Genomic DNA, 57,671 nt, shown 5'->3' with positions numbered 1-57,671 from the left:
AGCGTTAGCCGAGTGGTCTTCTCGGCTTAGGCTAAGGCCGAGCTTTAAGACGGGCGGGCTTTGCGCGGCTTAAAGTCGTGCCCACTGGCGTCACGGCCCTGCCAATCGGCTACCGGGGCCGGATTCACCCGACAATGTTGTTTCTGGGCAGATTCCTAAGGATTCTTTGGAGGTGCTTTTGTTGAAATTTATTTCTTGGAATGTGAATGGTCTGCGGGCCATTGTGAAAAAGGGATTTGTTGATACTTTTCAGGACTTGGATGCCGACTTCTTCGGGGTGCAAGAAACCAAGCTGCAAGCGGGTCAGATTGACCTGGACCTGCCGGGCTACTACCAATATTGGAACTACGCTGAACGCAAAGGTTACTCCGGAACGGCGCTGTTTACCAAGCACAAGCCCCTAAGTGTCCACTACGGTATCGACGCCCCTGACTTCGACCACGAAGGCCGGGCCATCACCCTCGAATATCCGGACTTCTACCTGTTGACCTGCTACACCCCCAATTCGGGGACTAAACTCAAACGTCTAGATTTCCGCATGGGCTGGGAAACGGCCTTTCTCGCTTACATCAACCAACTGAACGCGCAAAAACCCGTGATCTTCTGCGGTGACCTTAACGTGGCCCACCAAGAGATCGACCTGAAGAATCCTAAATCCAATCACCATAACGCCGGGTTCTCCGATGACGAACGCAACAAGTTCACCCACCTGCTAAGCAATGGGTATACCGACACGTTCCGGTACTTCTACCCCGATGTGACCGGCCACTACTCCTGGTGGAGCTACCGGTTCCACGCCCGGGACAATAACGCTGGGTGGCGCATCGATTACTTCATCACCAGCGATCGCTTGCAATCCCAGTTAAAAGACGCTAAAATTCTAGACCAAGTCATGGGATCTGATCATTGTCCCGTGGAACTGGTAATCGACGGGCTCACCGTCTAATTCTTCACTGAAAGGAAGCACGCCACGTGAATTTTGTTGCCATGGATTTTGAAACAGCTAACGGTAAACGCTACAGTGCTTGTTCACTCGCCTTGACCATCGTCCGCGACAGCCAAGTCGTCGACGAATTCTACTCACTGATCAAGCCCGATACGGACTTCTTCTGGCGTAACGTACAGATTCACGGGATCCACCAAGCCGATGTCGCCAACGCCCCCACCTTTCCGGAGGTCTGGGAGCACGTGGCACCGTTCTTCCAACGGGACCGGCTGGTGATCGCCCACAACGCCCCCTTCGATAACGGGGTGCTACGGAGCAGTCTCGAGCACTACCACCTGCCCTCCGCCCGGTACCTGACCCTAGACACGGTCAAGACCAGTCGGAAGTTCTTCCCTGAATTTCCCAACCACAAGCTAGATACGGTTTGCAACGAACTGGACATCGACCTGCACCATCACCACAACGCCCTCGACGATAGTCTGGCCTGTGCCAACATTCTCCTCTACCAGGCGAACCACTTCGGCACCCAACCGCTTAAGTCGTTCGTCAAGGTGACCGCCTAGGCACCACATTCAATTGAATAGTCAAATACCCTCGTCAGGCGTACTGGCGAGGGTATTTTTATGATTATTTTGACGTGTTATCGGTATCCGTTAACGGGAAGACCATCTCTACAGCCGTTACCGGCTTTCCCGCATCATCCCGCACGGTTTCGGGCGGCGTACTGGTCCGGACAAAGCCCATCTTTTGATACAGTCGCATGGCCGCGACGTTGCGCGTCTGTACGATCAATCCAATGGCCTCCAGCGAACTCGCTGTCTGTGCCCAGTACAGGGCTTCATCCACCAGCGCCGTCCCAATGCCTTGGTGCCAGTAGGCTTTCTCCACGGCCAGGCCTAACTCCCCCACGTTGCCTTGAGGGGTCGAGGCAATCGACAGGACCCCAATCAGTTGGGAGCCTAAGCTGGCCACCAGTAGCAGGTGGGACGTCGACCGTTCGATCTGGGCCAACTGGTCCGCTTCTTGAACGGCGCTCATGGGATCATCCGCATCCGCTAACGTAAAGGTGTCGCTCTCTTGCTGCAGGCGTTCTAGTAACTTTAAGAGTGGCCCGGCATCGGCCGCTTCGGGCAACCGAATCGCTACTTCATCGTTTTCACTCATCTGAATCCGCCTCCACCTGCCGAACCAACGCTTCAAAGTGTGCGCCGTGCGGTTCAAACGTCAACGTCCGCTGATTTTCACCCGCCGCATCGTCACGCTTGAAGATGATTCTTAAATACTCGCTGGGCAGTTCATCCGCAATGAACTGCGACCACTCGATGACGTTGACCCCGTCACCGTTGAAGTACTCTTCTAAGCCCAGTTCATCCCCACTGCCGTCTTCCAAGCGGTAAACATCCATATGGTAGAGCGGTAACCGACCGCCTTGATATTCGCGAATAATGGTAAAGGTCGGGCTCTTGACGTTCCGTTGAATGCCTAGCCCCGCCGCAAGCCCCTTGGTAAACGTGGTCTTGCCGGCACCTAAATCGCCATCGAGGAGAATAACGTCGCGGGGTTGCAGTCCCGGTGCGAGTTGCCGCCCCAGCGCCATGGTCTTCTCAGGACTAGTAACCGTGATTTCTAACATATGATGACCCCTTTTATCTCACAGATTTGTCTCCTTACAAATAATACCCGGATTAACGCCGAAGCGCAATCCGGGTATCTTACCGGTTAGGGTTTATGTCATTAAGCTAATGATTGAGCCGCCGTAATGATAGCGACCTTGTATACGTCCTCTTCGTTGCATCCCCGCGATAAGTCAGAGACAGGCTTGTTCAGACCTTGCAGGATCGGGCCAATGGCTTCAAAACCACCGAAGCGTTGGGCGATCTTGTAGCCAATGTTCCCAGATTGTAATTCAGGGAAGACAAAGACGTTAGCGTGACCGGCAACCTTTGAACCAGGAGTCTTTTGGGCCGCAACGGTTGGTACGAAGGCTGCATCAAATTGCAGTTCGCCATCAATTGGCAGTTCTGGTGCTGCTTCTTGGGCTAACTTCGTGGCTTCCTGGACCTTGGTGACCATGTCACCCTTAGCGGAACCCTTAGTGGAGAAGCTCAACAAAGCGACCTTAGGGTCAATGTCGAAGACTTTGGCCGTATGTGCACTCTCTACGGCTACTTCTGCCATGCCAGGGGCATCCAGTTCAATGTTGATGGCGCAGTCCGCGAAGACGAACCGTTGGTCACCCTTTTGCATGATGAAGGCACCAGAAATCCGCCGAACACCAGGCTTGGTCTTGATAATCTGCAGGGCTGGCCGAACCGTGTCCCCAGTTGGGTGGACCGCTCCAGAAACCATCCCGTCAGCCTGGTCCATGTAGACCATCATGGTCCCGACGTAATTCGGGTCCTTCAGCATCTCTTTAGCTTGTTCCGGCGTGTTCTTGCCCTTCCGCCGTTCTACTAAGGCGTCCAGCATGGCCTGGTGTTGGTCAGCCGGTAAGTTCTCAGGGTCCAAGAGCGTCAGTGGCTTAAGGTCGATGTTATTGGCCTGAGCCGTCGCGTCGATTTCGCTTTGCTTCCCTAAGACGATGGCTTTGATCAGCCCGTCACTGGCCAGACGGCTAGCCGCCCCTAGTACCCGTGCGTCTTCGCCTTCTGGAAAGACGATGGTTTTATGTTGTCCCGTAATTTTCTGCTTAAGACTATCAAAAAGCTCCATAGATGATGACCTCCATAAAATATCCTACGAATCAATTCTCTTCTGCTTGTGTCGAATGGGTATCCGGCCCCGTCGTATCAACCGTCACCTGTGCTGGTAACTGCCAATCGATGGGGGTCTCGCCTAATGATGTCAGTGCGATGTTGGTTTTGGAAAACGGCTTTGATCCGAAGAATCCCCGGTAAGCGGATAACGGACTCGGATGTGGTGATTGCAAGACAATGTTGGTCTTGGTATCAATCAGACTGATCTTCGAGCGAGCCGCTGCCCCCCAGAGGATAAAGACCACTGGTTCGGGTCGTTCGGATAGTTTCGAGATGGCAGCGTCGGTCAAACGCTCCCAGCCATGTCCCTTATGGGAAAAGGCGGCACCATCCCGCACCGTCAGGATCGAGTTCAGGAGCAAGACGCCCTGGTCGGCCCACTTCTTCAGGTAACCGTGGTTGACGGGCGTACAGCCCACATCATCCTGCAGTTCCTTGTAGATATTCTGTAACGATGGTGGCACCGCGGTCCCCGGCAACACGGAAAAGCTGCAGCCGTGAGCTTGCCCCGGATTGTGGTAGGGATCCTGTCCCAAGATGACCACTTTGACCTGGCTAAACGGCGTCCATTCGAAGGCCGTAAAGATATGGTACATGTCCGGGTCGATTCGGTAATGCTGATATTCGCTGACCAAAAACTTGCGCAGTTCTTGATAATAATCCTGTTCAAATTCCGGTTCTAGCACCGGCCACCAATCATTATGAATAAACGGTTTCATTCCCAACACCTCAAGGTTTATTCTATCATAATGTTTTCCGAAATGATATTATCGAATGTTCCGGGCGAAACATGGTAAAATGAAGAAAACTAGTGTCTGTTATTCCGCAGGCCGGCGACCACCGCGTCACCCCCTGCCAGTACACCATTGAAGGAGGTGTCCCGCGTCATGCGTCAACTCTATCTGAACCAGGCCGCACTGTCCGCCCGAGCCACAACAGTGATTCGGGACGCGGACAACCAATCACGCTATCTCTTAGTCGGTAAGTGGGGCCTGCGTTCCGACGTCCTGACCGTCTACCTGATTGACGGGTCACTGGAAGCGGAAGTCCGCCAAGAATCACTAGGGCTGCTCCCCCGCTTCCGGCTGGTCTATCACCGACAGACTGTGGGCCGGGTCAGCAAAACTCTGGGGGTCATCCGGGAAGTGCTCTTCGTCCGGGGGCTCAACTGGGTCATTATGGGGAACCTTAACAGCGGGAAGTTTCGCATCTACCACGGTCGCGACCTAATTGCGACCATTAGCCGGGTCACCGATAGCGGGGCCACGGTGGTCCTGACCGTCGACCAGCCCAGTCATGAAGGACTGGTCATCTGCCTAGCAGCCATCCTCGACCGCTGGGCCAAGCGTCAACAACACAGCCTCCAGCTGATCAAACGGCGGGGTTGGAACCCGGGGATGGCGTCCGAACCGCTCCCCTTCACCCCGCACCAAACTCACCTCAAAAAGGAGTCCTAATCACCAGTGTTGGTGACTAGGACTCCTTTAATCGTTAACGCTTAATAGTGTTTCATGACCCGGGCGATTTGCCGGTCTTGTTCACGCCGCTTCAGAGACTCACGCTTATCGTACTCGCGTTTCCCATGAGCGACCCCTAACAGGACCTTCGCAAACCCGTGCTTGAGGTAGACCTTCAGGGGGATCAAAGTGACCCCTTTATCCTGTGTGGCCAACCCCAACCGGTGAATCTGCTTCTTATGCAGCAGCAGTTTCCGGTTACGCAATGGGTCGTGGTTGAACCGGTTCCCTTGAACATACTCACTAATGTGGACGTTCATCAACCAAGCCTCATCGTTGCGAATCTGTGCGAACCCATCCTGAAGATTGATTCGCCGTTCACGTACAGACTTGATCTCGGTTCCGGTCAACACCAATCCCGCCTCGACCGTTTCGGTCACAGCATAATCATGCCGGGCCTTCCGGTTCTGTGCAAGCAGGTTGTCCGGCGTCTTTTTCGGTTTCTTTTTAGCCAAGTGTGCTCACCTCGCTTAGTGCCGGCCACCGTTTTGGCCGCCCCGGTTCTGACCACCATTGCGGTGGTTGTTCCCGGCGTGCCCACGATGATCCGTTGACCGGTTATTGTTGCTGGTCCGTTGGCCGTGATTACCATTGCGGTGGTTCCGGTTATTACCGTTACCGTTATGGCCGTTACCGTGCTGGTTGTTGCGGTTATTGCCGAAGCGTCCACGAGACCGGTGTTCCCGGTGAGGCAACAGGTCACTGACCGGTGCCTTTTCCGGATCCAACAGATCAAAGTCAATTTCACTTTGTTCCTTGTCCACGTGGATCACCTTGACCCGAATCGGTTGGCCAATCCGGTAAGTCCGCCGCGTGTTCCGACCGACTAAGGCCAGGTACTTTTCAACGTATTCGTAGTAATCATCCTGCATCCGGCTGATATGGATCAGGCCTTCGATCGTGTTCGGCAATTCCACAAACATCCCGAACTTCATTACGGAACTGACCACCGCGTCGAACTCTTCACCCACATGGTCAGCCATGTATTCGGCCATCTTCATGTCGTTGGTACTCCGTTCAGCGTCGATCGCCCGCCGTTCCATTTCAGACGTGTGCGTCCCAATCTCTTCCAAGATGGGGCCAAACTTCTCTTTAGAGGCCTGGTTGATTCCGTGATCCGCGTAGTAGTGAATCATCCGGTGAACCATGGTATCTGGGTACCGCCGAATTGGTGAGGTGAAGTGGGTGTAGAATTCCGCCCCTAACCCGAAGTGTCCCAAGGATTGGTCACTGTACCGGGCCTGCTTCAAGCTCCGTAACATCATCACGGAAACCATAGCTTCTTCCGGCTTACCCGCAACTTGCTTCAGAACGCCTTGCAACATCTTAGGCCGCAAGTGGTTCGGGTCACCCTTAACGTTGATTCCGAAGGCCGTCAAGAATTCGAAAAAGCTCCGAACCCGGTCGCCATCTGGCGTTTCGTGAACCCGGTATAAGAACGGTACCTTTGCTCGGAAGTAGTGTTCCGCGACCGTTTCGTTGGCAGCCAGCATGAAGGATTCAATCATCCGTTCCGCCAAGCCCCGTGTCCGTAACTTCACGTCAATCGCGTGGCCCTTGTCGTCCACGATGATTTCGGCTTCCCGGTCATCGAAGTCAATGGCGCCCCGGTTCTTCCGGTGCTTCAAAAGAATCCGGTGCAGGTCACCCATGGTTTCGAACATCGGCACTAATTCCTTGTACCGGTCCATAGTAACGGGATCATGGGCTTCCAGGATCTGGTTCACACCAGTATAGGTCATCCGCGCCTTAGAGCGCATCACGGATGGGTGGATGCGATGCTTGACCACGTTTCCTTCATGGTCGATTTCCATCTCACAGCTCATGCATAACCGCAATTCGCCCTCGTTCAACGAGCAGATTCCGTTCGATAACCGCCGTGGCAACATTGGAATGACCCGGTCAGTCAGGTAGACACTGGTCCCCCGCTTGTAAGCTTCTTTATCGATCAAGGAGCCTTCCTTGACGTAGTGGGACACGTCCGCAATGTGAACCCCTAAATGGTAATTACCGTTAGGCAACTTCCACGCAGTGACCGCGTCATCCAAGTCTTTCGAGGACTCGCCATCAATCGTGACCAGGTCCTGGTCCGTGATGTCTTCTCGACCCTTAGCTTCTTCGGGTAAGACGTGATCTGGAATCTCATCGGCCGCTTGCAACACTTCTTCCGGAAATTCGGCTGGAATGTTGTGTTGGTAGACGATTTCCAAGATATCGATTCCGGGGTCATCCACACTCCCGATGACCTGCTTCGCAATCCCCACCATGGCTTCTGGGTGAGCATCGTTGGGGTATTCCGTAATCTCGGCCGTGACCACTTCGCCCGGAGTCGGTTTGAGCCCTACGGCCGTCACGTAAAACTTGTACTTCAATAACTTCTTATCCGTTAGCCGAACTTGGCCCACGTAACCCGCATCGTCGTCCGTCTGGATGAACTCACCCACGACTTGTTCGTAATGCCGTTCCGTAATCGCCACGACTTTACCTTCGGGGCCCTTGCCCGTCCGGGGGTCGCCGGCACGCACAATCTCAATGTTGACCGTGTCGCCGTTCAACGCCCGCATGGTGTTGTCGGGAGCGATGTAAGCGTCTGGTTCGATCTTATCGGGATCGTACTGGACGAAGCCAAAGCCCTTGTCGTTGCCGTGGAAGGTCCCACTCAGAATCTTCTGACTAGGGTCTAACTGGAAGTGGCCGTGTTCGGTCACCTGAACTAACCCGTCTCGTTCGAGTTGGGCCAGTTCCTGAACAATCAGCTTGAACGCCGCTGAACCATGGTAATGTAAGGCATCTGAGATGTCTTCAACTGTATAAGTTTCGTCCGCATGTGCGCGGAAGAACGCTGTTAAATCATTTTTTAAATTATCTTGCACTATGAATTCCTCATTATTTTTCAAAGATTAGGTGTAAAAACGTCAGTAAATCTTGTTCTAGGGCGTGATGGGCCGAATTAACGGTCAACACGTGACCAGCCCCAGCATACTCGTGGAACGTCACTTGGTCCTGCGGATACGCCTCGGCGAGCCACTTACCCGAACGGGGATCGATCATCTGATCGGCATCTCCCTGGGCAACGAACACGGGTTGGGTCACCCGGTCCAGATGGGTCGCTGTGGTATCCGCAAAGGCCTGAATCGCCGTGAGTTGAGCTGTCAAGTGGTCCTGTAACCAGGCCACCTTCTGGTCCTGTTCTTCCCCGACAATCTTTGCCTGACGATAAGTCGCCCGGGCCATCTGAATAAAGGCCGTAGGGACGTTCGTCTGCCCCCGGAAGATGACGGGCGACGCAATCGTCCCACCACCCACTAATTGGGGGTCTTCCATTAACGCCCGGGTCGCAAACAATCCCCCCAGCGACAGCCCAAAAATGGCAATCTGCTGGTAGCCGCGATCCCGTAACTGTTGAATCGCGGCCTGGGTATCGTGCCACCACTGTTGCGGTGATCCGGCCGTTAAGATGTCGGCCGGATCACCCGTGGCGTGACCCGTAAAGATGGGCGCCAAAACCGTATAGTTTTCGCTTTCTAACCGGCGCGCTAATAGCCGCATGTCGTTAGAACTACCCGAATAGGCGTGCAGTAAGATTACCGCGTGAGGACCCTGCTCGAAAAAGAGCGGGGTTGGTTTTCGAATCATGTAAAACCACCACTTTCCGCTATCGAAATAGTCTGTTTAAATTGGTTCGTCAGCTCGCTAAAACTGCGAATTTTACTAAAAAGCCTCCTGCGCTAAATCATGACAGGAGGCTTAAATCTCTAGTGTGAAGAAAGATATACTAAAGCCAGTGCCAGTGCAAAGAAGATTGCACCTAAGACAACTGTAACTTTTTGCATAAAGGCTTCAAACCCACGGGGCTTTTGCTTTGCAAAAAGATCATCCGCACCACCGGACAGTGCCGACAAAGCATCGTTTGTCTTAGCGGGCTGCATCATAACTGCAATAATGATCAAAACACTGACAATTAAAATACAGGTCATCAAAAAATTATACACAAATTTGCCTCCTACCTATCGAATAGGTCTAACTATACTCTCCCTAATCTATCATAATCAGCGCCGTTTTACCAGTCTTACCCTCGCTCAATCCTGAAAATGCGGGGGTAAAGTCGCGATTCGTTGCATTTCCTGCCGGACATAAGCGCGGTTCTGCTGATACGTCAGAATCACCAAACTGTCCCCGGCACGAATCAGGGTGTCCCCGTGGGGAATCACCTGCCGTTCGCCCCGACGGACACTGGCTAATAACGCATCCTTCGGCCACATAATATCACGAACCTGGACGCCCGCCAAGGCGGAATCTTCTCCGACCGCGAACTCGACCCGGTCGCTTAGCCCACTAGCATTGGGATCCGCTGGGGTAACCAGCTTCTCGAGCAGCGCTTCGTAGATGGGCGCGCCACCTAGTGAATCCACCGTAATATAAGCAATAATGGACACCACTGCCAAGGGCAAGAGGTGCCCCAGACTCCCGACCATTTCCGTAATCAACAGAATCGCGGTAAAAGGGGCCTTGGAGATGCCAGCAAAATAACCGGCCATCGCGTAGATCATAAAGTTAGCAATGTAGGCCGTTGGCAACCAGCCCACGGCGTTAAAGCTCCGCGCGCCAATGGCCCCCAGCAGCGCCCCCAAAGCCAAGATGGGCAAGAAGATGCCTCCGGGCAGTCCGGAATTATAACTAATCATGGAGAAGGCTAGTCGCAGGACAAAGAAGCCAATCAGCGGAAATAATAGCGGTGTGTGTTGCGCAAAGGTCACGATCATCTGGTTCCCCCCACCCAGCGTAATGGGCCATAAAAGCCCAACCGGGATCACGAGTAGGAACGGAATTACGCCATCAAACCGCCGAGGTAACCAAGTCAACTTAGCGTATAAAAAGCCGCCATGCAGCGTCCCCTGCTGGTAAACGTAGCCCAACAGGCCCAAGCCGACCCCTAGAATCAATAAGAGCCAGTAATACTTAAGGGGTAAAGCCCGCTGGTACGCGATGTGCAACACGGGGGTCAACCCGAAGACCTCACTGGAGACGAAGTCCGCAACCACGGCACTGGTCAGTGAAGTGACCCAGACCAACGTCGAGAAGCTGTGGTAGACCTCTTCGAGGATGAAGAGCGTCGAAGCGATGGGGGCGTTAAATGCCGCGGATAATCCCGCGGCGGCCCCACCCGCGATAAAGAGTCGCCGGCGACGGCCGGTTAGTTTCAATTGTGCCGCCATCCCTTGGGCAACGGTACCACCCAACTGAATCGAAGGCCCTTCCCGCCCTAGGAAAAGGCCTGACCCAATTCCGAGCACGCCACCCACGAACTTACGCCAGAGTACCGGCCACCAATGGTAATCAAGGTCGCCAGCCAACTGGCCTTCAATCTGGGGAATCCCGGACCCTTTGATCATGGGTTCCTGGCGAACTAAGCGCCCAATAAATAGGGCCACTAACACCAAAAGAATCGCCCACGGAACCAACCAGAGCGGATGTTGCCCCAACCAGCCGTACGCGATCTGCATGATCGTCAATAGGTGTTCAATTAAAAGACGAAACAAGCTTACGACACAGCCAGCCCCTAATCCCACCAGGCTTCCGAACCCGATGGCACGCAGACGGGTAAAGTCACGCTGCGTCCTTTCCTGCTTTTCCATTCAAACATGCCCCCAGAAAATAGTCTGTTCCTAGTTTATCACAGATTGGGGCGTCATTAGTGACGTAATCGTCGGTAACGGTAGCCAACCAGCGAACCTAGGGCTAGTAGGCCACCCCATGCCCAGGTCGTGGGGGCTTGTTCGCTGGTCTGTGGCAAGCGATTTGCCGTCTGCGCTTGTGATTGAGAGTGCTTAGCCCGGGAGCTGTGCTGCGACCAGTTCCCAGCGGTTGCGGGGACTTCCGGCCAGTCTAGGGCGTGGGCCACACTATCTGTGCTTGTACCATCCGTTGATGGCCGCACTGGGCGGTGAGTACGCTTCGACTGAGATGCATGTCCCGTAGCTGCCGCCGTGACCGCAGTTGGTGAAAAGACCGTGTGTGGGAGCCGAGGACGGCTGGGGCGCACGGCAAGTTGCGGAACTGGGTGAGAACCCGCTGGTGCCGAGTCCCCCGGCTGCACCGTCATCACCGGTGGTTCAGGCTGTAAGTCCGGATTCAATGGTCGCTGGTTCCCGGACTCAATCGGTTGCTCGGGGACCACCGGTGCTGGCTGTGGATGCAACGGCACGGCCGGGACTTGTGGTTCTGCTGGCGTTACTAATCCTGGGCCCGGTTGTGGGTCTGGCGTAACCACGCCTGGTTTGGACTCTGGTCCCGGATTGACTCCGAGTTCCGGCCCCACTTCTGAGTCTGGTCCGGCGTCCACTCCTGGTTTTGGCTCCAGTGGCTCCGGCAACGGGCTCGGTTCAAGTTGCTGGTTCGGTGTAGCCGGAGCACTCCCGATGACTTCAAAGCTAAACTTCACGGTCTGATTCTCCTGGACCACCCGCTGACTGCCCTCAACTCTTTTGACTTGATAACCCTTTTCAGGATGGGGCAGTACGTAGCCTCCTAAGCTGGGATGGACGGCGTCTGTATGCCACTTCAAGTCTCGGGGATAGAACGTCATTACGTTTACCTTAACCTTTTTCCAGCGACTATCATAGATCCAATCAACCATGGTTCGTCCGTCCTGTTGATAGACCCCACTCAGATACGGCGCAACGCCCATGAACTTAAGCTTTTCGAGCCCATTCGCCTCTCCAATTTGCTTGACCTTCACCGTCTTATAAATATAGTCAGCCTCACTACCGTCTGAATTCCAAGCTAAAATCCGGTAATTCACCTGACACTCGTCCGCGTGGGCCTCGTCCGCATGGGCCGTAACAGCCCCGAAATTCCCCCAAACGCCGGCAATCGCCACGCTCAGTCCCCATATCCACTTTTTCCACATCATCCTTGACGCCTCCTTCGATACTGCTAATTCCGTAGAAGACACTTCGAATATCGAAAATGGGGATAAAAAAATAACGCCCATTCTCAGAATGGACGTCATTTTAAAAGTCATAAATTACTTGTTGATGATGGCTTCACGCGCATCTTCGCTCAAGTTGTAGAAGGAGTGGATTCCCTTGTATTCGGAAGTCTTTCCTAATTGGTCTTCGATCCGCATTAATTGGTTGTACTTCGCGATCCGTTCGCCACGGCTCATAGAACCAGTCTTGATTTGACCAGCGTTCAAAGCAACAACTAAGTCAGCGATCGTAGTATCTTCAGTTTCACCAGAACGGTGAGAGATAACGGCCGTGTAACCAGCTTGCTTAGCCATTTCAACGGCTTCAACAGTTTCCGTCAAAGTCCCGATTTGGTTCAGCTTGATTAAGATGGAGTTAGAAACGCCCATCTTGATCCCCTTGGCTAAGTAGTCCGTGTTCGTAACGAACAAGTCGTCACCAACCAGTTGAACCTTCTTGCCAAGACGCTTAGTAGCCATTTGCCAGTCTTCCCATTCGTTTTCATCCAGTGGGTCTTCGATGGAAACAACTGGGTACTTGTCAACGATACCTTCAAGTAAAGTAACGAATTCTTCAGCGGTGTAGCTCTTGCCGTCACCCTTCAGTTCGTACTTCTTGGTGTCAGCGTTGTAGAATTCGGAAGAAGCACAGTCAAAGGCAATGGCAACATCCTTACCAGGAACGTAGCCGGCTTGCTTGATCGCCTTGACCAAGATTTCGAATGGTTCTTCGTTGTTCTTCAAGTCAGGAGCGAAACCACCTTCGTCACCAACGGCAGTGGAGTAACCTTCGTCGTTTAAGATGGACTTCAGGTTGTGGAACGTTTCAGAACCCATCCGGATGGCTTCCTTAACGCTCTTAGCACCAACAGGCATGATCATGAATTCTTGGAAATCAACCTTGTTGTTGGCGTGCTTACCACCGTTGATAACGTTCATCATTGGCGTTGGCAGTACGTGACCGTTGAAGCCGCCTAAGTAGTTGTACAGAGGTTGGCCTAATTCGTCAGCAGCAGCCCGTGCAGCAGCTAAGGAGACACCTAAGATTGCGTTGGCACCTAACTTACCCTTGTTAGGCGTACCGTCCAAGTCGATCATGGCTTGGTCGATTGCCCGTTGGTCAGTTACATCGTAGCCCACGATTTCCTTGGCGATGATGTTGTTAACGTTGTCCACAGCCTTGGTAACACCCTTGCCCATGAAACGACTCTTGTCGCCATCACGAAGTTCAACGGCTTCGTGTTCACCAGTAGAGGCACCAGAAGGAACGATCCCCCGGCCCATTGCACCGGCTTCGGTGTAGAGTTCAACTTCAACAGTTGGGTTACCACGAGAATCTAAGACTTCGCGTGCGTAAATATCAGAAATAATTGACATTTTTGAATTCTCTCCTTATGAGTTTGACTTCACGGGAACTAGAAACTCATCCCATGCTTTATTCTATAAGTTTAGCATTGAACTTTCAATCACATTTTGGACGTTTTACAAATTTTGATAGTTTGCAAGCTGAATAAATGAGTCCTCGGACAGACTGGAACCCCCGGCTAAGACCCCATCTACGTTGTTCCGCGCCATCAGACCGGCAATGTTATCCGGCTTCACGCTCCCACCGTACAGGACCCGTACGCCGTTGGCTAAATCATCCGAATAAATATCAGCGATGGTCTGCCGAATCAGGTAGCACCCTTCTTCCGCTTGGTCACTGGAAGCCGAGGTGCCACTGCCGATAGCCCAACTGGGTTCGTACGCAATGACGACCTTCGCCGCATTCTCTTCGCTGATGCCCTTCAGCGCTGCGCTGACCTGGTTGACAACCCAGTGGATCTTGTCGCCCGATTCACGGCGTCCCATGGTTTCGTCACAACAGATGATCGGCGTCATACCGTTCCGGAAAACGGCCTGCACCTTCCGGTTGATCACGTCGTCGGTCTCGTTGAAGTAGCGCCGCCGTTCGGAGTGCCCCACAATCACGTAAGGAATGCCCATCTGATGCAACGCTAACGGGCTGATTTCGCCCGTGTAGGCTCCTTCATCTTCGTAGTAACAAGTCTCGGCACCAATCCGTAAGACCCGGTCCTGGTTGGCCTCCAGCATAGTCTGTAAGAACAACGCTGGTGCGGCAATCGCCGTCTCTACTTGGTCGGCCGCCGGCAACTTGCCTTGCACGCCCGTTACGAAGTCGCGGGCTTCGGTGACCGTTTTGTTCATCTTCCAGTTACCCGCAATCAATGGTATCCGCAACCTAATCCGCCCCTTTTTCGATAAATTCAGTACACAAGCTACATCTTACCTAATTTACCGGCAATCTACCAGTAATAACCCTTTCAAGGTTTAGTCAACAAAAAAGCTGTGACGTTGCCATCACAGCTTTTCATTAGTTTAGATTACTTGTCAGAAATCGCAGCAATTCCTGGTAAGGTCTTCCCTTCAAGGTATTCAAGAGAAGCACCACCACCAGTAGAGATGTGGGACAGCTTGTCCGCAACCCCTAATTGTTGAACGGCAGCCGTGGAGTCCCCACCACCAACGATGGTCTTGGCATCACTTAAGGTACCCAAGAACTTACCAACTTCCAACGTTCCTTCAGCGTAGTTTGGCATTTCGAACACACCCATTGGGCCGTTCCAAACCACCGTCTTGGCGCTCTTCAGAACATCTTCGAATTCTTTGATGGACTTAGGACCGATATCCAAAGCCATGTAGCCGTCAGGAATGTCACCGTCGACCGTCTTGTGGTCTGCGTCATTCTTGAATTCAGTTGCGACTACGGAGTCACTTGGCAGAACCAGCTTGTCGCCGGCCTTGTCCAAGATTTCCTTGGCTAAGTCGATCTTGTCCTTTTCAACTAAGGAGTTCCCAATCTTCATGCCCTTAGCAGCGTAGAAGGTGTAAGTCATCCCACCACCGATCAAGACCTTGTCAGCCTTGGACAGTAAGTTGTCGATAACGCCGATCTTGTCGGAAACCTTGGCACCACCTAAGATGGCAACGAATGGGTGTTCTGGGTTGTCCACAGCACCACCGATGAACTTGATTTCCTTTTCCATCAAGAAACCAGCAGCGGTTTGGGCCATGTTCGACGCAATTCCCACGTTAGAAGCGTGAGAACGGTGCGCCGTCCCGAAGGCATCGTTGACGAAGACGTCACCCAATGAAGCCCAGTACTTGCCCAATTCAGGGTCGTTACCGGATTCACGCTTAACGTATTCGCCGTCCTTAACGTCTTCGTAACGGGTGTTTTCCATAACCAGAACATCGCCGTCGCTCAGACCGTTGATGGCGTCTTCCAGCTGCTTACCTTCCGTGGTTGGCACGAAGGTCACTGGCTTGTTCAACAAGTTGGACAGACGTTCTGCCACTGGCCGCATGGACAGACCTGGCTTGTCGTCTTCCTTCTTGACCCGACCTAAGTGAGAAAGCAAGATGGCCTTACCACCATGTTCAATCACGTACTTGATCGTTGGCAATGCCGCTACGATCCGGTTGTCGTTACCGATGACGCCGTCTTTGATCGGGACGTTAAAGTCGACCCGCATCAGGACTTTTTTGCCCTTCAAATCTAAATCAGAAACTGTTAATTTCGCCAATTTAGAAATCCTCCTTCAATGACATGCTTAAAAATGATTACTTTCACAATATACAGCACTTACCCGTGAATTTCAAAGGACTTCTCTTAAATTCACGGCGCAAGCAAAAACGCGCCGAGGAAATTCCTCCCCCGCCGCGTCTTGCGCATCCTAAACGTTATAAGCGTTAGGCAATGTCTAACGAATTAGAGCGTTGCGAAACGAAGTAAAGTCCGGACCATGTTGCAAGTGAAGCCCCATTCGTTATCGTACCAAGCAACGGTCTTAACCAATTGGGTGTCACCGGCAGTCGTAACTTCCGTTTGAGTTGGGTCAAAGACAGAACCATGAGGGTCGTCAATGATGTCGGTAGATACGATTTCGTCAGCATTGTAACCGAAGGCTTCGTTACCATCGGTGTGCTTCTTCATTGCGTCGTTGATTTCGTCGGCCGTAACCTTCTTGTCAAGAACAGCAACTAATTCAGTCAAAGAACCATCTGGAACGGAAACCCGTTGTGCATGGCCTTGTAACTTACCTTGTAATTCAGGGATAACCAAGCCGATCGCCTTAGCAGCACCAGTTGAGTGAGGAATAGTGTTGACAGAAGCAGTCCGGTTGTTCCGCATCTTCTTACCACGAGGGCCATCCAAGATCATTTGGGTGGACGTGAAGGCGTGGATCGTGGTCATCGTACCGGCCTTGATACCGAAGTCTTCGTTCAAGAAGTATGCCATTGGAGCAAGGCAGTTAGTCGTGCAAGAACCAGCAGAAACGATCACATCGTCCTTGGTCAACTTGTCCAAGTTAACGCCAGGAACAACCGTCGTAACGGCACCGGCTGGGGCAGAAACTAAGACCCGCTTAACACCAGCATCGATGTGGGCGTGAGCCTTTTCTTCAGAAGTGTAGAAACCGGTACATTCAAGAACGAAGTCAACGCCATCGTTCTTAACCCAAGGAATGTCTTGAGCCTTTGGTTCAGCGTAAACTGGGTATTCCTTACCGTCAACTACGATACCCTTATCCGTTGATGAAACTTCACCAGGGAAACGGCCATGAGTTGAGTCATACTTCAATAAGTATGCCAACATTGAAGGCGTCGTTAAATCGTTGATTGCGACAACTTCGATGTCATCAGAGTGCAGTTCGTGAATCCGCTTGAAAGCCAAACGACCGATACGGCCGAAACCATTAATACCAATCTTTACAGTCATACTGTGATTTCCTCCTTCAGGAAGCAAACAAAGATAATTTTTTTAAAAAGCAGTACATGTTAAGTGTATCACTTTTTTAAAACAATGTCAGCAGCACCATCATCGGTTATCAACCAAGTCTGGGCTGGCGCTAAATGCATGTAGGCCGCAATGGCCGTTCCCTTCTCCGCCCCACCGGCGACCGCAATCACCAGTGGCTTATTGGCCAGGTCAGCAATGCCAATCCCGATTCGGGGGAACTTGCTGACCACGTGACCCGTGGCATCGAAGAAGAATCCAAACGCTTCACCTACCGCGTGGGCGGCGGTCAAATCCCCAATCACCTGGGGCGACATGTTTCGCCGCTCCGCCATGGTTCGGGCCTGACCAATGCCGTGGAGGACCACGTTGCTTTCATTGATCAGCTGTAAGACTTCGTGAATCGCTGGTTCTGCAAATAACGACTTGTAAGTGGCGGTGTTTAGTTGTTCCGGCACGAATAACGACCGGAACTTACTATTCGTCCGCTGAGCCATTTGGGCACTCACGGCGTTGGCCTGAATGTCCGGTGACTCACCAATGCCCCCGCGTGCCGGGACAAACAACAGCTCCCGGTTGGTCGCAAGTGACGGGGTCAGGACCGAAGCCACGGTCGCTAACGTATGCCCGCCCATCACGGCCACCGTACTGGCACCACTGGGCAGCTGATCCATCAATACCTGCTTGGCCGCTTCGGCCATTCCGCCCAGTGACCCGTTCGCCGCGGTACTGTCCCCCGGCACGATGGTGCAATTGGCAATTCCTAACTTTTGAGCTAACTTGCGCTCACGTTCCTGCCGACCGGCCAGCGTATCCATCACCGGCGTTAACCCGTGCAAGACCCGGTTACCCGCCGCGGTGATCTGCATCCCCTTGACACTCATCTGGATGAATCCCAGATTAGCCAAGGCATCCGTCGTGGTCCGAACCGTGCGTTCAGTACAGGCTAAGTGGTTGGCCAAAGTTCGCCGGCCAACCGGCTGAAGAGCAGCGATACCCTTTAATACCCGAAAGCGACTGGTTAATTTCGTCACCATCTGGGGCATAATCGCTTCTACCCATTGCCAATCATCCTGCATCCTACTTACCTCCCGGTGGGACGTTGAGCGACCAGGGTGGCCAAATAACGCCCACCCTGCTCAAAAAATATAGGCCAACTCATCGCTAACCTAACTTACTGTGTCAGTATAAGCCCATTTAAGTCCTTTGGCAAGTGAATCCACCTAACGATTTCTTAATTTCGAACCGACCTAGACCGCTGACCGTCTCCTCCGAGAAGCAGATCTATTCTAGCGGGGCGTTCGCGCAATTCTGAGAGCATTAAAAAACTCACCGCCAACAACGGTGAGCTTACTAAGTGCGCCCGGAGGGAATCGAACCCCCATTTCAAGAACCGGAATCTTACGTGCGATCCATTACACTACGGGCGCATATCAATGACTTGATAACACTTAATTACTATAACTGATTTTGCATAAAAATACAAGGCGTATCTGAAAATTTATCCTGATTATTTTTACCATTCCCCATCTGAGCGGCCCTGACTTAGTTCGGTCACCAGCCATTCACTTGAATGGTCGCGCTTCCGTTAGACGCACACCGGTGGGTCGCGGCACCTAATACAGGTTAATCCCCTACCGAATGATTATCCACCCCCGAGAGCGATTTGTCGGAAATACTCATTCCCGTCGCAGTCCATTACCCCCTAAAACATGCTATAATGACGGAACCATTTGATTATTGGAGGTTTCATTATGACGCGTCATAAGACCTTTCGTCTGGTGGTCGATGCCCTGATGATGGCCATCGTCCTCCTGCAAAACATCGTGCCCTTTCTGGGGTACATCCCCCTGGGGCCCTTCAGCATGACCCTGATTGGACTCACCGTAATCGTCGCTGGTATCGCGCTCGAACCCCGTGACGGTGCCCTCATCGGCGGCTTCTGGGGACTGATCACTTTTGTCCGGGCCTTCACCTCGCCTACCAGCCCCGTGGCGCCTTACGTCTTTACGAATCCATTGGTCGCCATCTTGCCCCGCCTCTTAATGGGGCTGATTGCCGGGTACCTCTACCGGTGGGCCCGCCAACGTTGGTCCAGTACCAACGCAATGCGGCTGGCCGCCGGAGTCGGTGCCCTGATCAACAGCTGCCTAGTTCTGGGCATGATCTACATCTTCTACCAGACGCCCCAAGTGGCCCACGCTATGGGGGCCACCGGTGGGAAGACCCTAGGGTACGTCCTGATGCTCTCGGTCCTGACCAACGCCATCCCCGAGTTGCTTCTAGACAGCCTGGTCGCTCCGCTGATTGCCCGGCCCCTCCGGCATAAATGGGATTGCTTAAAAGCTTAACCACCCGTCAATGGGGCTCGGCTATTCGCCGGGTCCCATTTTTAGATCAAAAAAAGCTCACCGCCAACAACGGTGAGCTTACTGAGTGCGCCCGGAGGGAATCGAACCCCCATTTCAAGAACCGGAATCTTACGTGCGATCCATTACACTACGGGCGCATATAGCCGTGTTCCTTTAACAGAACACTAACTACTATACCTGACCCCCATCTGAATTTCAAGGGGCAAACGCATTTTTCTTTAATCAAATCTCATCATAGGTAGACCACGGTCAGTCCCGCCAAGGAGACCCGCCCCTGGACGATGACCCGCGGCCCATCCGTGGCTGGTTGCTTACCCTTAACGTCCACCCCGCCCAGACTGGAGTCTACCGCTAACTTAACGTTCCAGTCGCTCGGAAAGTACAAGGTCACGCCCCCCAACGAGACGTCTAGGTTAACCACCGCCCCATCGGCTGCCACCTGAACGTCGTCAAAGTACACTTTCGCGTTCCCCATCCGGACCCGGACATCGGCTTGTTGAAAGTCCTGCGATTGGAGGTACCGAATACTATCTCCCATGTTGACGTCGACCTGCACATGGTCCTCATCCGTGGTCATCCGATCAGGACTACCCAAGCGTTCGTCCGAATCCTCCCAGTCATCTGCCGTGCCGGACTCAAAGTGGTAGTGGTAGCTAATCGCGTGCGTGGGCTTCAACAAGAGCGTCAAACCAATGGTCACCAGCAAGGCGACGCCCACGATGGTCCAAGGCCCCAGGGCCGTAATCCCTAGCGGTCGACGAAACAGAATCGCCAATGCTGCCAATCCAAAGACGGTACCCGTGATGCCCTTATGCGCCAAACTATAGATGACGATAGCGACCATGAAGATTGCAAATAGGATGCGCCAAAACCCAAACTCGGCGGGTAATCCGCCCAACTGGCCCATGACCACTAGGACCGCGCCAATGAGAAAGAAGCTCCCCCAAAACCAACGATGACTTTTTTTCATCATGCCTCATTCCTTTCGTTCCAAGGCGTGCTTGACGGCACTATAGTAGCGCCGCGACACGTAGAGTTGCTTATGCGACTGTTGAAACTGAATCAAGTTACCGGTCAGCGACTTACTCAGCGTAGCAATCTGCTGGACGTTGACCACGGCGGACTTGGAAGCCCGGACGAACGTTGCCGGCAATTCGGCGGCCAATTGATACAGCGGCACGTGGGTGGTGACCACCTGAGTTGCCGTATGAATTGCCACCTGGTGACCGGTCGCCTCACAGAACAGGATAGTCGCAACGGCGATTCGTTCGCGACGCCCCCGCTGGGTGACTACCAGCTGCTGCGGTGGCGCTATGGCCGCTTGGATGGCCGCCACCAGTTGGGCCGTTGTTGCCGTTTGGGCTGGGACCCGGACCACCACGCTAGGTGCGGTCAGGTCCGGATCAATCTCGACTTTAACTTCCATCTCATCCCTCCCGCAATAACCGCTCTGTGCCGCCGCTCCATCGCGCCGACGCTTATTAATAGTAGACCACATCCCCGACTGGCTGTAAACACCGTCAGCCTAAGGGGCTGGTCAAGCCCCCTAACCGGTCATTTTCGTGATAGAATACGTGTCATTTGGCCGAACTCTGTTATGATAGGGTCAGTTAATCGGCAAATCAATCCAGGGGAAGACATATCGTTTGACCTGTTTTGACCAAAGCGGTACACTAACAACATGTTAGCAATCGCTAGCCACACAACGTAATCTAAGGAGGCTATCACGTCATGAATTTAGTACCAACTGTTATTGAACAATCATCCCGTGGTGAACGGGCATACGACATCTATTCACGACTCTTAAAGGACCGCATCATCATGCTTTCTGGTCCCATCGAAGATGACATGGCCAACGCAATTATTGCGCAACTACTCTTCTTGGATGCTCAAGACAACACTAAGGATATTTCCTTATACATCAACTCACCTGGTGGCGTCGTTTCTTCCGGGTTAGCCATCTACGATACCATGAACTTCATCCAATCCGACGTTCAAACGATCACGTTAGGGATGGCGGCTTCCATGGCCAGCGTGCTGGCTTCTTCCGGGACTAAGGGTAAGCGGTTCGCCTTACCACACGCCCAAGTCATGATTCACCAACCATCCGGTGGTGCACAAGGGCAACAAACTGAAATCGAAATTGCTGCTCGTGAAATCTTGAAGACGCGGAAGTTAATCAACCAAATCTTAGCTGACAACTCCGGTCAACCGATCGAACGAATCAACAAGGACACGGAACGGGATAACTACCTGAGTGCCCAAGACGCCGTTGATTACGGTTTAATCGACCACATTATGACCAACAGCAGCGAACAAAAGAAGTAATCATCACCTTAAAACGCTCGTCACAACCGTGACGGGCGCTTTTTGATGAACCGAATCGACTGGAAGCATTAGCGCAACATGCCAAGTGCGGGACAAAAGACCGTAAGTCAAGGGACAGACGGGGTGACAATCCCCCGCCTTACCGGTTGGGCCTGAAGAGGCTGGAGCGTGGTGGGCACGACTTGGAGCCCTGAAAACCCCAGGTCTTCAAGCTCGGCCTTTGGGTAAGCCAGCTAAAAAACGCTGACTAACCCAAACGACACCACTGAGCCTCTTCAGGCCCAACCTCACGGCTAAATTGAGCGTACCAAAAGCAGTGTTTCCTGACGTTTGAACAACCTGTGGGACTGTTAAACCTAAATGATCAGACAAACTTATTGGACCTGGAATCAATGATATACATCACCAGATATTTGATGTCGTCAACCATATGATGAGATGCCGCGGCCTGATGACGCATCATGTTCGGATATGGTTACACGATTGTAAGCCGTGACATTTTCCTAAGTGAGCGCTTCTTAGCTCGCCTAGGAAAAGGCCATGGATCTGTGTTCAATCTTCAGTGTCAGATATTACATTTCATTCAAAAAGCTCTGTAAAGCCAAAATGGTTTTACAGAGCCAATTTTTATCTATTCTACAAACAACTTGGCTAACGTCGCCACTTAAGCCGTGGCCTCGCCCTCCCGCAGTTGTTTGGCATAATCGTTGATTTTACGTAGCCGGTGGTTGATCCCCGACTTGGAGATGGGACCACCCGGAACCAGGTCGCCCAGTTCCTTAAGACTGACCTCGCGGTGCGCCAACCGGGTCTCGGCAACTTCTCGCAACTTGGTCGGTAACTGACCCAACCCCACCGTGGCTTCGATATATTGAATATTATCGATCTGGCGGGTCGAGGCGTTGGCCACCTTGTCCAGGTTCGCACTCTCACAGTTGACTAGCCGGTTAACCGAATTACGCATGTCCCGCATGATCCGAACATCTTCGAACTTCAGCATCGACGCGGTCGCCCCGATCAAGGACAGGAAGGTGGCAATCTTTTCAGCCCCCTTCAGGTAGGTAATGTACCCACTTCGCCGCACGATGGTCCGGGCGTTTAAATCATAACGATTCATCATCTCGGCGATCATCTGGTTGTGCTCCTCGTACAGGGAGTAGATTTCCAGGTGATACCGGCTGGTTTCGGGATTGTTGACTGACCCCCCGGCGAGAAACGCGCCCCGCAAGTACGAGCGGACCTGCAAATCCGAGTGCAAGATTTCATCGGGGACCGACTCTAAGAGTTGCATCCCGTCAAAAATCCCCAGGTCAGAGAGAACCTCCGTGGCCCCGTTCTTGACCCGCACGATGTACAGGTTATTCTTCTTCAACTTCATCTTTCGCCGAACCAGCAATTCACTTTCCAAATCGTAGAACTGCTTCAATAACTGGTACATCCGCCGCGCAATCGCCGGGTTTTCCGTCTGCACGTTCAGGACAAAGTGGTGGTTCGCCAACCCCAGGGCCCCGTTCATTCGAATCAGGGCGACCAGTTCGGCCTTCGCGTTGGCCCGATGCACCTCTAGGGTGGTCAATTCTTTTTTCACTTCACTTGCAAAAGACACGTTAAGCCCCCCCGTTCGCCCGGTAACGCGGCTGACCAATCAGGTTCAAGAGTTCTGAGACCACTTCTTGTCCGTTATGGAACGCCCCGTTATCGCGCAATTGTAAGAAGTCCGTCGAGATGACCCGGCAGCCTTGGCTGCGCAGACCTTGAAAATCATGACGGACTGGTTGTGACATTTCATTCCACCGTTGATAATCGATGTACTGGTCAGGCACCTTACGGGTGTTGACCAGAACTGTATCAATAAAGTTGCGGTGTAAGTGCTGGTTCAAGACGCGCACATGGTCGGCGTCCGTAAAGTTCTCGGTCTCGCCCTTCTGCGTCATGATGTTGCAGATGTAGACCACTTCGGCTTGTGATTCACAGACCGCCCGGCCGACACTGTCGATCATCAGGTTCGGTAGGATACTAGTAAATAGGCTACCGGGGCCCAAGACAATCTGGTCAGCGTTCATGATGGCATCGATCACCGGTTGAACCGCGTGCGGCTGTTGATGGTGGTCGCTGGTTTCGACCCAGACCCGCTTGATCAGCTTATGGGCCGCCGTAATCTCCGACTCCCCGCTGAGGGTGCTGCCATCGTCAAATTGCGCGTGCAGTTCCAAGGGCTCGTTCGCCGCCGGATAGATGTGCCCGTTGACCCGCATCAACTGCGAGAGCTCCTGAACGGCGTCAAAGATACCGCCCTTCATCTCGGACAGTGCCGCGATGATCAGGTTACCGATCGCGTGACCGGCAAAGAAATCGTCGGTAGTCTCAAAGCGGTACTGGAACAGGTCCTTGTAGATTCCGGGGACCTCCGCCAAGGCGACCATCACGTTACGAATATCACCAGGCGGCACTACGTTGACGTAGTGCCGAATGATGCCGGACGAGCCGCCATCATCAGCCACCGTCACCACCGCCGTGATGTCGACGTCTTGGTCCCGTAGGTTACTCAAAATCACGGGTAACCCGGTTCCCCCGCCAATCACGACGATTCTGGGCCGATGAGTTTTCATTAAATCTTTCATGATCGGTTCGCGGACTCCTTTCGTTTATTAATATCGCGATGGGTCACGTGAACCGGATACTGGTTCCCCAAAGCCTGAGCCAACCGCTGCGTTAGTGCAACCGAACGGTGTTGACCCCCGGTACAGCCAATGGCAATCGTCAAGTTGGCCTTACCCTCTTTTTTATACCCCGGCATGATGGCCTCTAGCAAGCTCAAGAACTGCTGGTAAAAGGCTTCCGTCTGGGGTTGTTGCATCACGTAATCGTAGACTGGTTGATCCAAGCCCGTCTGGTCCCGCAACTCCGGTAAGTAGTACGGGTTCGGCAAGAACCGCACGTCCATCACAATGTCGGCATCGATTGGCAGACCGTACTTAAAGCCAAAGGACATTAGTTCAATATGGAACGTCTGCGTACTTTCCGTCTCGTAGTTGTGAAAGATCTCTTCGCGCAACTTACGGGGCGAAATGCTCGTGGTGTCGATTACCAGCTGGGCCGCCTGACGGATGGGCGCCAACAGCTTTCGTTCGCGTTGAATCCCTTCCATGACGCGGCCGTTTCGCGCTAGTGGATGGGAGCGCCGGGTCTCCTTATACCGTGAGACCAGCTCCTCGTCGGAGGCATCCAAAAAGAGCACCTGAGCCTGCATGGTCCCGTGCACAGCCACATCGTTCAGCATTTTGACGATTTCGTCGTAAAACGCTCGTGACCGCAAATCAATCACCAGCGCAATTTTGTTCAACTTACCGGATTCACGGACCAGGTCCCAGAACTTCGGTAAGAGGGTCGGGGGCAAGTTATCAATACAGAAATAGCCGAGATCCTCAAAACTCTGCATCGCAACCGTCTTGCCGGCCCCACTCATCCCCGTAATAATTACTAAATGGACTTGTTCAGTCATCGTTTACGCCACCCTTTCCGTCTAAAAATGTCTTTTACGAGTATAGCACACCGGGCGTGTCTTTCCTAATCATTCTCTTGTTCGCACCTCAAAATAACGGGGTACCGACCTAATTCGCCCCAGAACATCCATAAAAAAAGTTCGCGGTCATCTACCGCGAACTTGGTTGTTGCTCTAATATTCAGTCATGCCTGCTGGTTCCCGGCTAACCGCGACTGCGAGCGAACGCAATCCAGATGGCGTTGAGACCAAAGATCATAAAGAAAATGGCGATCAACCCGTTTAACGACAACGCCGCCAAAACGGGGTGGACGAACAAGAGAATCCCGACGATCAACGTCAGAATATCCAGAACCATCGAAATCCAGAAGTAGCCCCCGCCAAACCGACGCAGGTGGTTGGCTACAATCAATCGCTCAAGCGAGTCAATGATAAACCACAGGGCAAACAGGTACCCCAACGTAACAATGGCGCTGTTCATATCAAAGAAGAACACCACGGCAATCAGGATATCTAAGATGCCTAACGCGAGCGCAAAATTGGCGCGCACACCCGTAACTTCACGTAATTTTGAATACCCCGCAATCGTGGTCAGACCACTTAGAAGGGCCATAACGGCAAAAATAATAGCTAAGCCCGTGAGTCCAATCTTGGGTGACCGAAATAGGCCATACGCGGCAACCAAGAATAGGATGCCCAGAATAAATTCGCCCCAATCGAAGCCCCAACGGGTCCGGTTCATTTGAAACATTTGCGTGCATCTCCTCACAACTTCAGTCATCTGCTGACTGGTTTCTAACCATTGTACTGGTTTTCGGGGGTTCTCACAAGGACCTCCACTCACAAAAAGGCGTTAACCCGCAATGATTCACGGGTTAACGCCCCTTTTCTAACAATTAGGTAACAGTGGCCCGCTACTTGCTGGTCTGGTCGGCTTCCGTCCGCTGACGGTCGCGTTCCAACACGGGTTTTAAGTACTTTCCCGTGTAACTGTTCTGAACAGTCGCTAATTCTTCTGGCGTCCCGGTGGCCACCACGTGTCCGCCGGCTTCTCCGCCTTCGGGTCCCAAGTCAATCAAGTGGTCGGCCGTCTTGATCACATCCAAGTTGTGCTCGATCACCAAGACCGTGTTGCCCTTGTCGACCAGTCGGTGCAGAACCTCCAACAACCGCTTGATGTCATCAGTGTGCAGCCCCGTCGTGGGTTCGTCTAAGATATAGAAGTTCTTGCCGTTCTGTTGCTTATGCAACTCCGACGCCAACTTCATCCGTTGCGCTTCCCCACCAGACAGCGTGGTCGCGGGTTGCCCCAACTTGACGTAGCCCAAGCCCACGTCCTGAATCGTCTGGAGCTTACGCGTGATCTTAGGAATGGCATCGAAGAACTTCAGTGCCTCGCTGACCGTCATGTTCAAGACGTCCGCGATGTTCTTCCCCTTGTATTCAACTTCTAGGGTCTCGGAATTATACCGCGTCCCGTGGCAGACTTCACACGGCACGTAGACGTCAGGCAAGAAGTTCATTTCGATCTTCAAGATACCGTCCCCGTGACAGGCCTCACAACGACCGCCCTTGGTGTTGAAGCTAAAGCGGCCCTTCTGGTATCCCCGGAGCTTCGCGTCGTTGGTCTGCGCGAACAGGCCGCGAATATCGTCGAAAACACCAGTATAGGTCGCCGGGTTACTCCGCGGGGTCCGTCCGATTGGACTCTGGTCGATATCGACCAATCGCTCAATGTTTTCGACCCCGGCAATTGAGGTGTACTTCCCAGGCTTTTCAGAATTGTGATTGAGCTTCTGGGCCAATGCCCGCTTGAGAATCGTGTTGACCAGCGTTGACTTCCCGGAACCGGAAACCCCCGTGACCACCACGAACTCCCCTAACGGAAAATCAACCGTGATGTTCTTCAGGTTGTTCTCAGCTGCCCCGGTGACCCGGATCAACTTGCCGTTACCCGGCCGCCGAGTCAACGGCACCGGAATGTACTTCTTACCAGCTAGGTACTGGCCAGTCAACGACTTCCGGGAGCGCATGACCTGCTTCGGTGTCCCGGCAGCCATGACCTGACCCCCGTTCTCGCCGGCACCCGGACCAATATCGACAATGTAGTCGGCGGCCCGCATGGTGTCCTCGTCATGTTCCACCACGATCAGGGTGTTCCCCAAGTCACGCATCTGCTTCAACGAAGCAATCAGTCGGTCGTTATCCCGTTGGTGCAACCCAATCGAGGGTTCGTCCAAGATATACAGGACCCCCGACAAGTTAGAGCCAATCTGGGTAGCCAACCGGATTCGTTGGGCTTCCCCACCGGACAGAGTCCGGGCCGACCGACTCAGCGTCAGGTAGTCTAGCCCCACGTTCCGCAAGAAGGTCAAGCGATCCCGAATCTCCTTCAAGATCGGTTGAGCGATTACTTGGTCCTGTTCTCCGAAAGACAGCGCCTTGAAGAAGCCCAATTCTTGGTCAACCGGTAAATCGGAGACTTCTCCGATGTGCTGACCATCGATCTTGACACTTAAGGCCTGCCGGTTCAGCCGGTAACCGTGACAGGTGCTGCAGGTCAGTTCGGTCATGTACTTGCGCATCACGTCGCGGGTGAAATCACTATTGGTCTCGTGGTAGCGCCGGTTGATGTTCGGCACCACCCCTTCGAAGGCAGCGTCCACGTCGCGAACCCCACCGAAGTCGTTTTCATAGTGGAAGTGGAAAGTCTTTCCCTCTGACCCGTACAAGACTAACTTTTGAGCTGCTTTATCTAAGTTCTTAAACGGCGTATCCATATCCACACCGAAGGCCTGACAAGCTTGTTCCAACAAGGCCGGGTAATACTGCGAACTGATTGGGTTCCAGGGTGCTAAGGCCCCTTCACGTAAGGTCTTGTCCTTATCCGGCACGACCAGATCCAAGTCAACTTCAAGCTTGACCCCGAGACCGTCACAGTCGGGGCAAGCGCCAAATGGGGCGTTAAACGAGAACAGACGTGGTTCCAATTCGCCCACGGTAAACCCACAGATGGGGCACGCGTAGTGTTCGGAAAAGATCAATGGTTCGCCGTCGATCACGTCGCCGATGGCGTAGCCGCCGCTCAACCGCAACGCTGCTTCGAAGGAATCGAATAACCGGGAGCGAATCCCCTTCTTGACCACGATTCGGTCGATCACGATGGCAATACTGTGCCGTTGGTTCTTATTCAGTTCGGGAACGTCGTCGATATCCTGAATCTCCCCGTCGACCCGGACCCGAACAAAGCCTTCCCGCCGAATCTTCTCGAAGACTTGCTTGTGCTGGCCCTTCTTATCCCGGACGATGGGCGACAAAATCTGTAGCTTAGTCCGTTCGGGCAACGCTAAGACTTGGTCAACCATCTGTTCCACGCTTTGGCTGGTAATCTTGGTGCCGTCGTTGGGACAGATAGGTGTCCCGACCCGAGCCCAGAGCAGACGCAGGTAGTCGTTGATTTCGGTCACAGTCCCGACCGTCGACCGCGGATTCTTCGACGTGGTCTTTTGGTCGATCGAGATAGCGGGACTCAAGCCATCGATGGAATCGACGTCCGGTTTGTCCATTTGCCCCAAAAATTGCCGGGCATACGATGAGAGGCTTTCGACGTACCGCCGCTGGCCCTCGGCGTACAGGGTATCGAACGCTAACGAACTCTTCCCCGAACCAGAGAGGCCACTAATGACCACCAGCTTATTCTTGGGAATCGTGACGTCGATATTCTTCAAGTTATGGGCCCGCGCCCCGTGAATCACAATTTTATCATTCTGCAAACTAGTTCCTCCTCCGGACCTAATCACCGATCTCCGTCTTCATATCCATAATGGTATCCCGCAACGAAGCCGCCTGTTCGAAGTCCAACTTCTTAGCGGCCGCTCGCATCTGGTCTTCCAATCGTGCAATCAATTTCTCTTGGTCTTCCTTATCCATGGACTCGAAGTCGTTTTCGACAAAGTCATCGCTTTCACCGGTATCGTCACTCTTCTTAGTGACCGCAATCAAGTCGCGAATTGGCTTGATAATGGTGGTTGGCGTGATATGGTGCTTCTGATTATAGGCGATTTGAATCTTCCGCCGCCGAGCCGTTTCATCCATCGCCGCCTGCATCGATTCCGTGACACTGTCGGCATACATGATGACGTGCCCGTGCGAATTCCGCGCCGCCCGGCCGATGGTCTGAATCAAGGACCGTTCGTTACGCAAGAAGCCTTCCTTATCCGCGTCTAGGATGGCGATCAAGGAAACTTCCGGAATATCGATTCCTTCCCGCAAGAGATTGATGCCGACCAACACGTCGTACTTACCTAGTCGCAGGTCCCGCATGATGGCGGTCCGTTCCAAGGTCTTGATGTCCGAGTGCAGGTACGCGACCTTGATGCCCAGGTCTTTGAGATAGTCGGTCAGGTCTTCCGCCATCTTCTTGGTCAGCGTGGTGACAAACGTCCGCTCGTTGGCCTCAACACGCTGGTTGATCTCTCCTACCAGGTCATCCATTTGGCCCATGATTGGCCGGACCTCAATGGTTGGGTCCAGCAACCCCGTTGGCCGAATGATCTGTTGAACCACGTGCTTGGTCTGGTCCTCTTCGTAAGGTCCCGGCGTCGCCGACATGTAGACCACCTGGTTCACGTGTTGTTCGAATTCACTGAGCTTCAGTGGCCGGTTGTCCAACGCACTAGGTAACCGGAAACCGTAGTCGATCAACTGTTGTTTCCGGGCCCGGTCCCCGTTATACATCCCCCGAACCTGGGGCATGGTCACGTGTGACTCGTCGACCACTAACAAGAAGTCCTTGGGGAAGAAGTCCAATAGCGTGTACGGCGGTTCGCCGGCTTTCCGGCCGTCCATCCACCGCGAGTAGTTCTCGATCCCGCTAGTGTAGCCCATCTCCCGCATCATTTCGACGTCGTAGGTGGTCCGCTGCTTCAACCGTTGCGCTTCCAATAATTTACCTTGTCCCTCAAGTTCCGCTAGCCGGTCCTTGAGTTCGCCTTCGATTCCCTTAGTGGCCGTAGCCATGATATCGTCATTGGTCATGAAGTGGGTCGCCGGGAAGATGGCAACGTGTTCCCGGTCACCAACGATCTCCCCGGTCAGGGCATCGACTTCGCGAATCCGGTCGATCTCATCACCGAAGAATTCGACCCGCAACGCCCGTTCATCCCGGGAAGCGGGGAAGATCTCGACCACGTCGCCGTGGACCCGGAAGCGGCCCCGCTGGAAGTCGTAATCGTTCCGTTCAAACTGGATATTGACCAGCTTGCGTAGCAGAGCGTCCCGTTCAATCTCCTGACCGACCCGCAACGAAACCACGTGGTTCTTGTATTCTGTTGGGTCCCCTAATCCGAAGATAGAGGAGACGGACGCCACCACGATTACATCGTTACGTTCCAACAGTGAGCTGGTTGCCGAGTGTCGTAACTTATCGATCTCATCGTTGATCGACGAGTCCTTTTCGATATAGGTATCACTCGACGGCACATAGGCTTCTGGTTGGTAATAATCATAGTAACTGACAAAGTATTCGACCGCGTTGTGCGGGAAGAACTGCTTGAACTCACCGTAGAGTTGGCCCGCCAGTGTCTTGTTATGCGACAACACCAGCGTGGGCTTGTTAACGTTTTTGATGACGTTCGAGATAGTGAACGTCTTCCCCGTCCCGGTAGCCCCCAGTAAAATCTGCGCCTTCTCGTGATTCTCAATACCCTTGGTCAGTTCCTCAATCGCCTGCGGTTGGTCCCCCGTAGGCTGATACTTCGAAACTAAGTCAAATTTTCGATCCGTCTGTCGATCGATCATGGCAGCGACCCCCTTACTGATTAAAATTTTGATGACAGCGAAAAAATGGGAAACTTAGCGCTCCCCATCACGTTCAAATAGTTTACCATACCGAACATACTTTCGCTAGTCTAGTGATTCACCGGGCGAACTTATCTTGATAAATCGTTACGTTCGCGGTGCGGTCCCCCCGAACGACCGTCGTGGTCTGAACCTTGGTCAACCCTTGGCCAGTCCAAAACGCCGGCGCACTGCGGTCCCCCATGAAGACGCTCAGCTGTAGCTGGACGGCATCCGCCGCCCGTAGCGTGGTCACCAGGCTCTGATAGAGTTCCGCACACCGGTCCGCCGATAGCGTCTTCTCCGGCATCCAAAGCCCTAACCAGACCAGACTGGGTAACGGGTAATCGATGATCAGATCAACGATCAGGACCAACTGGTCATCTTCGAAAACGCCGAGGTACGCCTTCTGGTCCGCCGTGGCGTTGACTGGGACGTCGTCTAAGTCTTGGATGGCTTCCCGCCGAGTCACCGGATGGTCCTGAAAGTGTTCGTAGTAGTCCGGATGGGCGCTTTGAAACCGATAGATCAGGTCGTCATCGTCGTGGGTCAACGGCCGGACCGTGGCGTGTTGAATATGCTGGTTCCATACTGTGGCTAATTGCATGCTTACTTCTCCTCCGCGTTTTGTAAGAGGTCGTGGGTCATCGACTGGAGCTTCTGGCGGTCGCTGAAGTCCGCCGACAACAGTTCCGGCAAGACTTCCTTCAAGAAGTATTGGACACAGGCCATGTTCTGGAACTTCAAAATGGTGGTCAGACTCTCCCGGTAGATCTCCGTATAGACCGGCTCTGGATTGCCCTTTTGAATCTCACCGAAGGATTCATATAACAGATCCACCTTATCAGCGACGGAAAGAATCTGGCCTTCCAACGTGGCGTCCTTTCCCTCACCCAGCCGCCGGGTATAGGCCGCCTGGAACTGTTTCGGAATTTCATTGTGAATAAAGTTAGCGGTCAGCGAATCCTCTACGTCGGCCAACATATGCCGTAATTCCGGCGTTGCGTACTTTACTGGCGTCTTGATATCCCCGATAAACCGTTCCGTGTAGTCGTGGTTCAAGGCCTTCTCGTACAGTAGGCGCCAATTGACCGCATTGCCGGCCTGTTCTTCGACGTCACCTAAGAATTGCGCCTCTTCGGCCACCTTGAATGAATGGGCCGCTACGGAGTGCTGCTCGAACTTGAAATAGCCCGGTGCCCGATTAATCGTCTCCAGATCACTTAAACTCTGCAAAAACTGATTCATGCCCAATACTGCCAACTCCCTTTCCTAACTCTTGATGTCGGTCGACCGACGACCGTTGTTCTCTTTAGAATACCACAATCTGGATAGGGCACGTTAATCATGGTTTGGCCCCATCAACAACTCATCACCATTGGGGATTCCCACGCCCACAAGCGCCTATGCTTCGCTATTGGGAATCCAAAAAAGGAGCCCCGGCAAAACGCCTAGGGCTCCTCTCAGTATCTTGATTTAGCTAGTGTTGCAGCGTACTCCCCAGGTAACCACTAATCACCAGGGGAACCCGCGCTGATAACTGACGCACTTATTGAGCAGATGCTGCTTGGGACTTCAAGGTCTCCAAGTAATTGAAGACGGCTTGTCCCGCCGTGCCCCCTTCACCAACGGCCGTGGTAATCTGCCGCAGATCCTTCTGGCGCACGTCACCGATAGCAAAGATGCCGGGAACTGCCGTGGCCATGTGGTCATCGGTCTTGATCCACCCCGCATCATCGGTAATGCCTAAGCCCTTGAAGGCTTCCGTCATTGGTAAGGTCCCGACGTAAATGAAGACCCCACTGGCATCCAGATGGCCATCTTCGCCCGTCTGGTTGTTGTGGGTGGCCACACCGGTCACCTTCATGTCGTCGCCTTGAATCTCCGTGACGTTCGTATTCCATACGAATTCAATCTTGTCGTTGGCAAACGCCCGGTCTTGCAAGACTTTTTGGGCCCGTAACTGGTCCCGCCGAACCACGATGGTCACCTTAGCGGCTAAGCCGGCCAGGTAGATACCTTCTTCAACGGCCGAATCACCACCACCGACGACGATTACGTCGCGGTTCTTAAAGAATGCACCGTCGCAGACCGCGCAGTAGGAGACCCCTCGGCCACCGTAGCTGTCTTCACCAGGAACACCTAACTTCTTGTACTCAGAACCCGTGGCGACAATCACGGCTTTAGCCGTGTAATCCCCATCGTCGGTCTTGACCACCTTATGGTCACCGTGGTCTTCAATGGCTTCTACGCTCCCGTAGGCAAATTCAGCGCCAAACTGGGTCGCGCCTTCGTACATATCCTTCGCCAAGTCTGGTCCTAAGACTGACTTGAACCCCGGATAGTTTTCGATGGCGGCCGTATTGTTCATCTGGCCCCCGTAAATGCCCCGATCAAGCATCAAAACGGACAGGTTCGCCCGCGATGCGTAGAGCGCACCGGTCATCCCACCGGGTCCAGCACCAATTACAATCACATCATAGTTTTTCAAGATGACGACTCCCTTCCGAAATATCTTAGCCTGACTGACACTTTACTATTAAAAAGTAAGTTTGTCACCTATTTTGTTCCGGATTTTTTCTCATCCTCTGCGGCCAGCTTCTGGCCTAAGGTCTTAATGTATTCGCGCAATTGCGTTTTAGTCTCAGGATGGTTCAACCCAAATTCGATATTGGTCTGTAACCAGCCGAACTTGTTGCCGACATCAAATCGCTTGCCGGTGTATTCGTGGGCAAAGACGCGTTGGGTCCGGTTCAAAATATCAATCGCATCCGTCAATTGCAGTTCGTTGCCTAACCCAATCGGCGTGTTCTCCAATGCTTCGAAGATTTCAGGCGTGAACAGGTACCGACCAATAATGGCCAGGTCACTCGGTGCCTTATCTGGCTCCGGCTTTTCCACGAAGTTCGTTACGTTGTACAGACCCGGCGCCGTCTCTTCAGAGGGGTTGATCACCCCATACTTGGCCGTGTCTTCATGCGGTACCCGCATCACAGCTAAAGTCGACGCACCCGTCTGGTTGTACCGGTCGATCAATTGCTTGGTCAACGGTACCTTGCTTTCCGTCATGTCATCGCCCAACATCACCACGAAGGGTTCGTCGCCGATGAAGGCTTTCGCGGTCAGAACAGCGTCGCCCAGGCCCCGCGGGTAAGGTTGCCGAATGAAGTACAAGTTCATGCCGGTGGTCTCTTGGACCTGCTTCAACATCTTTTCCTTGTGCTTGGCTTCCAAGTTAGCTTCCAATTCAGGGTTGGAGTCGAAGTGGTCTTCGATGGACCGCTTGGACTTCCCGTCGACGACCACGATATCCTCAATTCCGGACTTCCGGGCTTCTTCGACGATGAACTGGATCGTTGGCTTGTCAACGATTGGTAACATTTCCTTAGCAAGTGCTTTGGTAGCCGGTAAGAACCGGGTCCCCAAACCCGCGGCTGGAATGACTGCTTTTCTGACTTTTCTCATAACGATGGTTCCCTCCTCAGTGACATTAACTAAAATTCAGCGCGACCCTCACGTTGCATCAGGTCGGAAATGGCGGTACGAATATCCTTGCCTTCATACAGAACCTGGTAGATGGCTTCCGTAATCGGCATGGAGACGCCCCGTTGCTTCGATAATTCATACGCGGCCTTGGTCGTGGCCACCCCTTCGATAACCATGCCCATGTGGCTGACCACATCGTTCAACGCTTCACCACGGCCTAGTTCATCCCCAGCACGCCAGTTCCGGGAATTGGCACTGGTTGCGGTAACAATGACGTCGCCGACACCGGATAATCCAATAAAGGTCATCGGATCGGCACCAAATGATGTTCCCAACCGGGAAATCTCGGCTAGCCCACGGGTCATCAGCGCCGCCTTCGCGTTATCACCGTAGCCCAGACCATGTAAGGCTCCGGCACCTAAGGCGATGATGTTCTTCAAAGCGGCCCCGATTTCCACCCCGATGACGTCGGAGTTGGTGTAGACCCGGAAGTAGTTGGTCATGAATAACTTTTGGGTGTACTTAGCTGCCTCAGGGCTCGCACTAGCCGCCGTAATCAGCGTCAGGTCATGCCGCGCAACATCTTCAGCGTGACTCGGACCCGACAAGACCGTGACCGCCTTGCGGTTGGCCGCCGGAATCTCTTCTTCCAAGATTTGGGAGATCCGCTTGTAGGTCTTCTGTTCGATTCCCTTGCTGGCATGGATGATTTCCGGTTGTAATTGCTTTTCTGCCAATAGCGCACCCACTTGATGGGCCACGGACCGCACAGCCTTGGTTGGCACCACGAACAAGATGGCATCGACCCCGTCGATCGCCGTTGCGAGATCCGCGTAAGCGACTAACGATGACGAGAACGTAAAGTCCTTGATGTACCGGCTATTGGTATGTTGCGTATTCAGTTCTTCGACTTGCTTCGGGTTGTACGACCATAGCCGCACGTCATGGCCATTTTCATCCAAGACGCTCGCAAGGATTGAACCCCAAGAACCGGCACCGAGTACTGCAATTTTCTCTGACATAGTTGTCTTCTCCTTAATTTGAAAGTTTAGCACGTTCACGGAACGGATTGCCATCTAGGTAGTCCGTCGGGGCTTGCGTCTGCCGCCGCCGATAGATCCAGATGATTAAGGCACCGATGAACAGAACCACCGACAATAATTGGGAGACGCGAATGACCCCCAGTAACATCAGACTATCCGTCCGCATGCCTTCAATGAAGAATCGTCCCAATGAATACCACATCACGTAACTTAAGAAGACTTCGCCCTGCTTAAAGAGTTGCGGGTAATGCCGCAGACTCATCAGCACCACGAAGCCCATCAGATCCCACATAGACTCGTACAAGTACGTGGGTTGACGGTATGCCCCGTTGATGAACATCTGATTGATGATCCACCCGGGAAGGTGCAACCCCTGCAAGAACGACAGGCTGGTGATTCGGCCGAACGCCTCTTGATTCATGAAGTTGCCCCAGCGGCCAATCGCTTGGCCTAAAATGACGGTAGGCGCCGCCACGTCTAGCATTAACCATACTGGAATGAAGCGGGAGCGGCAGAAGAAAAAGACCACCAGACCGGCCCCAATCAACGAGCCATAGATGGCAATTCCGCCGTCCCAAATCGCAATGATCTCACCCGGGTGTTGGCTGTAATACCCCCACTGGAAGACCACGTAGTACAGGCGCGCCGCAATCAGCGCCGCCGGTAACGCCCACAAGATCATGTCGTAAATATCATCGGGCTTGATTCCGCGCCGCTGTCCCTCACGAACGGCTAACGTCACCGCGATGATCACGCCGGTCGCGATAATCACCCCGTACCAATGAACGGCCAGTGGGCCTAAGTGAATCGCAATCGGATTGAGGGCTGCTAAAATCGGTGTTAACGTGATTGTCTACCCCCTTTAGTTAGTGCGTATCTTTTTTAGAATTTTGCTTAATTAAACGGTTCAAGTTCTCATCAAAGACCTTGGTGGCGTCGTACCCCATGGAACGGGCCCGGAAGTTCATCGCCGCTGCTTCGATGATGATCGCCAGATTCCGCCCTGTCTTGACCGGAATCGTAATTTTGGGAACCACCACATCGAAGAAACGTTGTTCTTCCGTGTTGTTCCCCAACCGATCGAAGTGGTTATCGTCATGCCAAAGCTCCAAGTGCACGATCAGGTCGATGTCGGTCTCACTCCGCACGGCCCCTGCCCCGAAGAGGTTCATGACATCAATAATCCCAATGCCCCGAATCTCCAGCAGGTGACTCAAGATGGCGGGGGCGGCACCGACCAGGGTCTGTTCGTCTTGTTGATAGACTTCGACCCGGTCGTCAGCAATCAGCCGGTGGCCCCGCTTGACCAGTTCTAGAGCGGTTTCACTTTTCCCCACCCCAGAATCACCGGTAATCATCACGCCGACCCCGTAGATGTCGACTAAGACACCGTGTACGGATTGGCGCTCGGCCAGCTTGCCTTCCAAGAAGTTGGTCATGTTACTCAGTACCCGCGACGTGGTCAGCTTGGTCCCCAGAATCGGGATATGGGCTGCCTCGGCCGCCTGTTGGAGCTCCTCGGGCGGATCAAGTTGTGTCGAGATGACGAAGGCGGGCGTCTCGGGTTGACACATCTTCTGCATCACATCGAGAAGCTTCTTGTGACTCATCCCCTTGGCAAATGAGGTTTCCGTAATCCCTAAGAGTTGGACCCGTTTAGCTGGATAGTAATTAAAATATCCCGTGAGTTCGAGTCCAGGACGCGAGATATCACTGGTGGTAATCTGTCGATCCAAATCATCTTGACCGGAATAGACATCCAACCGGTTGACTTTGACCAGGTCGGCGACTGTGACGCTTTCTGGCATGAAGGCTTCCTCCTTACTGCATAGTAAACTAGTTTAATTTTAGCACTTTACCGGGGTAACTCCTATCATATTCCTCCCGTTGCGCTGATTAATTTCGCGCGAAATGGTCGTTAATGATGGCGTTAAAAATCGCCATGACCACCGCTACCAATAAGGTGACCCCGAAGGACTTAAACGCGAAGTTGGCCCCCACAAAGTAGGACGTCAACTCCAGCATTGCGGCGTTCAAAACGATACTGAACAGCCCCAACGTCAGAATCGTGATTGGTAGCGACAAAATGAATAGAATCGGCTTCACCACGGCATTTAACAGTGCTAAAACGAAGCTGGCCAGCAGGGCGATTCCCACGCCGGAAACGTAGAAGGCGTACTGGTAGCTCCCCGCGAGCTGACTCTGGAAAAAGCCCGCCAACGCCAGAAAGATGGCGGCGTTGACTAAGATTCGGGACCAAAAGTGCATCTACTCACCATCCTTATGGGTGTGAACGTCCTGTTCCGTCGCGTGAATGTCCTTCCGTTCGGACTGGTGCGGTTGCGTCGATCCACCGCCAAACTGCCCAAACAAGTCCCGGAAACTCGCTGAGGTGGTCCGCGTATCATCCAGCGGAATGAACGTCATCAAGATCACGTAGATTAAGAGGCCCAAGACCCCATGGGGTGGAATCGCTAATGAGATGATCACGTAGATCAACCGCAGTAAATTAGCGTTCCAGTCGAAGTATTCGGCGATCCCGCCCAAGACCCCGCCGACTAAGCGGTTGGTCCGGGAACGCACTAAACGTTTTTTACCTGCCATAATTAGAATCTCCTTTTTGTTAAACTCATCTTTGATAAGCACTGTTTGTTCATTCAAAGAAACGCGTGCCGCCCCTAGTTAGGGCTCTTCAAGTTTCCTTCAGAAAAATCGGGAAACTCCGGGAAACCACCGCGCCACTGGTTGCGTAGCGGGGGCCCACTACCGAAAGAATAACGAAAGCGGCCACTGAAAGCAAGTTTCCAGTGGCCGCTTAGGTAAATCTTCAATTTGACGTAAGGTTTCGGAACTTATGACCCAGTCCCCTCACTGGCTGAATTCAACTCAATGATGTGCCCAGACTTCAGGTAAATGATCCACTCGCAGACGTTGGTGACGTAATCTCCGATGCGGCAGAGGTCTTGGGCCACGTTCAAGTAGATGGATGCCCCCGTCTCAAAGGCGGCATCCTCGCGCATCTGCTGGTAACTGCTTTCCCGTACCGCGTGGTTCAGGCGATCCAACTTCCGATCGTACCCCGCCAAGGCTCGGGCTTCCTGCTCGTCTTTGTTGACGTAGGCTGACAAGACGTCCTTGACCATCTGGGTGGTCATCTGACTCATCTCACTGATCAGTTGTTCGATTTCGGGAACCTTTTGCTTAGCCCCCATCTTGATAGCTGAATGGGCGATATTCCGCGCGTGGTCTCCCGCCCTTTCTAGATCCGAAACGGCCTTTAAAATCGTCACGATTTCCCGTAAGTCCGTGGTCACGGGCTGGTACAGGGCGATCATCTCAAAGGTCTTCTTCTCCAGCGCGATTTCACGCTGGTTGATGTCGTGGTCGTGGTCAATAATGTGTTGCGCCGTCTGCGCGTCACGCTTCATAAACGCCTCGACCGCTTGTTGAATGACCTCGCTGACCAGCATCCCCATTTCCGTAAAGTCAGCATCTAAATCAGCTAACTCATCATCAAATAATCTCCGCATGTCCTGCCTCCTTAACCAAATCGACCGCTAATGTAATCTTCCGTTTGCTTCTTCGCGGGATTCATAAAAATATTCTTCGTCGCATCCACTTCAATCAACTCACCGTTCATGAAGAAGGCGGTTCGATCAGCGATCCGCGACGCTTGTTGCAAGTTGTGGGTCACAATAATAATCGTATAATCTTGCCGTAAATTCAAGAGCGTCGTTTCAATTTGACTACTCGATACCGGGTCCAAGGCACTGGTCGGTTCGTCCATCAGGATAATCTCCGGGGAAACCGCCAGGACCCGCGCGATGCAGACCCGTTGTTGTTGCCCCCCGGATAAGGCTAAGGCGCTCTCGTGCAGGTGGTCCTTGACTTCATCCCACACCGCGGCTTGCCGGAGTGATTTCTCCACCACCGCGTCGAGCTTTTCCTTATCCTTCTCACCGGCGATCCGTAACCCGTAAATCACATTATCGTAGATGGAGAACGGAAACGGGTTAGGTTGTTGGAACACCATGCCGATTTCCTTGCGAATCTCAACCGTATCGGCACTAGGGGCGTACAGGTCCTGCCCTTTGAACTGCACCGTCCCGGTAATCGTGACTCCCGGGATCAGGTCGTTCATCCGGTTCAAGGTCCGCAGATACGTCGACTTCCCACAGCCGGATGGGCCGATCAAAGCCGTGATCCCCTTGTCTTTAAAGTTCAGGTTGATGCCCTTCAAGGCCTCCTTGTTCCCGTAGTACAGGTGCAGGTCCTGGGTCGTTAAAATCTCTTCTCTCATGCTCTGTTCTTCCTCCTAACCAAAGTTCCCCGAAACGTAATCACTGGTGATTTGCACCCGTGGATTAGTAAAAATATGGCTGGTCGTGTCATACTCCAGGACCCGACCCTGGTTAAAGAACGCCGTATATTCGCTGATCCGCGCCGCTTGTTGCATGTTGTGCGTCACGATAATAATCGTGTATTGCTCCTTGAGCTTCAACAACGTGTCTTCCAACTGACTGGTCGACACGGGATCCAGGGCGCTGGCCGGTTCGTCCAGAAGTAAGATATCCGGCTTCAACGCGATGGCCCGGGCAATACATAACCGTTGGGCTTGTCCCCCGGACAGCCCCAGGGCACTCCGCCCCAAGTCATCCTTGACCTGGTCCCACAACGCCGCTTGTCGCAGCGAAACTTCGACTAATTCATCTAACTTCTTTTTCCCAGTCACCCCCCGCAGACGTAAGGCAAAGGCCACGTTATCATAAATGGACTTGGCAAACGGATTGGGCCGTTGGAACACCATCCCGATTCGCCGCCGCATCTCATACACGTCGATGTCTGGTTGGTTCACATCGACGCCCCGGTACATGATTCGCCCCTTGACCGTGGCAATGCGGTCGTTCATTCGGTTCAACGACCGTAAATAGGTCGACTTCCCGGAACCCGAAGGTCCAATCAACGCGGTAATCTGGTTCTGCGCGAACTGCAGGTCTCCTTCGAATAAAGCTTCAGACTTCCCATAGAACACGTGCAGGTCCTCCGTCGCTAACACGATGGGGTGCTGCGGATCGTTAGGTTGAACGATGTGCCGCTCCAGCATATCGTTCGCATTCGTTTGAACATCATTATTGACGAACATGGCAACCCCTCCTTACGCCGACGTGAGGCGTTTGTATAATCGTTTGCCCAAGTAACGGGCCGCAAAGTTAAAGAGTAAGATGGCAATCACCAGCACGGCCGAAGACCCGGATGAAATGGCCTTGGCGTCCGGCATAATGCCTTCCGAATTGATCTTCCAGATGTGCACCGCCAGCGTTTCGGCTGGCCGCATCGGATTCAACGGACTCGAAATGTTGAACGGATTCCAATCCGCGAAGTTTAACGCCGGGGCACTTTGGCCCGCCGTGTAAATCAACGCGGCGGCTTCCCCAAAGACCCGTCCGGCACTTAAGATCACCCCGGTCAGGATACTCGGGACCGCGGCCGGTAAGATGATCTTGTTGACGGTCTCCCACCGGGACAGCCCTAATGCCAAGCCACCTTCCCGCTGGTTCTCGCTAACGGTCCGCAGAGAATCTTCAATGCTCCGCGTTAACAGCGGTAAGTTGAAGAAGGTCAATGCAAAGGCTCCCGAGAGAATCGAGAACCCTAGGCGCAACTTGACCACGAAGAACAGGAACCCGAATAATCCAACTACCACTGAGGGTAACGAACTTAGAATTTCAATCGCCGTCCGGACAGCACTGGTCACCCAGTTGTCCTTCGCGTATTCGTAGAGGTAAATTGCCGCCCCCAACGCAATCGGAAACGAAATCAACATGGCTAAGATCAAGAGATAAAACGAGTTGAAGAGTTGGACCCCCACCCCGCCGCCTTTCAAGAAGGCTTTCGCGGGTGCCGTTAAGAAGTGCCAGCTCAGTTGTGGCAGGCCACTGACTAAGATGTACCCCAGCAGGGCGACCAAGATCAAGACCACCAGACCGGAAATCCCGTACAGGGACCCGATGGCAATTTTATTTTGGAGTTTTGCTTTATGCATTATTGCAACCGCCCCTTTCGACCAATCAGCCGGACAATTAAGTTAAAGACTAAGGACATCAGTAATAGAACCAGTGCTAGGGACCACAGGGCGTTGTTTTGTAAGGACCCCATGACCGTGTTCCCGATCCCCGTCGTCAGAACGGACGTCAACGTCGCCGCCGGGTCAACCAGGCTGTGCGGCATCAACGCCGCATTCCCAATCACCATTTGCACGGCTAAGGCTTCACCGAAGGCCCGGGCCATCCCGAAGACCACGGCCGTCATCAGCCCTGGCGTTGCGGCGCGCAAGACTACCTTGTAGATGGTCTGCCACTGCGTTGCCCCTAAGGCGAGTGAGGCTTCCCGGTAGAACCGGGGAACCGCCCGCAGTGCATCGGCACTCATCGACGTGACCGTAGGCAAGACCATCACGAAGAGGACGAAGGTCCCGGAAAGGATTCCGAACCCGCTACCGCCAAAGACGGACCGCGTGAACGGGACCACAACGCTTAACCCGATAAACCCATAAACAACTGAAGGAATCCCCACCAGTAACTCGGTCACTGGCCGTAGAATCTTGGCCCCCCGGTTAGGTGAGATTTCATTCATGAAGACCGCCGTCCCAATCGCAAATGGGGTCGCAATCAACGCCGAGAGAATCGTGATTAGAAAGGACCCCACAATCATTGACAACGCCCCAACTTCGGGCTTGCCGTGGGCATCCTTGATGCCCGGGTTCCAGTTCTTGCCCGTTAGGAAGTCCCAGAGACTCACGTGATTGGTGGTAAAGGTCGCAATACCCTTAGACGCCACAAAACCAATGATGGCGACCACGACTGCGACGATTAAGACCAACGCCGAAAAACTGACCACGCGTCCCCAGACTTCGAGCTTAGCGGCCTTAGAATGCTTTTTTAACTGGCGCTCTAAACTCGCCACTGAAGTAGACTGTTCTTTCATTACCGCGCGCCTCCAATCTGAGTGACCTTACCCGTCACGTCCCGTTCAATGTGCATCTGGTCGGGGGATAGATACCCCAACTGCCGCACCAACGTCTTCTGAATGGCAGGCGATTCCACATAAGCGATAAAGTCCTTGGTCAGCCCCGTAGGTTGACCGTTGGTGTAAAGATGTTCGTACGACCAAATCTTCCAGTGATTATCAATCACGTTGGCTTCCGTCGGCGCAACGCCATTCAGGTGCAGGGCGTCGACCGTCTTGTCCACGTACGAAAAGGCGACATAGCTAATAGCCCCCGGCGTGGTCGCCACGATCTGACGGACCATCCCCGAAGAATCCTGTTCTTGAGCCGTCCGGGAACGGTGCCCGTTCATACCGAACTTCTCAAAAGTCGCCCGGGTCCCACTGCCTTGGGCCCGGTTAATGATGACGATCGGCCGATCGGCGCCACCCACCTGCTTCCAATTCGTGACTTGGCCGGTGAAGACCGCCGTCAACTGTTGGGTCGTCAGGTTCTGTACGCCGTTCTTTCGATTAACGATGGGTGTGATGCCGACCACCGCGACCCGGTGATCGACCAATTGTTTACTGGTGATCCCCTTTTGTTCAGACGCAAAAAGATCCGAGTTTCCAATCTGCACGGCACCTTCTTGAATCTGACTCAGACCCGTCCCGGTCCCACCGCCTTGTACGTTGATGAACGTCCCCAAATGTTCACCCGTGTACTGTTCGCCCGCTGCTTCAACCAGAGGCTGTAAGGCCGTTGACCCGACGGCGGTGATGGATTGTCCGGCGTGACTGACCTGCCGAGTCTGGTAGGCAAACACCCCCAAGGCGACCAATAAAATCAGGCCAATTCCTTGAAACCACCGTTTCTTCGTCATACTGTTCCCTCCTATTCGATCAGTCCAAAAAAGACTCATCATTTCAACTGTCAGTATAACGGGTAAATGTAAATCTCATGTAGTAGTAGTGTAAAGGTTGTGTAAATATGTTGCGATTGTTGACGAACTAACCATCACTACCCATAAAAATCAAGGGGCACTAATAGGCTTAACATTCTCGTCAAAGCCGCCATATCACCATTTGACGGCCTTACACAAAACGACCGCCACTTACCTCACAGGTAAGCAGCGGTCGCTTCGAATTGATGACGGTTCGGTAACCAGATTACCGTTCACGCCAATGCACTTATTCAGTTGTCGATGGTTTTAGCGGGAAGCTCAAAGTCACCGTGGTCCCCTTATCCAGATGACTCTGGAGGTCTAACTTCCCATCCAAAGCCCGGACCAGTTCCCGGACAATGGCTAGGCCTAGCCCACTACCGTTGACCCGCTGGTTCGAATGGGAAGTCTCGGCTCTGTAGAACCGTTCGAAGACCCGCAACTGGTCTTGCGCCGAGATGCCGATTCCCGTATCGGCGACCGTCAACGTCCACGCCTGATCATTTTGGGTCGTGGTGACCGTCACGGTGCCCTCCGGCCGGTTATACTTGATGGCGTTACTCAACACATTCTTTATAATCTGGTCAAGCTTGCGCTGGTCCGTGGTCACGATAAGGTCATCTGGCACCTGGTTGATCAATGTCACCTGGTTAACGGCCGCTAAGGGTTGCAGCAGGTGAATCTGACTCGCAATTTGTTGACCGACCGGAACTTTCTCCAGCTCGACTACGTTGCCCGATTCGATATGGGAGATGGTCAATACATCGTTGATCAGTTCGACTAAACGGTCACACTGCTGGTCAATGATTTTCAAGAACTCAACACTCTTATCCGGATCATCCTTGGCCCCCGCCAAAAGGGTCTTGGCAAAGCCCGAGATGGCCGTGACCGGTGTCTTCAACTCATGGGACGCGTTCGACACGAAGTCCAGTTGCATCTGCTCAACCGCGTAGACCTCGGTCACATCGTAAAGTAGAACCAAGACCTGGAAATAGTCCTGCGATGTGGCCGTATAGATGGCCTGAACGTCGACGGTCCGGTCGTTAGGAATCCCCGCCAGCTTCACGACTTGGTGTTGCGTCTTTCGTTCAGCCAACGCCGAGTTGATCAGACTAGCGAGTTCAAACTGGTTCACGTCTTGGGTAAATGGATGACGCCGGGGCGAGATCTTACGTTGCAAGAACTGCTCCATCGCGGGATTCGCCAGTTCAACCTTCCGGTACCGGTCGATGACCATGACCCCGATTGGCAGGTAGTCTAACAGGGTCGCGAACTCTTGGTTCTGGCCCGCAATCCGGCGTTGGACCTTACGCTGGTGAGTCTGTAAGTAATTGATCTGGAGGGCCAGTTGATAAAACGGGTCGCTATGCGCCAGCAACACGTGGGCGGGCGCCTCTTCACGCCGAATCTTTTCAACCTTTTTGGTCAGAATCGTGATTCGCTCTTCCAGCCAGCGCAACCCTAAGGCAATCAGCCCCCACTCACCAAGGGTCACGATTCCCGCCAAGACCAAGGCCCAGTGGAGATAAGCCGGTTGGACCAACCACACCAACAAGCTGTTGATGCCCCAGCACCCCAGACCGCTTAGCCACAGCCAGCGCTTACTCATGGGACGCCTCGAAGGTGTACCCGAATCCCCGCACGGTCTTCAATAACTGCGGGTGCTTGGGATCCGCCTCGATTTTTTCCCGTAAATGGGAGACGTGAATGTCCACCATCCGCGTCTGACCACTGTAATCGAAGCCCCACACGCCTTCTAGCAACTGTTCACGACTCCAAACTTTCCCCGGACGTTTGGCAAAAAACAGTAGGAGCTCGAACTCCTTAGGGGTTAAATCAATCGGCTGGTCGCCCCGCTTGACCTGGAACTTATCCTGGTCAATCCGGAGACCAGCAATTTGAATCACGTGGCCGTTAGTGGCCGTGGTCACCGGTCCGGCATCTTCGTGATACCGCCGCATGACCGCCTTCATCCGCGCCAGAACTTCCCGGGGACTAAACGGTTTGGTAATGTAATCGTCCGCCCCCAGTTCCAGCCCGAAGACCGTGTCGAATTCACTGGTCTTGGCCGTGATCATAATGATGGGTGTTTTGATTTTTTCTTGCCGCAACCGCTTGGTGACTTCCACGCCATCCAGCTTCGGCAACATCAGATCTAATAGAATCACATCAAAATGCTCGTTCTGAGCCAACTGCAACGCCTGCTCCCCATCGATTGCCGTCACCACTTGGTAATCTGCTTGCTCCAAGTTGTACTGCAACAGCGTCACAATTGCTGGTTCATCATCCACGACTAGCACTCTACTCATGACTTACCCCTCCTGATCTCTGAATAGAACAATTCCGATTTCGTGTGGTGCCCCGGAATAAATGGCCGTTTCGGTAACTTTTAGTTCTCCCGCCATATTACGTACCCGTAAATGACAGTACGTTGGATTGATCAATAACGCTTCATAAAAGGTCGTTTCACTATTGACCGCCTGGTGATTGCACTCGAGAATGATGTCGCCCGGTGCCAAGTCTAGCTTGTTGGCCGGCGTCCCGGGACGAATCGCTAAGACCCGGACCCCATCGTCGACCTGAGAATACCAGAAAGGCTGATGCTCATCATAACGTTTGGCTTGCCATAAACAACCGCCATAACAAACTAACAGGGCCACCATCGCCACTGGCAGATCCTGCGGCCGCCAAAACGTCCAGGCCATCAGAACCACCGCCGCAGCGGCGAGCCAAAGCATCTTGCGGGCCAGATTCCGATAGACGACCTGTGGCGCCTGCCGAAAGACCGTAAAGCGCACGCCTAGAAGTAACGGTAAAATCAGGATTGCAAAGGACTGTCCGTGCAGGGTCAGCACCGGCCAGAATGACCATTGGCTGGTGAACCAATCCCCCGGAACCAGCGTGACCATCGGGATGATCAGCAATTCCCGCCAAGGGTAGCCGGCAATCCGCTTGCCCCGTTGCTTGGCGTAAATTCGTGGCGCCGCAAACCGGCCACCGTAATGGGCGACCCAGTGGCCTAAAGCCAAGAAGACGATGACCAAAAGCCACAAGAAACTCGCCGCGGGCACCGCATGCCAATTCAGCCCCGTCGCCCCTAAACTGGGACGGTCAGACCACAGCGCGCCGCCATAATTGGCCAGCAACGTGCTAACCACAATCAAGGTCACCGGTAAGACCGTGGTGGGAAGGACCACTAACGACACCGTTAATAAGGCCTCGTAAATGACAATCCAGAATAATGGCAAGCTCAAGCCCACCAGCAGGTTCACCACGGATAAGCCGACACCCAGGACCAGGCCCTGCGTCAACATATGCCGCAATTCGAAGTGGTCACTGTAGACCGCACTGCTAAAATCATGGCGTTCGCGCTTGATACGCGCGCGACTGGTCAGCCACATCCGTAAAATAGCCAACCATAAAAGGGGCTGGAGTAAATAACTGCCCACGACCAGTAATGTCCGCATGAAATCGACACCTTTCCTAAAACAACGTTATCAACAGTATAGCATTAATCAAAAACGGGCAACACGTGATTCGCGTTACCCGTTCAACCAATTTATTTATAATAAATTCGGTGGTTAATCTGGATTCTTCTGACTCAACTTCCACTGTAAGAAGGCGTCGATGAACGGATCTAAGTCGCCGTCCATGACGGCTTGGCCCTGACTGGTCTCGTAGTTGGTCCGGTGATCCTTCACCATGGTGTATGGGTGGAAGACGTACGAGCGAATCTGCGATCCCCAGCCAATATCCAGTTGGTCACCTTCCAGCGCCGCCTTCTCCTTGGCCTTCTTCTCTTCTTCGCGTTCGTACAACTTCGCCCGCAACATGGCTAACGCCGTCTGCCGGTTCTGCAGTTGGGACCGCTGAGCCTGACTCTGAGTGACGATTCCCGTCGGCAAGTGGGTGATCCGCACCGCGGAAGACGTCTTGTTGACGTGTTGTCCCCCAGCACCGGACGCCCGGTAGACGTCGACTTTCAAGTCGGCAGGATTGATTTCCACGTCCACGGAATCGTCCAGTTCGGGCAAGACATCAACCGAGGCAAACGAGGTGTGCCGGCGTCCCGCCGAGTCAAACGGTGAGATTCGAACTAACCGGTGCACGCCCTTCTCCGAGCGCAGGTACCCGTAAGCGTTGTGCCCAGCAATCAGCAGCGTTGCGCTACTAAGGCCCGCAACTTCACCGGGTTGGTAGTCCAGAATCGTGACCTTGAAGTTATGCTGGTCTGCCCAACGTTGATACATCCGCATCAACATGGATCCCCAGTCCTGCGATTCCGTGCCCCCGGCTCCCGGGTGAATTTCCAACAACGCGTTATTGTGGTCGTACTTTTGGTTCAACAGTAAGTTCAACCGATACTGCCGCAAAGCCGCTTGGGCCTTGGTGAAGTTCTGGTCGAATTCGGCCTGCATGTCCGCATCCGGCTCATCACTCAAGAGCTCCACGGCGACCTCCAAGTCATCGACCTGGTCCGACAACGTCTTGAATTCCTCGACCTTTTTCTTCATGTCGTTCGTCGCGTCGATCAACTTCTGGGCTTGCTGGGGATCATCCCAGAACCCAGGTTCTGCCATCTGGCCTTCATTGACACTGATGCTCTCGTTCAGCGCATCAAAGTCAAAGCGACCTCCTAAAGCCGGCAAGTTGGTCACGCATCGTGCTAATTGCGTGTTTTGCATCACTTAATTCCATGATATGGGCTCCTTTTTTGCTAAATTTTTACAATTTCACTAACACTGACGGTCTCATCCGCCTTACCGGGCGGTCAGACAGGGCTGGAACGCCGTGGGCACAACTTGAAGCCCCAAGCCCAGGTCTTCAAACTTGGCCTTTTCCTAGGCGAGCTGAAACCCGCTCACCAAGGAAAATTTCACGGCTGAGCCCTGTCTGACCGCCCTCACGGCTCACAAAAGTACTAAACCAATTAGTGTTGCCGAATGAAACGCACCCATCCGAGACCGCCATGGCTGACAACACCTAACCTTTAAAATTGGGATTAACTACGTCTTACGCTTCAGCCTGAACGAACCGCGCGCCCGGTAAGGCGAATATCCCACCAGACCGAATCTGACTGGAAACAACGCGTCGTTAACCCGTTACTGTCTTAAGTGTACCACGACCAGTTGCTGGTCAGATACTAAAACGGAGCCGGAATCTCTTCCCGCTCCGTTTAAACGTTCACTTGATTACCGCGTAATGTTCTGCCGAATTTCGGACTTCATGAACAACCGCGTTGCATCGTAATCGATGTCGGAGATCATTTCTTCGAACATCCGGAACCCATCTTGTTGGTATTCAACCAGTGGGTTCAATTGACCGTAGCCCCGCAACCCAATGGATTGCCGCAACTGGTCCATGGCATCGATGTGGTCCGTCCAGTGTGAGTCCACGACCCGCAACAGCACAACCTTTTCGAATTCCAGCATCTGCGCTGGATCGTAAAGTTGCTTGGACTTTTCATCGTAAACTTCATTCGCCAGATTCATGAAGAAGGCGATAATTTCGTCAGCCGTCTTGTCCTTCAAGTCCGCTAAACTAATCTTATCTGGTGAGACCATCGCGGAAATTCCGAAGTCTAACAGGGTATCTAAGTCCCAATCAGCTTGGTCGCCTTGCGTGTGCAGGTTGACCACTCGGGTCACAGTCCGCTTGATCATTGGCATCAAGACCCACTTCAGGGACTTGTCCTGTTGAATGATCTGGTTCCGTTCGCCGTAGATCACGTTCCGTTGTTGCCGCATCACGTCATCGTATTGCAAAACGTTCTTTCGGGAATCGTAGTTGTTCCCTTCGACCCGCTTCTGAGCAGATTCAACTTGCTTGGTGATCATCCGACTCCGAATCACGGCATCTTCACCATCCACGTTCATCCGCTTCAAGAAGTCCTTGACCCGGTCGGAACCGAACCGCCGCATCAGGTCATCTTCTAGTGACAGGTAGAACTGCGTCATACCAGGGTCACCTTGCCGACCAGAACGTCCCCGAAGTTGGTTATCGATCCGGCGAGACTCGTGCCGTTCCGTCCCAATGACGGCCAGGCCACCCAGTTCAACCACACCGGGTCCTAACTTGATATCAGTCCCCCGGCCGGCCATGTTGGTGGCAATCGTCACGGCACCCCGTTGACCCGCGTTTTGAATAATGTCGGCTTCCTTGGCGTGGTTCTTGGCGTTCAAGACCACGTGCGGGATGTTTTCATCGTCCAACCGTTGAGACAGGTATTCAGAGGTTTCCACGGCCACCGTCCCGATTAACATCGGTTGGCCCTTAGCGTGGAGTTCTTTGATTTCCCGGACAACCGCGTCGAACTTAGCTTCCAACGTTGGGTACAGAACATCCGGATGGTCCACCCGGACGACTGGCTTGTTGGTCGGAACCGTGATGACTTCCATGTTGTAGATTTCTCGGAATTCTTCGGATTCAGTCTTGGCCGTCCCGGTCATCCCGGCTAACTTCGTGTACATCCGGAACAGGTTTTGGTACGTGATGTTGGCCATGGTCTTGGTCTCTTCTTGAATCTCGACGCCTTCCTTAGCTTCGATGGCTTGGTGCAGCCCATCGGAGTAACGCCGACCTTCCATGACCCGTCCGGTAAAGGAATCAACGATCAAGACTTCGCCGTCTTGAACCACGTAGTCCTTATCCCGCAACATAATAAAGTTGGCCCGTAAGGCTTGGTCCATGTGGTGGGTCAAGGCCGTATTATCTGTGTCGTATAAGTTCTTTAAGTTGAAGTATTTTTCAGCCTTTTCGATCCCGGTGTCAGTCAACGCCACCGTCTTGGATTCCAAGTCGATCTTAAAGTCTTCTTTTTCGTGTAAGGTCTTGGCGAACCGGTCCACCCGCTTGTACAGTTGGCTGGTTCCTTCAGATTGGCCGGAAATGATCAATGGCGTCCGGGCTTCATCAATCAAGATGGAGTCCACTTCGTCGACAATGGCGAAGTTCAATGGCCGTTGAACCATATCTTCTTTGTAGACCACCATGTTGTCCCGCAGGTAATCGAACCCGATTTCCCCGTTGGTGGAGTAAGTGATGTCGGCGTTGTAAGCTTCACGCTTTTCATCTGGCGTCTTTTCAGCAGAGTTCAACCCCACCGTTAAGCCCATCCAGTTGTACAACTCACCCATTTCCGTGGCATCCCGTGCAGACAGGTATTCGTTAACCGTCACCACGTGGACCCCTTTACCCGCAATCGCATTTAAGTATACGGGCATGGTCGCGGTCAAGGTTTTCCCTTCACCGGTCTTCATTTCAGCAATGTTACCTTCGTGCAGGACGATTCCCCCCATGATTTGAACATGGAATGGGTACAAGCCAAGTACCCGGCGAGCACCTTCCCGACATGCAGCAAAGGCCTCAGGTAACAGGTCGTCCAAGGTTTCGCCGTTTTGATAGCGCTGCTTAAATTCTGGTGTTTTGGCCTTCAAATCATCATCTGAAAGCTGTGCATATTCATCAGCGTAGGCACCAACCTTATCCGCTAACTTACTTAGGCGTCGTAAAGTCCGGCGATCACTTTCGACCCATCGTTTCAAAATATTTGCCATGTGAGAATTCCCTTCAGTACATTGTTTAATCGTTCTATTTAAAAGTTACCGATACTTTTGCGATAAATCAACCTACATTTTAACACTATCCCAGCTAAGATGGAACTCTCGGACCCGGTTAACGAAATATAAACCGTTTTCTTTTGCGATTTGTTCCGAAAATCGGCATCCCCGTTATGCGGACGTTTTCCCTCGACAAAAAACGCCCGGGAACCCTGTCCCGGACGCTTTGATTATTCTCAAAACTGATTAAGCTTCGTCGCCGGCTTCGATCAAGCCGTAACGACCGTCGTTCCGACGGTAGACGATGCTGACGCCATCGGTCTCAGCATCTTGGTAGATAAAGAAGTCATGCCCTAACATGTCCATCTGCAAGATGGCTTCTTCATTGTCCATTGGCTTCAGCGAAACCCGCTTTGTCCGAACAACTTGGAGATCGTTACTGTCGTCACTGGCCTTGTCGTCCGTGTCAGCTGGCACAAAGTCAAGGTTCTTGTAGCCCTTCTCACGTGACTTCCGGTTGACCTTAGTCTTGAACTTCCGAATCTGCCGTTCCAGCTTGTCCGTAACCAGATCAACACTGGCGTACAGGTCTGGCGAGGTTTCTTCAGCCCGTAAAGTCAAGTATGGGAGCGGGATGGTTACTTCAACCTTAGCCGTCTTGTTTTGGTAGACCTTCAGGTTGACATGCGCAATTGCCTCAACGTTGTTTTCGAAATATTTCTCTAACTTGCTGATGCGCTTCTGAACGTAATCCCGGATTGCGTCAGTAACTTCGATGTTTTCACCACGAATATTAAATGTGAGCATAAAACTTCTCTCCCTTCAGCCAAGAGATTGCTTGGCTTGCTTAGCACTAGAAGGACCACTCTTCGGTGCTTTGCTTACTATTATTATAATAGAAAGCGCTTCGATAGACAATTATTCTACCTAACCTTTTCGGCCCATCAACGGGCCAAAGTCAAGCTGGTAACCGTTTCCGCGCCGCCTAAATAAATTTGTTGGGCTGCGTGCCGAATCGTGCGGCCGGTAGTGTAGACGTCATCTAGGAGTAAGACCCGCTGATTCTGCAGGACCATTGCCGCATTAGGGGCCAATTGAAAGGGTTGCTGGGCCCGTAACCGTTCCTGGCGCGTCTTACTGGATTGGGGCCGGGATTTCGTTGCCTCCCGCACCACCAACGCCTGCTGATACGGCTGGTCCGTGAGCCAAGCGGTCACCTGATTGAACCCCCGAGTCCGCCAAGTCTCAGCGGCCACGGGAATCGGTACCAAGACATCGTACACTTCCCGAGCTAAAGCCCGCCTTAAAATCGGCTGCATCACTTCGCGTAAGCGGTAATCCCCCTGAAACTTGTACTGTTGCATGTAGGCCTTGAGGTCAGAATTGTAAGGAAAAACCGCGTGATTTACGAAGTCATCCCCCCAGCGTTCGCAATCGTAACAGATTGTCGCCGTGGCCTGAGCACGACCACAGGCGGGACATCGCGGACCCGTGATGGGCTTCAGGCGCTGGGCACAGGCCACACAGACTTGGGGTTGCGGCAACGGCGCCCACCGCAACAGGTCGGCCAACGAAATCTGCGGCTGGAAGCGACGCCCGCACCAGACACAGCCGGGCCTCATGGGCGGCCACCTAACTGCCGGCCCCGCCGATTCAGCTGGACAATCATCCGCTGCGCCCGCCGTACCGTCAGAGTCTGGCTCTGACAGTAACTCACCACGTCTCCCCGGGGATGGTCCCGGTGGCGCCCCACCCGTCCGGCAATCTGGACCAGCGCCGCGGTGGAGAAGACCGGGTCATCCCCACCCAAGATCAGGACCATCACGTTAGGAAACGTCACGCCCCGCTCCAGAATCGTGGTGGTCACCAAATACGTCAAGTCGCCATCGCGCATCCGCTGTACCTTGGCTTGGCGGTCCGGATCCTGGGCGTGGACAGTGGTCCCGTCAGTCAGACCTAATCGTCGTAACACCTGGACCACCGGCGCTAAGTCTGCCACGTGGGGCACGAAGAGCAAAAAGCACTGTTGTTGGTGGTGATAGCGGCGAACCCGCCGCATCAACGCCGCCGGCAATTTCCCCCGGGTCAGCTGCTCCCGCCACCGCCAAGCCAATTGAACCGTCAAAGGTGGCAACAGGTAACCGTGGTACCGCAGTGGCAGATAGGTCACTGCGAGCTGGTGGTGGGCCACTAGACGTTGAAGCTGTCGGTCCGGCGTGGCCGTCAACAGCAAGCGACACCCTTGCGGCTTTTGCGCTCGGTCGATTGCCCCCAGTAAGAGTGGATTCATGGCTAATGGGAAGGCGTCGACTTCATCGACGATCACCAGATCAAAGGCGTGTTCAAAACGTAATAGCTGATGTGTGGTGCAGATGGTCAACTGACGGTACGCGTACGGAACGGGCTGACCCCCGTAGAGGACGGCCTGGGGGATGGCCGCAAAATCGCGTGCGAGCCGGGGCGCGAGTTCCAGGCACACGTCTACCCGCGGTGAGGCCCACGCGACCCGCCACCCCTGAGCCAGCGCCCAGGCCAGCGCGGGGTACACAATCTCCGTCTTGCCGGCTCCCGTTACGGCCCATAACAACTGGGATTCTTGGTGACGGACCCGCTGCAGGAGTTCTTGCGCGGCCCGCTGTTGGTGGTCGCTGAGGTGACCTTGCCAAGTCAGTCCCCCATCTACAACCCGTGAGAAGCGATTGGGCTCCGTAATAGTGTATAATTTAGTGTGAGCCGTTAGTCGTCCTAGATTGAGACACTGGCGGCAGTAAGGAACGTGTTCGGGCAACTCATCGCCCGGGGGGACCACCTGCTGGCACCGTTGGCAGCGCCACTGCTGATGGTGCGCCACCAACGCCGGCTTTCCCGGTTGTGTCGCGGGCCCCGGTACGGGGAGTCGCCGGCCGAACCACAACGTCGCGTCACCCATGGTCGGACCTCCTTTTTAGTCGTGGCTTACCAGTTAGTTCCGGGAACACGTTCCAAAAATTCGAAAAAAGGTGTTTTGATGGAAACCGATTATTTAACGATTCAAGCAGCCGGTCATCACGAACTGGAAATTAAAAAATCCCGCTTCATCGCCGACCTGGGGCGGGTGGCCACGGAAAAGCAAGCCAAAGCCTTCATCGCCGAGATCATCAAACGTGAGCCCAAGGCCACCCACCACTGCTGGGCCTACCTACTGGGCGACCACGACGAGATTCAGCGGGAAAGTGATAACGGTGAGCCGTCCGGGACCGCTGGTGTGCCCATTCTGACCGTCCTCCAGCGAAACCACCTGCATAATAGTATCGCCGTGGTCACCCGGTACTTCGGGGGCATCAAGCTTGGCGCTGGCGGCTTGATCCGGGCTTACAGCAATGCCACTTCGACCGGTATCGAGGCCGTGGGCGTGGTCAAGCGGGTCCGGCAGCGCGCCATCCAGATCACGGTCGACTACCCCAACTATGACTTGTTGAACCACTACCTGACGGAAAACCAGATCAGCGTCTTAGAGACCGACTACACCACGGCCGTCACGGTCACCATCGCCGTCGACCTGCCCGTGGTAGACCAGACCCAGCAAGCGTTGACTGACCTACTCAGCAACCGGCTGACCATGACGCTAGGCGCCATCGACTACCATGAAGTCCCCGTCGACGTCCACGCCACCAGCCATGAATCGGCTGAATCTTAGCCATAAGAAAAAACCTACCACTAAAATGGTAGGCTTTTTTAATCCGATGTTTTCGAAGTAAACTGCTTCACAATCCGCTTAATCCAGTGCAATAGCGGCTGACGGTTCGACCCGACCAACCCAATCGCTTCCACGAAGAGTTCCAAACCAATCAAGATGGCGATGGTCAACAGGACCGAGCCCCAAATCGTGGATAAGGGGTACAGCAAGGCGATGAACGAGAAGATCAACGCAATCCCGTAGATCACTAGGACCGTCTGCCGGTGGGTCAAACCCAGCTGCATCAACCGGTGATGCAAATGGTGCTTATCCGCGTGGGAGATGGGCTGCCGGTTCAGAATACGCCGAATCATGGCGTAAACGGTATCGGTGATTGGCACCCCTAAAATGATCACGGGGATGATCACCGAAATAAACGTCACGTTCTTCAACCCGTACAGGGAGAAGCAGGCAATCATGAACCCGATAAACTGGGCCCCCGTATCGCCTAGATAGATTCGAGCTGGGAAGAAGTTATAAGGAAGGAAGCCAACCATGGCGGCCACCAACGCAAAAATCATAATCGCAACCCAAGTGTTCGCCAGGTTCAAGAAGAACAAGCCGGTAATCCCGGTGGTGGTCAACGCAATAATCGAAACCCCGGTCGCCAGGCCATCCAACCCATCGATCAGGTTAATGGCGTTGATAATGGCGACAATCCATAACAGGGTAATCGGTAATGCCAAGAGCCCCAGGTGCCAGGTCCCGATGAACGGTAAGGTCAGGTAACGCATCCGTACCTCGGCCACAAAGTAGACTTCAACGGCCGCCAAGAGCTGCCCAATCACCTTTTGGTGCGGTTTTAATTCATAAACATCATCAATCATCCCTTCGGCAACGATGATACATTCACCGCCGAACAGGCCCCAGAGTTGTTGCGTAGGCATTTGATTGCGCAACAGGAACATGGTGGAGAAGGTAAACGCGATAAAAATCGCTAACCCGCCCAACGTCGGCATGGGGATCTTATTCACCCGTCGCTGGTTGGGTTTATCTACGGCCCCGATTTTGAACGCAAATCGGCGCACAAACGGTGTGAGGACCGCAGAGATAATCATGGTAGCAAATAGGCTAACGATAATCTCAAATTTCATATGGACTCCTCTTTCTATTCTAAATGAGTCTCCTGCTAATTATACAAAGCTCCGAAATTAAACACAACCACGTTTTCTCTTTCGGACCGCATTCGAACAGTTTGTAACCTTTACTGCAAATCTTCACAAGAGAACCGGCCATTCCCTTGTGAATAAATAAGTTTTTACAAAACTTTGTGTAACCGCTTCCCTACCGCATTTTTCGCGATTTCCGTGCACAAATGCGCAAGCAATCCCGCGAAAATAGGCAGATTTGTCTTGTGCAAATTAGCAAAAAGCCATATAATAAGTTTGTGTCATTGAGAAAGGTTTCACATTTCATTTCGTATCTGAGCTATTTATCTTTTTTCCTTGTGAAATCTTTCTAGCTGTCCGTTACTTCTGGTTTGTATTTTGAAAGGAGATTTTTCTATTGGCTGCTAATGATAAAGCTTCAAAGACGACCGAAACAGCTAAGGAAGAACAAGATTCACCTATCTTAATTCAAATGGGTATTTTCGCGGCTATTTTATTCGTATCTAGCCTGTTGTCCCCATTGTTCCCTGCATCCTTCCCTGTTCCAACGCCCGTTATGGGTCTGGTCATTCTGTACGTCTTACTTTGCACTAAGATCGTTAAGCTACGGAACGTTGCCAAGTTTGGGGATTTCATGATTAGTTTGATTGCCTTCTTGTTCGTCCCATCTGGGATCCAAATGGCCGCAAACTTGGATATCATGAGAACTCAAGGGGTTCAGATTGTGTTGGTTACGATCATTGCGACGATTGTGATGTTAATCTGCATCGCCTACACGACCGCTGGCTTCATGTGGTTAAGCCGGCACGTCTTCCATCGTAACACTGAAGTCGAAGAATAAACGTTCGACCGTTTACGACATCACACAGAAAAGGATGAATAAATGATGATTAGTTTAGCTGCTACCCCACATATGGCAGTTTGGGGAAAATGGCTCGGCGACGCCCTCGGGACTAACGCCGCTGGTGCTTCTGCCGGTAATGCTATCTTTGGTATTTTTCTTTCATTAATGGTTTACTTAATTGGTCAATGGCTCTTCAAGATTAGTAAAGGGTTCTTCTTATTCCAACCACTGTTCGTTGGGATGGTCTTAGGGATCTTCATTCTGTTCTTGATGGCTAAGGCCTTCGGAACGGACACTGCAACGTTCTACAAGTCCGCTTACTTACCAGGTGGGAACATTATCTTCTGGTTCCTGAACCCTGCAACGATTGCGTTCGCGATTCCGCTGTACCGTCGGAACGATATCGTTAAGCGTTTCTGGTTGGAAATTATCCTTTCCCTGATCATTGGGTTGGTTATTTCCCTGTTCGTCATCTACTTTGTTGCCAAGCTGTTCGGCCTGGACAACTCTGGGATTGCGTCCATGTTACCACAAGCCGCAACCACTGCGATTGCGATGCCAGTTGCCACTTCCGTTGGTGGGAATTCCGCTATTACGGCCATGGCCTGCATCATCAACGCCGTCTTGATCTACGCCTTGGGTGACTTCTTAGTTAAGATCTTCCGTCTGAACTCCGACCCGATTGGTGCCGGACTTGGGTTAGGGACTTCTGGACACGCCGTTGGTACTGCCAAGGCTATCCAATTAGGGTCCATCCAAGGTTCCATGGCTTCCATCGCCGTGGTTGTTGTGTCGATTGTTGTGGACATCGTGGTTCCACCATTCGCACAGATGATGGGTCTCTACTAAACCTAAACTTTTGTGAAATTCACTTTCAGAAACGTCCTACCAATTGGTGGGACGTTTTTTCTACGTCTTGTCAATAAGAATGTTGTTAAATCAATGTTTTATGATGAG

General features: G+C 53.1%; 55 protein-coding genes and 2 tRNA genes. 8 read left to right on the top strand and 49 right to left on the bottom strand.

Annotation, left to right across the window (positions count from 1 at the left end):
* Window positions 1-181 precede the first annotated feature (181 nt).
* Window positions 182-946: an exodeoxyribonuclease III gene (locus FD30_RS04905; protein WP_056944127.1), complete on the top strand. Its 765-nt coding sequence runs from the start codon at window positions 182-184 to the stop codon at window positions 944-946.
* 26 nt (window positions 947-972) lie between these two features.
* The gene (locus FD30_RS04900) at window positions 973-1,509 is read left to right on the top strand and encodes a 3'-5' exonuclease (RefSeq protein ID WP_024747697.1); all 537 of its coding nucleotides are present in this window, start codon (window positions 973-975) and stop codon (window positions 1,507-1,509) included.
* A gap of 64 nt (window positions 1,510-1,573) precedes the next feature.
* On the opposite strand, the gene FD30_RS04895 is transcribed toward FD30_RS04900, so the two are convergent.
* The 4 genes from FD30_RS04895 to FD30_RS04880 form a co-directional block, all read right to left on the bottom strand.
* Entirely contained in the window at window positions 1,574-2,110 is a 537-nt protein-coding gene (locus tag FD30_RS04895) for a GNAT family N-acetyltransferase (protein WP_056944126.1), read from the bottom strand.
* Window positions 2,103-2,579 (bottom strand): tRNA (adenosine(37)-N6)-threonylcarbamoyltransferase complex ATPase subunit type 1 TsaE, encoded by a 477-nt coding sequence (tsaE, locus tag FD30_RS04890; RefSeq protein WP_056944125.1) that lies wholly within the window; start codon window positions 2,577-2,579, stop codon window positions 2,103-2,105. The genes FD30_RS04895 and tsaE overlap by 8 nt, the downstream gene beginning before the upstream one ends.
* Window positions 2,580-2,680: 101 nt before the next feature.
* Window positions 2,681-3,658, bottom strand: a complete 978-nt coding sequence (gene pta / locus FD30_RS04885) for a phosphate acetyltransferase (RefSeq protein ID WP_056944124.1) — start codon at window positions 3,656-3,658, stop codon at window positions 2,681-2,683.
* A 31-nt stretch (window positions 3,659-3,689) separates the two neighbouring features.
* Window positions 3,690-4,421 carry a uracil-DNA glycosylase gene (locus tag FD30_RS04880; protein ID WP_024747693.1) on the bottom strand — a complete coding sequence of 244 codons (732 nt, stop codon included), beginning with the start codon at window positions 4,419-4,421 and terminating at the stop codon, window positions 3,690-3,692.
* A 168-nt stretch (window positions 4,422-4,589) separates the two neighbouring features.
* On the opposite strand from FD30_RS04880, the gene FD30_RS04875 reads away from it, so the two are divergent.
* Complete coding sequence (locus tag FD30_RS04875; RefSeq protein WP_225426506.1) at window positions 4,590-5,159, top strand: LURP-one-related/scramblase family protein; 570 nt, start codon at window positions 4,590-4,592, stop codon at window positions 5,157-5,159.
* Window positions 5,160-5,200: 41 nt separating this feature from the next.
* Here FD30_RS04875 and smpB read toward each other — a convergent pair whose 3' ends face one another.
* The 12 genes from smpB to FD30_RS04815 form a co-directional block, all read right to left on the bottom strand.
* The gene (smpB, locus tag FD30_RS04870) at window positions 5,201-5,674 is read right to left on the bottom strand and encodes an SsrA-binding protein SmpB (protein ID WP_056944123.1); all 474 of its coding nucleotides are present in this window, start codon (window positions 5,672-5,674) and stop codon (window positions 5,201-5,203) included.
* Between the two features lie 15 nt (window positions 5,675-5,689).
* A complete protein-coding gene (gene rnr, locus FD30_RS04865) occupies window positions 5,690-8,092 on the bottom strand; it encodes a ribonuclease R (RefSeq protein ID WP_056944122.1) in 2,403 nt (800 codons plus the stop codon).
* 13 nt (window positions 8,093-8,105) lie between these two features.
* Window positions 8,106-8,855, bottom strand: a complete 750-nt coding sequence (locus FD30_RS04860; protein ID WP_056944121.1) for an alpha/beta hydrolase — start codon at window positions 8,853-8,855, stop codon at window positions 8,106-8,108.
* Between the two features lie 119 nt (window positions 8,856-8,974).
* Window positions 8,975-9,211, bottom strand: a complete 237-nt coding sequence (gene secG / locus FD30_RS04855; protein ID WP_024747688.1) for a preprotein translocase subunit SecG — start codon at window positions 9,209-9,211, stop codon at window positions 8,975-8,977.
* A gap of 87 nt (window positions 9,212-9,298) precedes the next feature.
* Window positions 9,299-10,855, bottom strand: coding sequence for a ClC family H(+)/Cl(-) exchange transporter (locus FD30_RS04850; protein ID WP_056944120.1), 1,557 nt, complete (start codon window positions 10,853-10,855; stop codon window positions 9,299-9,301).
* Between the two features lie 56 nt (window positions 10,856-10,911).
* Window positions 10,912-12,132, bottom strand: a complete 1,221-nt coding sequence (locus tag FD30_RS04845; protein ID WP_056944119.1) for an LPXTG cell wall anchor domain-containing protein — start codon at window positions 12,130-12,132, stop codon at window positions 10,912-10,914.
* A gap of 114 nt (window positions 12,133-12,246) precedes the next feature.
* Window positions 12,247-13,566 (bottom strand): phosphopyruvate hydratase, encoded by a 1,320-nt coding sequence (eno, locus tag FD30_RS04840; RefSeq protein ID WP_024747685.1) that lies wholly within the window; start codon window positions 13,564-13,566, stop codon window positions 12,247-12,249.
* A gap of 105 nt (window positions 13,567-13,671) precedes the next feature.
* Window positions 13,672-14,430, bottom strand: a complete 759-nt coding sequence (tpiA, locus tag FD30_RS04835; RefSeq protein WP_056944118.1) for a triose-phosphate isomerase — start codon at window positions 14,428-14,430, stop codon at window positions 13,672-13,674.
* A gap of 143 nt (window positions 14,431-14,573) precedes the next feature.
* A complete protein-coding gene (locus tag FD30_RS04830) occupies window positions 14,574-15,776 on the bottom strand; it encodes a phosphoglycerate kinase (protein ID WP_024747683.1) in 1,203 nt (400 codons plus the stop codon).
* A gap of 185 nt (window positions 15,777-15,961) precedes the next feature.
* A complete protein-coding gene (gap, locus tag FD30_RS04825; protein WP_024747682.1) occupies window positions 15,962-16,972 on the bottom strand; it encodes a type I glyceraldehyde-3-phosphate dehydrogenase in 1,011 nt (336 codons plus the stop codon).
* 68 nt (window positions 16,973-17,040) lie between these two features.
* On the bottom strand, window positions 17,041-18,069 hold the full coding sequence (locus FD30_RS04820) for a sugar-binding transcriptional regulator (RefSeq protein WP_024747681.1): 1,029 nt from the start codon (window positions 18,067-18,069) through the stop codon (window positions 17,041-17,043).
* Between the two features lie 279 nt (window positions 18,070-18,348).
* A tRNA-Arg gene (locus FD30_RS04815) sits at window positions 18,349-18,420 on the bottom strand.
* A gap of 324 nt (window positions 18,421-18,744) precedes the next feature.
* Between FD30_RS04815 and FD30_RS04810 the strand changes: the two genes are divergently transcribed.
* A complete protein-coding gene (locus FD30_RS04810; protein WP_056944117.1) occupies window positions 18,745-19,341 on the top strand; it encodes an ECF transporter S component in 597 nt (198 codons plus the stop codon).
* Window positions 19,342-19,427: 86 nt separating this feature from the next.
* Here FD30_RS04810 and FD30_RS04805 read toward each other — a convergent pair.
* The 3 genes from FD30_RS04805 to FD30_RS04795 all read right to left on the bottom strand — a co-directional run bounded on the left by FD30_RS04805 (window position 19,428) and on the right by FD30_RS04795 (window position 20,788).
* Window positions 19,428-19,499 (bottom strand) — tRNA-Arg (locus tag FD30_RS04805).
* A gap of 95 nt (window positions 19,500-19,594) precedes the next feature.
* A complete protein-coding gene (locus FD30_RS04800) occupies window positions 19,595-20,332 on the bottom strand; it encodes a LiaF transmembrane domain-containing protein (RefSeq protein ID WP_056944116.1) in 738 nt (245 codons plus the stop codon).
* Between the two features lie 6 nt (window positions 20,333-20,338).
* Window positions 20,339-20,788, bottom strand: coding sequence for a LytTR family DNA-binding domain-containing protein (locus FD30_RS04795; protein WP_056944115.1), 450 nt, complete (start codon window positions 20,786-20,788; stop codon window positions 20,339-20,341).
* Between the two features lie 305 nt (window positions 20,789-21,093).
* Here FD30_RS04795 and clpP point away from each other — a divergent pair, with 305 nt between their 5' ends.
* Window positions 21,094-21,690 (top strand): ATP-dependent Clp endopeptidase proteolytic subunit ClpP, encoded by a 597-nt coding sequence (clpP, locus tag FD30_RS04790; RefSeq protein ID WP_024747677.1) that lies wholly within the window; start codon window positions 21,094-21,096, stop codon window positions 21,688-21,690.
* Window positions 21,691-22,354: 664 nt separating this feature from the next.
* Here clpP and whiA read toward each other — a convergent pair.
* From whiA to FD30_RS04645, 29 genes are all read right to left on the bottom strand, one after another.
* Window positions 22,355-23,296 carry a DNA-binding protein WhiA gene (gene whiA / locus FD30_RS04785; RefSeq protein ID WP_056944114.1) on the bottom strand — a complete coding sequence of 314 codons (942 nt, stop codon included), beginning with the start codon at window positions 23,294-23,296 and terminating at the stop codon, window positions 22,355-22,357.
* A gap of 1 nt (window position 23,297) precedes the next feature.
* Entirely contained in the window at window positions 23,298-24,311 is a 1,014-nt protein-coding gene (locus tag FD30_RS04780; protein ID WP_024747675.1) for a gluconeogenesis factor YvcK family protein, read from the bottom strand.
* The gene (gene rapZ, locus FD30_RS04775) at window positions 24,308-25,192 is read right to left on the bottom strand and encodes an RNase adapter RapZ (RefSeq protein ID WP_056944113.1); all 885 of its coding nucleotides are present in this window, start codon (window positions 25,190-25,192) and stop codon (window positions 24,308-24,310) included. The genes FD30_RS04780 and rapZ overlap by 4 nt, the downstream gene beginning before the upstream one ends.
* Before the next feature lie 205 nt (window positions 25,193-25,397).
* Window positions 25,398-25,943, bottom strand: coding sequence for an HdeD family acid-resistance protein (locus FD30_RS04770; RefSeq protein WP_056944112.1), 546 nt, complete (start codon window positions 25,941-25,943; stop codon window positions 25,398-25,400).
* A gap of 163 nt (window positions 25,944-26,106) precedes the next feature.
* Window positions 26,107-28,965: an excinuclease ABC subunit UvrA gene (gene uvrA / locus FD30_RS04765; protein WP_056944111.1), complete on the bottom strand. Its 2,859-nt coding sequence runs from the start codon at window positions 28,963-28,965 to the stop codon at window positions 26,107-26,109.
* Window positions 28,966-28,984: 19 nt separating this feature from the next.
* Entirely contained in the window at window positions 28,985-30,991 is a 2,007-nt protein-coding gene (gene uvrB / locus FD30_RS04760) for an excinuclease ABC subunit UvrB (protein WP_024747671.1), read from the bottom strand.
* A gap of 118 nt (window positions 30,992-31,109) precedes the next feature.
* Window positions 31,110-31,637 carry a hypothetical protein gene (locus FD30_RS04755; protein WP_056944110.1) on the bottom strand — a complete coding sequence of 176 codons (528 nt, stop codon included), beginning with the start codon at window positions 31,635-31,637 and terminating at the stop codon, window positions 31,110-31,112.
* 2 nt (window positions 31,638-31,639) lie between these two features.
* A complete protein-coding gene (locus FD30_RS04750; RefSeq protein ID WP_056944109.1) occupies window positions 31,640-32,284 on the bottom strand; it encodes a YfbR-like 5'-deoxynucleotidase in 645 nt (214 codons plus the stop codon).
* Window positions 32,285-32,579: 295 nt separating this feature from the next.
* On the bottom strand, window positions 32,580-33,524 hold the full coding sequence (gene trxB, locus FD30_RS04745) for a thioredoxin-disulfide reductase (RefSeq protein ID WP_056944108.1): 945 nt from the start codon (window positions 33,522-33,524) through the stop codon (window positions 32,580-32,582).
* Between the two features lie 65 nt (window positions 33,525-33,589).
* Window positions 33,590-34,495: a UTP--glucose-1-phosphate uridylyltransferase GalU gene (gene galU / locus FD30_RS04740; RefSeq protein ID WP_056944107.1), complete on the bottom strand. Its 906-nt coding sequence runs from the start codon at window positions 34,493-34,495 to the stop codon at window positions 33,590-33,592.
* Window positions 34,496-34,524: 29 nt separating this feature from the next.
* On the bottom strand, window positions 34,525-35,538 hold the full coding sequence (locus tag FD30_RS04735; protein WP_056944106.1) for an NAD(P)H-dependent glycerol-3-phosphate dehydrogenase: 1,014 nt from the start codon (window positions 35,536-35,538) through the stop codon (window positions 34,525-34,527).
* 13 nt (window positions 35,539-35,551) lie between these two features.
* Window positions 35,552-36,409: a prolipoprotein diacylglyceryl transferase gene (gene lgt / locus FD30_RS04730; RefSeq protein WP_034545714.1), complete on the bottom strand. Its 858-nt coding sequence runs from the start codon at window positions 36,407-36,409 to the stop codon at window positions 35,552-35,554.
* Between the two features lie 16 nt (window positions 36,410-36,425).
* Window positions 36,426-37,367: an HPr(Ser) kinase/phosphatase gene (gene hprK, locus FD30_RS04725; RefSeq protein ID WP_024747664.1), complete on the bottom strand. Its 942-nt coding sequence runs from the start codon at window positions 37,365-37,367 to the stop codon at window positions 36,426-36,428.
* Window positions 37,368-37,455: 88 nt separating this feature from the next.
* Complete coding sequence (locus FD30_RS04720; protein WP_056944105.1) at window positions 37,456-37,827, bottom strand: phage holin family protein; 372 nt, start codon at window positions 37,825-37,827, stop codon at window positions 37,456-37,458.
* Window positions 37,828-38,163, bottom strand: coding sequence for a PspC domain-containing protein (locus FD30_RS04715; RefSeq protein ID WP_056944104.1), 336 nt, complete (start codon window positions 38,161-38,163; stop codon window positions 37,828-37,830).
* 248 nt (window positions 38,164-38,411) lie between these two features.
* Entirely contained in the window at window positions 38,412-39,089 is a 678-nt protein-coding gene (gene phoU / locus FD30_RS04710) for a phosphate signaling complex protein PhoU (protein ID WP_056944103.1), read from the bottom strand.
* Window positions 39,090-39,100: 11 nt separating this feature from the next.
* Entirely contained in the window at window positions 39,101-39,859 is a 759-nt protein-coding gene (gene pstB / locus FD30_RS04705; RefSeq protein ID WP_056944102.1) for a phosphate ABC transporter ATP-binding protein PstB, read from the bottom strand.
* Between the two features lie 15 nt (window positions 39,860-39,874).
* Window positions 39,875-40,663, bottom strand: coding sequence for a phosphate ABC transporter ATP-binding protein PstB (pstB, locus tag FD30_RS04700; RefSeq protein ID WP_225426491.1), 789 nt, complete (start codon window positions 40,661-40,663; stop codon window positions 39,875-39,877).
* Window positions 40,664-40,714: 51 nt separating this feature from the next.
* The gene (gene pstA, locus FD30_RS04695; protein ID WP_056944101.1) at window positions 40,715-41,602 is read right to left on the bottom strand and encodes a phosphate ABC transporter permease PstA; all 888 of its coding nucleotides are present in this window, start codon (window positions 41,600-41,602) and stop codon (window positions 40,715-40,717) included.
* Window positions 41,602-42,543, bottom strand: a complete 942-nt coding sequence (gene pstC, locus FD30_RS04690; protein ID WP_024747657.1) for a phosphate ABC transporter permease subunit PstC — start codon at window positions 42,541-42,543, stop codon at window positions 41,602-41,604. The genes pstA and pstC overlap by 1 nt, the downstream gene beginning before the upstream one ends.
* Entirely contained in the window at window positions 42,543-43,427 is an 885-nt protein-coding gene (locus FD30_RS04685) for a phosphate ABC transporter substrate-binding protein PstS family protein (protein WP_056944100.1), read from the bottom strand. Before FD30_RS04685 ends, pstC begins: the two co-directional genes overlap by 1 nt.
* Before the next feature lie 307 nt (window positions 43,428-43,734).
* The gene (locus tag FD30_RS04680; RefSeq protein WP_056944099.1) at window positions 43,735-45,096 is read right to left on the bottom strand and encodes a sensor histidine kinase; all 1,362 of its coding nucleotides are present in this window, start codon (window positions 45,094-45,096) and stop codon (window positions 43,735-43,737) included.
* Window positions 45,089-45,796 carry a response regulator transcription factor gene (locus FD30_RS04675; protein ID WP_024747654.1) on the bottom strand — a complete coding sequence of 236 codons (708 nt, stop codon included), beginning with the start codon at window positions 45,794-45,796 and terminating at the stop codon, window positions 45,089-45,091. Before FD30_RS04675 ends, FD30_RS04680 begins: the two co-directional genes overlap by 8 nt.
* 3 nt (window positions 45,797-45,799) lie before the next feature.
* Window positions 45,800-46,954, bottom strand: coding sequence for a PDZ domain-containing protein (locus FD30_RS04670; protein ID WP_056944098.1), 1,155 nt, complete (start codon window positions 46,952-46,954; stop codon window positions 45,800-45,802).
* A gap of 114 nt (window positions 46,955-47,068) precedes the next feature.
* A protein-coding gene (gene prfB / locus FD30_RS04665) for a peptide chain release factor 2 (RefSeq protein WP_147000029.1) occupies window positions 47,069-48,185 on the bottom strand; the annotation gives its coding sequence in 2 pieces (ribosomal slippage) (window positions 47,069-48,112 and window positions 48,114-48,185; 1,116 coding nt in all).
* 494 nt (window positions 48,186-48,679) lie between these two features.
* Window positions 48,680-51,043, bottom strand: a complete 2,364-nt coding sequence (gene secA, locus FD30_RS04660) for a preprotein translocase subunit SecA (RefSeq protein WP_056944096.1) — start codon at window positions 51,041-51,043, stop codon at window positions 48,680-48,682.
* A gap of 249 nt (window positions 51,044-51,292) precedes the next feature.
* Complete coding sequence (gene hpf, locus FD30_RS04655) at window positions 51,293-51,853, bottom strand: ribosome hibernation-promoting factor, HPF/YfiA family (RefSeq protein WP_024747650.1); 561 nt, start codon at window positions 51,851-51,853, stop codon at window positions 51,293-51,295.
* 137 nt (window positions 51,854-51,990) lie between these two features.
* A complete protein-coding gene (locus tag FD30_RS04650) occupies window positions 51,991-52,668 on the bottom strand; it encodes a ComF family protein (RefSeq protein ID WP_056944095.1) in 678 nt (225 codons plus the stop codon).
* Complete coding sequence (locus FD30_RS04645; RefSeq protein ID WP_056944094.1) at window positions 52,665-53,975, bottom strand: ATP-dependent helicase ComFA; 1,311 nt, start codon at window positions 53,973-53,975, stop codon at window positions 52,665-52,667. The genes FD30_RS04650 and FD30_RS04645 overlap by 4 nt, the downstream gene beginning before the upstream one ends.
* Window positions 53,976-54,053: 78 nt before the next feature.
* Between FD30_RS04645 and FD30_RS04640 the strand changes: the two genes are divergently transcribed.
* Window positions 54,054-54,722, top strand: a complete 669-nt coding sequence (locus FD30_RS04640) for a YigZ family protein (RefSeq protein ID WP_056944093.1) — start codon at window positions 54,054-54,056, stop codon at window positions 54,720-54,722.
* A gap of 38 nt (window positions 54,723-54,760) precedes the next feature.
* On the opposite strand, the gene FD30_RS04635 is transcribed toward FD30_RS04640, so the two are convergent.
* Complete coding sequence (locus FD30_RS04635; protein WP_056944092.1) at window positions 54,761-55,855, bottom strand: glycosyltransferase family 4 protein; 1,095 nt, start codon at window positions 55,853-55,855, stop codon at window positions 54,761-54,763.
* A gap of 412 nt (window positions 55,856-56,267) precedes the next feature.
* Between FD30_RS04635 and FD30_RS04630 the strand changes: the two genes are divergently transcribed.
* Window positions 56,268-56,711, top strand: a complete 444-nt coding sequence (locus tag FD30_RS04630; RefSeq protein ID WP_225426490.1) for a CidA/LrgA family protein — start codon at window positions 56,268-56,270, stop codon at window positions 56,709-56,711.
* Window positions 56,712-56,756: 45 nt separating this feature from the next.
* A complete protein-coding gene (gene lrgB, locus FD30_RS04625) occupies window positions 56,757-57,563 on the top strand; it encodes an antiholin-like protein LrgB (protein ID WP_056944091.1) in 807 nt (268 codons plus the stop codon).
* Window positions 57,564-57,671 lie beyond the last annotated feature (108 nt).

It is taken from the genome of Levilactobacillus namurensis DSM 19117, from assembly GCF_001434785.1.
In the GTDB taxonomy this organism is placed as follows: Bacteria; Bacillota; Bacilli; order Lactobacillales; family Lactobacillaceae; genus Levilactobacillus; species Levilactobacillus namurensis.
The sequence above is the reverse complement of the archived record's forward strand: the minus strand, read 5'-3'. Positions and strand labels throughout refer to the sequence as shown.

What these genes read in the sequence shown, in the direction of transcription:
- FD30_RS04810 (WP_056944117.1), top strand. Translation starts at nt 18,745, where the DNA reads ATGACGCGTCATAAGACCTTTCGTCTGGTGGTCGATGCCCTGATGATG.
- pta (WP_056944124.1), bottom strand. Translation starts at nt 3,658, where the DNA reads ATGGAGCTTTTTGATAGTCTTAAGCAGAAAATTACGGGACAACATAAA.
- rapZ (WP_056944113.1), bottom strand. Translation starts at nt 25,192, where the DNA reads ATGACTGAACAAGTCCATTTAGTAATTATTACGGGGATGAGTGGGGCC.
- FD30_RS04755 (WP_056944110.1), bottom strand. Translation starts at nt 31,637, where the DNA reads ATGCAATTAGCCACAGTATGGAACCAGCATATTCAACACGCCACGGTC.
- FD30_RS04715 (WP_056944104.1), bottom strand. Translation starts at nt 38,163, where the DNA reads ATGGCAGGTAAAAAACGTTTAGTGCGTTCCCGGACCAACCGCTTAGTC.
- gap (WP_024747682.1), bottom strand. Translation starts at nt 16,972, where the DNA reads ATGACTGTAAAGATTGGTATTAATGGTTTCGGCCGTATCGGTCGTTTG.
- pstB (WP_056944102.1), bottom strand. Translation starts at nt 39,859, where the DNA reads ATGAGAGAAGAGATTTTAACGACCCAGGACCTGCACCTGTACTACGGG.
- galU (WP_056944107.1), bottom strand. Translation starts at nt 34,495, where the DNA reads ATGAGAAAAGTCAGAAAAGCAGTCATTCCAGCCGCGGGTTTGGGGACC.
- eno (WP_024747685.1), bottom strand. Translation starts at nt 13,566, where the DNA reads ATGTCAATTATTTCTGATATTTACGCACGCGAAGTCTTAGATTCTCGT.
- FD30_RS04635 (WP_056944092.1), bottom strand. Translation starts at nt 55,855, where the DNA reads ATGAAATTTGAGATTATCGTTAGCCTATTTGCTACCATGATTATCTCT.
- pstB (WP_225426491.1), bottom strand. Translation starts at nt 40,663, where the DNA reads ATGCTGGAGCGGCACATCGTTCAACCTAACGATCCGCAGCACCCCATC.
- FD30_RS04820 (WP_024747681.1), bottom strand. Translation starts at nt 18,069, where the DNA reads ATGCAGGATGATTGGCAATGGGTAGAAGCGATTATGCCCCAGATGGTG.
- pstC (WP_024747657.1), bottom strand. Translation starts at nt 42,543, where the DNA reads ATGAAAGAACAGTCTACTTCAGTGGCGAGTTTAGAGCGCCAGTTAAAA.
- FD30_RS04895 (WP_056944126.1), bottom strand. Translation starts at nt 2,110, where the DNA reads ATGAGTGAAAACGATGAAGTAGCGATTCGGTTGCCCGAAGCGGCCGAT.
- clpP (WP_024747677.1), top strand. Translation starts at nt 21,094, where the DNA reads ATGAATTTAGTACCAACTGTTATTGAACAATCATCCCGTGGTGAACGG.
- FD30_RS04880 (WP_024747693.1), bottom strand. Translation starts at nt 4,421, where the DNA reads ATGAAACCGTTTATTCATAATGATTGGTGGCCGGTGCTAGAACCGGAA.
- FD30_RS04670 (WP_056944098.1), bottom strand. Translation starts at nt 46,954, where the DNA reads ATGCGGACATTACTGGTCGTGGGCAGTTATTTACTCCAGCCCCTTTTA.
- FD30_RS04860 (WP_056944121.1), bottom strand. Translation starts at nt 8,855, where the DNA reads ATGATTCGAAAACCAACCCCGCTCTTTTTCGAGCAGGGTCCTCACGCG.
- FD30_RS04875 (WP_225426506.1), top strand. Translation starts at nt 4,590, where the DNA reads ATGCGTCAACTCTATCTGAACCAGGCCGCACTGTCCGCCCGAGCCACA.
- uvrB (WP_024747671.1), bottom strand. Translation starts at nt 30,991, where the DNA reads ATGATCGATCGACAGACGGATCGAAAATTTGACTTAGTTTCGAAGTAT.
- FD30_RS04645 (WP_056944094.1), bottom strand. Translation starts at nt 53,975, where the DNA reads ATGGGTGACGCGACGTTGTGGTTCGGCCGGCGACTCCCCGTACCGGGG.
- secA (WP_056944096.1), bottom strand. Translation starts at nt 51,043, where the DNA reads ATGGCAAATATTTTGAAACGATGGGTCGAAAGTGATCGCCGGACTTTA.
- FD30_RS04675 (WP_024747654.1), bottom strand. Translation starts at nt 45,796, where the DNA reads ATGAGTAGAGTGCTAGTCGTGGATGATGAACCAGCAATTGTGACGCTG.
- FD30_RS04680 (WP_056944099.1), bottom strand. Translation starts at nt 45,096, where the DNA reads ATGAGTAAGCGCTGGCTGTGGCTAAGCGGTCTGGGGTGCTGGGGCATC.
- hprK (WP_024747664.1), bottom strand. Translation starts at nt 37,367, where the DNA reads ATGCCAGAAAGCGTCACAGTCGCCGACCTGGTCAAAGTCAACCGGTTG.
- phoU (WP_056944103.1), bottom strand. Translation starts at nt 39,089, where the DNA reads ATGCGGAGATTATTTGATGATGAGTTAGCTGATTTAGATGCTGACTTT.
- FD30_RS04795 (WP_056944115.1), bottom strand. Translation starts at nt 20,788, where the DNA reads ATGGAAGTTAAAGTCGAGATTGATCCGGACCTGACCGCACCTAGCGTG.
- pstA (WP_056944101.1), bottom strand. Translation starts at nt 41,602, where the DNA reads ATGCATAAAGCAAAACTCCAAAATAAAATTGCCATCGGGTCCCTGTAC.
- FD30_RS04800 (WP_056944116.1), bottom strand. Translation starts at nt 20,332, where the DNA reads ATGAAAAAAAGTCATCGTTGGTTTTGGGGGAGCTTCTTTCTCATTGGC.
- FD30_RS04735 (WP_056944106.1), bottom strand. Translation starts at nt 35,538, where the DNA reads ATGTCAGAGAAAATTGCAGTACTCGGTGCCGGTTCTTGGGGTTCAATC.
- hpf (WP_024747650.1), bottom strand. Translation starts at nt 51,853, where the DNA reads ATGCTCACATTTAATATTCGTGGTGAAAACATCGAAGTTACTGACGCA.
- FD30_RS04845 (WP_056944119.1), bottom strand. Translation starts at nt 12,132, where the DNA reads ATGATGTGGAAAAAGTGGATATGGGGACTGAGCGTGGCGATTGCCGGC.
- lrgB (WP_056944091.1), top strand. Translation starts at nt 56,757, where the DNA reads ATGATTAGTTTAGCTGCTACCCCACATATGGCAGTTTGGGGAAAATGG.
- FD30_RS04640 (WP_056944093.1), top strand. Translation starts at nt 54,054, where the DNA reads ATGGAAACCGATTATTTAACGATTCAAGCAGCCGGTCATCACGAACTG.
- tsaE (WP_056944125.1), bottom strand. Translation starts at nt 2,579, where the DNA reads ATGTTAGAAATCACGGTTACTAGTCCTGAGAAGACCATGGCGCTGGGG.
- FD30_RS04780 (WP_024747675.1), bottom strand. Translation starts at nt 24,311, where the DNA reads ATGAAAGATTTAATGAAAACTCATCGGCCCAGAATCGTCGTGATTGGC.
- FD30_RS04770 (WP_056944112.1), bottom strand. Translation starts at nt 25,943, where the DNA reads ATGTTTCAAATGAACCGGACCCGTTGGGGCTTCGATTGGGGCGAATTT.
- FD30_RS04720 (WP_056944105.1), bottom strand. Translation starts at nt 37,827, where the DNA reads ATGCACTTTTGGTCCCGAATCTTAGTCAACGCCGCCATCTTTCTGGCG.
- FD30_RS04685 (WP_056944100.1), bottom strand. Translation starts at nt 43,427, where the DNA reads ATGACGAAGAAACGGTGGTTTCAAGGAATTGGCCTGATTTTATTGGTC.
- FD30_RS04850 (WP_056944120.1), bottom strand. Translation starts at nt 10,855, where the DNA reads ATGGAAAAGCAGGAAAGGACGCAGCGTGACTTTACCCGTCTGCGTGCC.
- FD30_RS04650 (WP_056944095.1), bottom strand. Translation starts at nt 52,668, where the DNA reads ATGAGGCCCGGCTGTGTCTGGTGCGGGCGTCGCTTCCAGCCGCAGATT.